This is a genomic window from Kitasatospora purpeofusca, from assembly GCF_042691725.1.
GTDB classification, from domain to species: domain Bacteria; phylum Actinomycetota; class Actinomycetes; order Streptomycetales; family Streptomycetaceae; genus Kitasatospora; species Kitasatospora purpeofusca_B.
Window position 1 is genome coordinate 3,628,209 of the sequence record NZ_CP170483.1, and the last position, 56,076, is coordinate 3,684,284.

Consider the following 56,076-nt stretch of genomic DNA (forward strand, 5'->3'; position numbering starts at 1 on the left):
CATCGGCGCCCTCTACCCGACGCTCGGCCTCGGCATCCCGTTCGGCCCGGAGTTCCTCACCGTCCGCACCGTCAACCTGTTCGGCCCGACCCTGACCGCCGTGGTCGGCCTGACCCTGCTGGAGGCCGCGTACGCCGCCGAGGTGGTGCGCGGCGGCATCCTCTCCGTCGACCGCGGCCAGCTGGAGGCCGCCTCCGCGCTCGGCCTCGGCCGGTGGCGGGTGCTGCGGCGGATCGTCGTCCCGCAGGCGATGCGCTCGATCGTGCCGACCGCCGGGAACATGCTGATCAGCGCGCTCAAGGGGACCAGCATCATCAGCGTGCTGGCCGTCTCCGACCTGCTCTACTCGGTCCAGCTGGTCTACCTGCAGTCCTACCAGGTCATCCCGATGCTGATGGTCGCCACCATCTGGTACATCGTGATCACCACGGTGCTGTCCGTCGGGCAGTACTACGTCGAGCGGCACTACGCGAAGGGCGCCACCCGCGAAGGGCTGCCGCCCACCCCGCTGCAGAAGGCCCGCGCCGGGTACCGGCGGCTGCGCGCCGCCGCCTCCTCCGATTCCGCCGGCCTGCCCGGGGAGGCCGGCCGATGAGCGCCGCCCTGGTCATCGTCGGCGCCGGGCCGCGCGGCACCGGCGTCCTGGAGCGGATCGCCGCCAACGCGCCCGAACTGCTGCCCGCCGACCGGCCCCTGCACATCCACCTGGTCGACCCGCACCCCCCGGGCGGGGGCCGGGTCTGGCGCCACGAGCAGTCCCCGCTGCTGCGGATGAACTCGATGGCCGAGGACGTCACGATGTTCACCGACGAGCGCTCGACCATCGACGGGCCGGTCCGCCCCGGCCCCTCGCTCGCCGAATGGGCCGCGGACCCCCGGGCCTTCGCCCCCTACCGGGAGATCACCGACCCGGACGTCCGGGCCGAGCTGCGCACCCTCGCGCCCACCGACTTCCCCACCCGGCGGGCCCAGAGCGCCTACCTGGACTGGGTGTTCCGGCGCGCCGTCGCCGACCTGCCGCCGCACGTCACGGTCACCGTCCACCGGGACACCGCGCACCGCGTCGAGGGCCCGCCGGACGGCCCGCAGCGCGTCCACCTCACCGACCGGGTGCTCACCGCCGACCACGTCGTGCTCACCCTCGGCCACCTCGACTCCGCCCCCGACCCCCGGTACGCCGCCGACACCGCCTTCGCCGGCCGGCACGGCCGCCTCCACCTGCCGCCCGCCTACTCCGCCGACGCGGCCGCCGAACTCGACCGCATAGCCCCCGGCGAGCACACCGTGCTGCGCGGCTTCGGACTCGCCTTCGTCGACCTGGTCTCCCTGCTCACCGAGGGCCGCGGCGGGCGCTTCGAGCCGGACGGCGCGCACGGCCTGGTCTACCGCCCCTCCGGCCACGAGCCCGTCCTGCACGTCGGCTCCCGGCGCGGCGTCCCCTACCACTCCAAGACGGACTACCGCCTCCAGGGCCCGCGCGCACCGCTCCCCCGGTACTTCGACGCCGCCGCCGTCGACGCCCTGCTCGACCGGCCCGGCCCGCTCGAACTGCGGCGCGACGCCTGGCCGCTGATGGCCAAGGACATCGGCCTCGGCCACTACCACGAACTGTTCCACGCCCACCCCGAGCGCACCGCCCTGCCCTGGACGGAGTTCCTGGCCGGCCTCGACGCCCACCCCTGGGCGTCCCCGGAGCTGCGCGCCCTGGTCGCGCGGGCCGTCCCCGACCCGGCCGACCGGCTCGATCTGGAACGCCTCGACTTCCCGCTCGCCGGCCTCGAACTCGGCTCCGCCGAGGAGCTCCAGCACCACCTGCGCCGCTACATCACCGAGGACGCCGACCGCCGCGCCGACCCCGCCCACAGCGCCGACCTCGGCGCCTTCCTCGCCCTGCTCTCGCTCTTCGGCCAGCTGCCCCGGCTGCTCGGCTCCGGCCGGCTCACCGCCCGCTCGGTGGGCGAGGAGGTCGACGAGTGGTTCTTCGGCTACTTCAGCTACCTCGCCTCCGGCCCGCCCGGCTTCAGGCTGCGCCAGCTGCTCGCGCTCTCCGAGGCCGGGGTGGTCCGCTTCCTCGGCGCGGGCGTCCGGGTCGACCGGGACGAGGCCACCGGCACCTGGCGGGCCTCCGGCGCCACCGTGCCCGGCCACACCGTCACCGCCACCGCGCTGGTCGAGGCGTACCTGCCCAAGCACGCGCTGGCCCGCACCCGCGACCCGCTGCTGGCCGAGCTGCACCGCGCCGGACGGATCACCGAGGAGGTCGTCACCGACTCCGAGTACACCCACCGCTCGGGCCTGCTCACCATCCGCCCCGGGGACAGCCGCGTCCTCGACCCGGCCCTCGACCCCGCCCTCGACGGCGGCGCGCACCCGCGCCGAACCGCGCTCGGCCCGCACACCAGCCTGCGCGCGGCCGCCGCCTTCTCCCGCCCGCGCACCGACTCGCCCGGCTTCCGCCAGAACGACGCCGCCGCCCGGGCCCTGCTGTGCGCGCTCGCCCGCGCGTCCTCCGCGGTTCCCGTCTAGGGCGCGGCTCCTGGATCCTTGCCGCCGCGCCGCGTCACGGCCCGTAGATCTCCTCGACCAGGTCCTCGGCCGTGACGTGGTCCGGCGCGGAGAGGATCCAGGTGCCGACCTCCTTGATCCCGGTGCCGCGCTCCAGCGCGCTCAGGCAGGCGTTGGCCTCCTGCTCCGAGCCGAAGTCCCAGGCCAGCAGGCGGCGGATCAGGGCCAGCGCCTCCCCCGGGTGCATCCGCGGCCGCCGGCCGGACCGCGCCCGCCCGGCCGGGGCCGCCGCCAGCCGGTGCTGGTAGCCGGCGAGGTCCTGCCAGGCCTGGACGGTCGCCGGGTGGTGCTCCCCGAGCGCCCGGGCGAGGTCCGGCAGCAGGGCGCGCAGCTGGAGCACCGCGCCCGCCAGGTCGCCCCGGTTGGCCGTGTACACCGCCAGGTCGTGCCGCGCCTTGAGCACCCGGGGGTCGTGGCCGCCCCAGGCGGTGTGCAGGTCCGGCAGCAGCTGGACGAGCCTGCGCAGCGCGCTGACCGTCTCGCCGCTCTCGCCGATGCACCACACCAGGTGGTACCGGGCGGCGAGGGTGTCCGGGTCGGTCCGGCCGAGGACGAGCCGCATGTCCTCGGACACGGTGGAGAGCAGCCGGATCGCGCCGTCGAGGTCGCCGGCCCGGCTCAGGAACCAGGTGAAGTCGCGCCAGGCGTTGAGGGTTTCGCGGTCGGTGGCGCCGAGTGCGGCCACGGCCTCCTGGGCCACCGCCTGGAGCTGGATGGCGGACTCGCCGGGCGTCGCCGCCCGGAAGGCGGCGGCCCGGCGCTCGCGCAGGGTGGCCCGGACGGCCTCCTGCGGCGAGGACGGCGCGGGCGGGGACGGCGCGGGCGGCGGGGCCGTCACCGGCGGGGTGGTGAGCGGCGGCAGCACGGGCCCGACCGGCCCGACCGGCCCGAACGACCCAGTGGTCGGCGGCGGCGCCGACGGCATCGGCGGCACGGCGGGCCCCGCCGTCCGCCCCGCTGTCCGCCCCGCCCTGTGCCCCTCCTCCAGCTCCGCCAGCCGCCGCTCCACCGTCCGGGCGTCCGCCGGGCGCCCGTCCGGGTCCTTCGCCAGCAGCTCCGCGACCAGCCCCGCCAGCTCCGCCGGCAGCCCGAACGGCGCCGGATCCAGCGCCGGCGGCGGCTCGTTCAGATGCTGGTACATCAGCACCGGCGTCGAGTCCCCGGCGAACGGCCGCGCCCCGGTGCAGAGTTCGACCAGCACGCAGCCGAACGCGTAGAGGTCCGCCCGGCCGTCCACCCGGCCCCCGGTCCAGCGCTCCGGCGCCATGTACGCCGGGCTGCCGATGACCGTCCCGGTGGTGGTCAGCCCGCCCGCCCCGATGTCGAGCTGCGCGATGCCGAAGTCCAGCACCTTCGCCACCCCGGCCTCGGTGACCATGATGTTCTCGGGCTTGATGTCCCGGTGCACCATCCCCGCGTCGTGCGCGGCGGCCAGCGCGGAGCAGATCTGCCGCCCCCACCGCAGGCTCCGCTCCGGGTCCGCCGGGCCGTCCCGGAGCACGGCGGTCAGGGTGCGGCCGGTGAGCAACTCCATCACCAGGTACGTCACCTGCCGGCCGCCCAGCTCGCCCTCGCCGAGGTCGTGCACGGTGACGATGTGCGGGTGGGAAAGGTTCCCGGCCGCACAGGCCTCCCGGACGAACCGCAGCGCCGCCTTCTGCTGGTCCTCGCCATGGTGGTTGATGACCTTGACCGCCACCGGCCGCCGCATCCGGGTGTCGAAGGCCCGCCACACCACGCCGAACCCGCCCTGGCCCAGTCGCTCGACCAGCTGGTACCGCCCGTCGAGCACGTCGCCGACCATCACCCGCCCACCCCCGGCCCCATCGAAGCATCTGAACTCTATCCGCGCCCCCGCCCCGGCCGCCCTCCCCCTTTTCTCCCCTGCCGCCCCCGACCCCCCGAATGCGAGGATGAGGTCAGGCGCCGCGACGAGGCGGCGGCCCCCCGCACAGCCGAGGAGCGCAGTCATGGCCAAGCAGGCCCCGCAGAGCGACCCGGCGCAGGACGCCCCCCGGGTCTCCTCGCCCCAGCACGCGGCCGCCGGGCTGCCCGCCGTCGGCCACAGCCTGCGGATGGCCACCGAGCAGATGGGCGCCCGCCGCACCCTGAGCACCCTGCTCAAGGTCAACCAGCCCGACGGCTTCGACTGCCCCGGCTGCGCCTGGCCGGAGCCCGGGAAGACGCACACCGCCGAGTTCTGCGAGAACGGCGCCAAGGCCGTCGCCGAGGAGGCCACCGAGCGCCGGATCCGCGCCGAGTTCTTCGCCGCCCACCCGGTCGCCGAGCTGGCCGAGCGCTCCGGCTACTGGCTCGGCCAGCAGGGCCGGCTCACCCAGCCGATGTTCCTCGACGAGGGCGCCACCCACTACACCCCCGTCTCCTGGGACGACGCCTTCGCGCTGATCGCCGAGGAGCTGCGCGCCCTGGACACCCCGGACGGCGCCGCGTTCTACACCTCGGGCCGGACCAGCAACGAGGCCGCGTTCGCCTACCAGCTGTTCGCCCGCCGGCTCGGCACCAACAACCTGCCGGACTGCTCCAACATGTGCCACGAGTCCTCCGGCTCCGCGCTCACCGAGACGCTCGGCGTCGGCAAGGGCAGCGTCAGCCTCAAGGACCTCTACCAGGCCGATCTGATCATCGTCGCGGGCCAGAACCCGGGCACCAACCACCCCCGGATGCTCTCCGCCCTGGAGCGGGCCAAGCGCGCCGGCGCGACCATCGTCAGCGTCAACCCGCTGCCCGAGGCCGGACTGGAGCGCTTCAAGAACCCGCAGCAGGCGCGCGGCCTGGTCGGCCACGGCACCAAGCTGACCGACCTCTTCCTGCAGATCCGGCTCGGCGGCGACCTCGCCCTGTTCCGTGCCGTCAACCAGCTGCTGCTGGAGAAGGACGCCGTCGACCACGCCTTCGTCGACGAGCACTGCCACGGCTTCGCGGAGTTCGCCGCCGAGGCCGGGTCGACCTCCCGCGAGGAGGTGCTCGCCGCCACCGGGCTGCCGTGGTCCCAGATCGAGGAGCTGGCCCGGCTCGTCCTCGCCTCCGAGAAGGTCATCGTCTGCTGGGCGATGGGCCTCACCCAGCACAAGCACGCCGTGCCGACCATCCGCGAGGTCGTGAACTTCCTGCTGCTGCGCGGCAACGTCGGCCGCCCGGGCGCGGGCGTCTGCCCGGTGCGCGGGCACAGCAACGTCCAGGGCGACCGGACGATGGGCATCTTCGAACGCCCCTCCACCGCCTTCCTGGACGCCCTCGGCCGCGAGTTCTCCTTCGAACCGCCGCGCGAGCACGGCCTGGACTCCGTCGACTCCATCCGCGCGATGCGCGACGGCCGGATCGGCGTCTTCTTCGCGATGGGCGGCAACTTCGTCGCCGCCACCCCGGACACCGACGTCACCGAGGCCGCGATGCGCCGCTGCCGGCTCACCGTGCACGTCTCCACCAAGCTCAACCGCTCGCACGTGATCACCGGCTCCCGCGCCCTGATCCTCCCCACCCTCGGCCGCACCGACCGGGACGTCACCGCGCGCGGCGCCCAGTTCGTCACCGTCGAGGACTCGATGGGCCAGGTCCACTCCTCGCGCGGCGGCCTGCGCCCGCCGGCCCCGGGCCTGCTCTCCGAGACCGCCATCGTCTGCCGCCTCGCCCGCGCCGTCCTCGGGCCGCAGGACACCGTGCCGTGGGAGGACTTCGCCGCCGACTACGACACCCTGCGCGACCGGATCGCCCGGGTCGTCCCCGGCTTCGAGGACTACAACGACAAGGTCCGCCGCCCCGGCGGCTTCACCCTCCCGCACGGCCCGCGCGACACCCGCACCTTCCCCACCACCACCGGCAAGGCCAACTTCACGGTCAACCCGCTCACGGCGCCGGAGGTGCCGCAGGGCCGTCTCCTGCTCCAGACCCTCCGTTCCCACGACCAGTACAACACCACCATCTACGGCCTCGACGACCGCTACCGGGGCATCCAGGGCGGGCGCCGCGTCGTCCTGGTCAACCCGGCGGACGCCGCCTCCCTTTCCCTCGCCGACGGCCAGTACGTCGACCTGGTCAGCGAGTGGAAGGACGGCGTCGAGCGCCGCGCCCCGCACTTCCGCGTCGTCCACTACCCCGTGGCCCGCGGCGGCGCCGCCGCCTACTACCCCGAGACCAACGTCCTGGTCCCGCTGGACTCCACGGCCGACATCAGCAACACGCCCACCTCCAAGGCCGTCGTCATCCGCTTCGAGCCCGACAGCGGCGCCGATGCCTGAGCCGACAGCTGTCCCGACACCCGACCCGACGGTCCTCCACCCGATGCCGGAGCAGCCCCGCGTGGTGCTGCTCCGGCCGCTGGTGACGTCCCCGCTCATCGAGGTCGGGGAGTTCACCTACTACGACGACCCGGACGACGCCACCGCGTTCGAGACCCGCAACGTGCTGTACCACTACGGGCCGGAGCGACTGGTCATCGGCAAGTACTGCGCCCTGGGCACCGGCGTGCGGTTCATCATGAACGGCGCCAACCACCGCGTGGACGGCCCGTCGACCTTCCCGTTCCCCATCATGGGCGGCTCCTGGGCCGGCCACTTCGACCTCCTCACCGACCTGCCGAACCGGGGCGACACGGTGGTCGGCCACGACGTCTGGTTCGGCAACGGCGTGACGGTCATGCCGGGCGTCCGCATCGGCCACGGCGCCATCATCGCCACCGGCGCCGTGGTCACCACCGACATCCCGCCCTACGCCATCGCCGGCGGCAACCCCGCCCGCATCATCCGCCACCGCTACGACAAGGACGACGTCGCCCGCCTCCTCACCGTCGCCTGGTGGAACTGGCCCACCGACCACATCACCGCACACGTGCGCACGATCATGTCCGGCACCGTCGGGGACCTGGAGGCCGCCGCCCCGGAGTAGGAAGTCGGCCCGGCCGACTTCCTACTCCGGCACGTCACCGCCGTCCAAGCGGGCAGGGCGGGGGTGCCTCCGAGGTGGGGTTGTGGGTGCGGGGGCAGGAGACGGTGGCGACGGAGCGGAGTTGCCGGGCGGGGGTCCAGTACGTCCACACCACGTCGTGGGGATAGGTGGAGAGGGAGTTCCGGGCGTGGTCGAGCCGGAGCGCCGGAGAGAGGTCGGTATCCAGGGCGGGGGCATCGGCGAGCCGCTTGCCGAGCCAGTCCAAGGCGCTTGCCGGGTCGTCGGTGGTGAGTCCGATCCGTTCTGCCGGCTTGGCGAGCCAGTGCATGACCTCCAGGGGCGGAACCGGGCTGCTCCAGACCGGCCGCCTGCCGTTCTGGAGCTCGGGCGGTCGTCGGTCGCCGTCTTCGGGCCGCTTGCTGCCTGCCCAGGCGTAGCAGTGCCAGTGGAGTGCGGGCCTGTGCCAGTGATCCATGCGCGTCTACCCTTGGTGGATGGGTCGGCCCCGCCCCCAATTGGCGTGGGGACGGGGCCGGTTCGTGCCGGGTGTGTCAGACCGCCATGCCGAAGCGCGCCGGGTCGATACCCGCCGCCGCCAACTCGGCCGTGCTGAACCGCAGCTCGACACCCGGGCGCTTGGTGTCACCCATCACCCACAGCCCGCCCACGACGCCGGGCACCTCCCGCAGGGTCGCGCAGGTCTCGTGCTCCGACTGCGGGTTGCCCCCGCACGCCCGGTACGCGGTCACCCCGGCCGGAACCTCGATCTCGTACAGGTCGATGTGCTCGGACACTTCCACCTCCAGTGGATCGACGGGAGCCACAGCGGTTCCCGTCGAGCGGAACTCACCGTAGGGGCGGGGAGCACTCGCTACGAGGCGCTTTCCTGTTCCCTCAAGAAGTCGTCCCGGATGCCTTCGACCAGGCGACGCATGTCGTCATCGAAGAGGGCTCCGGCCGCGAATCCGTCGAACTTCCGAACATAGATCTCGACGTCCCGCGGATCGGTGACCGTCACCTCGGCATGGACGGTCTCGACCGTGACCATGCGGTCGTCCCGAATGACGAAGGAGTGGGCCGGCGCGTCGAACTGCGGTGTGGTGAGCGGCACGACCCGGATGTCCACGTGCGACATCCGGGAGGCGGAGACGATGCGGTCCAACTGCCCGGCCATCATCGCCGCCGGAACCAATCGCCATCTGAGGACGGGCTCGGTGATCACGAATCGCAGGTTCTTGGCGGCGTCGTAGAGGGTCGACTGCCTGGCCAGCCTCGCCGCGATCGCCCGTGACAGCTGGTCCTCCCCGAGGCCCTTCCGCCCGAACACCGCCCGCACGTATTCGGGTGTCTGCAGCAGTCCGGGGACGATGGAGGGCTGGAACACGCGAACCGTCCTGGTCGCGTCGTCCAGCGCTTTGATCTGCTGCTGCTTCCGATGGTGACCGAGGCCTCGGACCAGCCGCCATGCCGTCGCTTCCGTGGCCTCCGCACGGGCGGCAGCCATGTACTCGGCCTTGACCTCGTCCGATACCCCTATGGCGGTGAGGATGCGTTCGACGTCCACCACGGTGGGCGCCACCTTGCCGGTCTCGATCTTGCTCAGCTTGCTCGGAGACATGACGGCGCCACGGGCGACGGCCTTGGCCTCCTTGGCGGAAGCCTGCCGAAGTGCCCGCAGAGCCGTACCGAGTTGTGTTCTGTTCACTCGCCGTACTGAGCCCACCATTCCGCGAACGGCACGGAATGTGCCATCGCGGTGTCGCGGTACGCCTTGAACTCGGTCAGCCGTGCGGCGTCGGGGAAGTCAGCGCCGAGGTACTTGCCGTTGCTGTCGTAGTTCATCGCGGCGACGGTCTCGCCGTCGAAGAGCCAGAAGTCCGGTGCCTGCGGGACCGGGTTCTGCTGATCGGTGGTGTCGAGGATGAAGAACTCCTCGCCGACCGCCATGTTGCGGTGATAGCCCCAGGCAAGTTCGAACCGGAGGTAGTCGGTGAGCGGGCGCGAGAGGACGTGGACCCGGTACATGCGCTTACCCGAATGGGTGGCCTCGGCCACCGTCCCGACCCAGCCGGCGGTCCGGTACCCCTCAGGCTGCTCTTCCCCGGCGAGGAACGCATGGTAGGCGTCCACCCCTCCGGACTGGCTGTAGTCGTCCAGTGTCTCCAGCCGAAAGGCCTCCCGGTCGAACGCCGAGAACCAGTCCCCGAGGCGCCTAGATGAGGTTGTCACGGATGGCCTTTCGAATGAGTTCGACAGGGATCTCGACCAACGACTCGTGGGTAGGAATCCGAAGACTGTGCTCGGCGATCCGGCTGCCCTGCACCGCGAGAGTGCCACGATCCGTCAGGTACAGCGTCGGGCAGTCACCGTCGTCGCATGAACCTACAAGCCGCGTCAGCTTCATGGCCGTCTCCTCAGTGGCTTGGCGTCACGACCATGGTCCCGAACGCTCAAGGCTCCGGACAAGAGGCTGCCGTTTCTAATACTGGAAACCGTCTCGCTTCGAACAAGCAATCCCACTCTTCCCCAGCAGGATCGAAAGGCGATCAGGGCAACCAGGAAGTCGGCCCCGCCGACTTCCTGCTCCACGCCGGACGGCGGCCGGGGTCAGGCGTGGTGGTCGAGTTCGCCATCCTTGATGGCACGGAGGAGGTCGGCGAAGGCGGCGGGAACGGCACTGAGGATCGTGCCAGGCTCATCGGATTCGCGGAGTTCAACCGCCTCGATGCCTGCACGGACCTCGATGCACTCGTTGTTCGAGGCGCTGTAGCTGGACTTCTGCCACTCCGAGCTAGACATTCCCGGACTTCACTTCCTTCATGACGGATCGGATGAACTCGCGCGATTCGGCTTCCTCGAGAGCAGTCGAGTCGAGACGCGAGAAGATGACTCGATGCTTGGCCAAGTCGGCTTGCGAGTCGAAGAAGAGAGCACCTTGGGACACGTCCATCTCGATGGTGTCGAGTTCAGGGACCGGCCCTTCAGCAAAGGTCAGGTTCTCGCCGGAGCCCGGAAAGGTGTCGAGGGCGAACGGCACCACTCGCACGGAGATTCCCGGATGCTCGGAGTCGTCGATCAGGGCCCCGAGTTGCTCGACGAGCACCGCAGGACCACCGAACTGCATCCGCAGTGCGGCCTCGTGGATGAAGGTTCGCAAGGGCATGGAGCCGGAGCGGACAATCTCCTGGCGCCGAAGCCGGAAGGCTGTCCGAGCCTCCACCTCCTTCGCCGATAGCGGTGGAAACAATCGGGCGAAGACTGCGGCCGCATAGGCTCGGGTCTGGAGCAGGCCAGGCATGTATGCGGTGGTGCAGAAGGTCAGCTTCTCGGCGTGGGCCTCAAGCTCGGCAACTTCGAGGAAGTCGATCGTGAGGGCGCCTCGGTAGTCCTCCCACCATCCCTTTCCGCGCTCCGAAGCCATCGCCGCGAGCGCGTCGATCAGCGGTTCGTTGGCGCACCCGCACGCCGAGGCGACCATGCGCAGTCGCTCGGGGCTGACGCCGATCTTCGCCATCTCCATCTGCGTCATCTGGGCCGGGCTGATCCCGAGCTTCCGGGCGAGCTCACTGCCACCGAGGCCCGCCTGCTCTCGCATCCGCCGCAGCTCGCTTCCGAGGCGCCGTTGGCGGAGGGTCGGGTTGGAGCGAAGGGCCATGACGTCCTCTCTGACGGGGCTGAACCAGTCTGCCGCGCGGTCGGCAGGCTGGTCCAACTGCGAGTGGACTACACGGTAGGGGCGCCCCGAGGCCATCGCCGATGCCGAACTCGCCTTCCACGAGCTCTACATCAACGCCTGGCAGCACGCGGGCACCCCGTCCCCGGCGGTCCTGGTTTCCCTCCGGCCCGCCGTGCTCCGCGTCTCGGTCTGCGACGACTGCCCCGACCTGCCCGAGTCCCGTCTCGGCGAGGACCTCTACGCCGTCTCCGGGCGCGGACTCCACCTCGTCCGCGCCCTCACCCACCGCTTCGGCGCCACCCCCACCAAGACCGGCAAGATCACCTGGTTCGAGCTGGACGCCGCCGCGTGAACCGGCCTGTCCGCCCCCACGACACGTACCTGCGCACCTACACCGAGCCCGAGGTCACCACCCTCCTGCGCGAACTCCACGAACGCGGCAAGCCCTTCGGCATCCAATGGGGCTCCGCCCACGTCAACGGCGCCACCATCGACGGCCGCCTCCTCATCGCCTTCGGCGACACCTCCCTCGCCACCCTCCTCAACCTCCTCGAACTCCTCCGCGAAACGAGCCGACGGTGAACACCCTCTACATCGGCGCCATCGCCGTCCTCACCGCCCTCGCCATCGCCACCGTCATCACCGGCGTCATCACCACCCTCAAGATCAGCCCACCCCCACCCCCCATCACCCGCCACGGCCGCTGGGAACTCCGCACCCTCCCCGACGGCACCCCCGAATACACCTGGATCGCCCGCCAGGCCGGCCACTTCAGCCCCGAAACCAACCCCCACAACCGCCACCGCGCACCCCGATGACACCAACCCCGGAGCAGGAAGTCGGTCCCGTCGACTTCCCACTCCACGCCCAACGGACGGGAGCCGTGTTCCGGCGGCCACTTGCACCGAACAAGGGTCCGCCCGACAAACCCGCACAGCTTCCACCCCGCACCCCGGGAGTGGGAAGTCGACGAGACCGACTTCCCACTCCACTGCCCCTCGACCACGGTGGCGCGGGTCCTCGTTCGGGCGGCCCCCTTGCGAAGAACAAGGGGGCCGCCCGCCAAGCGCTCTCGCGGCTCCCACCGCGAGACCCGGGAGTAGGAAGTCGGCCTTGCCCACTTCCTACTCCCCCACCCCACCCACAGCGCGGGCGAAGGTGCCTAGAAGCAGGACGCGGCTGACCCGGCGCATGCCTCCAGAACGCGGTGGGCCTCGTGGCCGATCCAGGCGTCCGGGGCATTCGGGACGTACGTGTCCCGGTGGGCGGAAGCAGGCGCCGTCGGGTAGGGCCTGACCGGCCGGGCGCTGCTGTCCTCTGCCGCATGTGCGAGCGCCACGCCACTGCTGAGCGCACACAGCCCGACTACCGCTACCGCGACTGCTGCACGCTTGAGCACGATGTTCCTCCAAGGTCTCGACGAGAGTCCGTGCTCGCAGTGGACCACTCGCCGGTAGACGTTCCGTCAACGTCGGCGGGCCTGGGGCGGGCACACGGCAGCCCTCGGAGTAGGAAGTCGGCTCCGTCGACTTCCTACTCCGCCCGCGCTCTGGTGGAGGGGGTGGCCTTCGGCGGCGATCGCTCGGGTCGAGCGATCGCCGCCGAGGTCCTTGGCGTGGCGATGGTGGCGTAGGAAGTCGGCCCCGTCGACTTCCTGCTCCGACCCAGCCGATCCGCCCACGACGAGCGCAACATGTGGCCGCCGCCCCTCGCTCGGATCGAGCGAGGGGCGGAAGGAGCAGGTGTAGTGATCGATGGGGCGAGGTCCACGGGTGTGGAGTGAGAAGTCGGAACGGCCGACTTCTCACTCCGCACCGGGCATTCCGTAGCCACAACAGGCAGCGGCCAGGCGCAGCCGAAGCCGCCCCGGGCGAAGCCCGACAGGCAGCGGCCAGGCGGGGGGACGGCGCGGCCGGGCTTCGAGAGGGGTCTCGAAGCCCGGCCGATGCGGGTCAGTTCTGGGTGGGCGTGAGGGTGCCGGAGGCGGAGGCGGTGCCGGAGGCCTTGGCGGCGTTGGAGCCGGTGGCGGTGGGCGAGCCGGTGCCGGTGCCGGTCGCGGTGGGGGTGCCCGTCGGGGTCTCGGTGGGCGTGCCCGTGGGCGTGCCGGTCGGGGTCCCCGTCGGGGTGCCGGTGGGCGTGCCCGTGGGCGTGCCGGTCGGGGTCCCCGTCGGGGTGCCGGTGGGCGTGCCGGTCGGCGTACCCGTGGGCGTGCCCGTCGGGGTCCCGGTGGCGGACGGGTCCGGGGTGCCCGGGGTGGTGGGCGTGGACGGGCCAGTGCCCGGGGTGGGATCCGGGGTGCCGGGGGCCGCAGGGGTGACGGGCGGCGGGACCGGCGTGCCCGGGGGAACCGGGGGCTGGTTCAGCGGGCTGGACGCGATCGGGGTGACCGAGTCCCAGCCGGCCGGCAGGTCCGGGACCTTCCAGGCGCCGCCCGCCTCGTCGGCCGCGCCGTCCGGGTCGGGCCGGACGGCGCCGAGGATCGGGTTGGCCCCGATCGGCCCGACCTTGACGAACGAACCCGGCCGCGGCGCGTGCACCACGAGCCCGCCGCCGATGTACATCGCGACGTGCGTGGCGCCCTGGAAGTAGATGATCAGGTCGCCCGGCCGCAACTGGTTGAGCGGGACGTGCTGGAGCTGCGCCCACTGCTCCTGGCTGGTGCGCGGGATCGGCTTGCCGGCGTGCAGCCAGGCCTGCGAGGTGAGCCCGGAGCAGTCGAAGACGTCCGGCCCGGCACCGCCCCACACGTACGGCTTGCCCAGCTGGGCGAGCGCCCAGGCGACGGCGGCGCGGCCGGCCAGCGAGGGGGTGCGCTCGTCCTTGCCGAGCACGCCGGTGGCGAGGAAGGCGAGCTGGGCCTCGTCGGCCTTGGCCTTCTCCACCTGCTCCAGCTCGGCGCGCTGGGCGCCGGTGAGCGAGGAGACCAGCTGCTCGACGGCGGCGAGGTCGGCGGCGACCTTGGCCTTGGCCGCGTCCTGCTGGGTGACCAGGGTCTGCGAGGTGGCGAGCGCCTCCTCGTTCTGCTTCTGCAGCCCGCTCAGCGCGTCGCGGTCGGCGGTCAGCTTGGTGAGGAACTCGTTCTGCGAGCGGCTGGCGGCGGCGAGCAGCTCGGCGATGGTGACGGCCTCGTACGGGTCCTTGGAGAGCAGCAGCTCGGCGTAGGCGGACGCGGCGCCGTTGCGGTACTGCGCGGCGGCGAGCTGGGAGGCGATGTCGGTGCCGGCGTCGACCTGCTTCTGCTGGCGCTCCAGCTTGGACTTGAGCTCGGCGAGCGAGGCCTGCTGCACGGCGACCTTGTCGACGGCCGCGTTGTACTGCTCGGTGGCGGCCTCGGCGCCCTGGTAGAGCGTGTGCAGCTGGTCGAGCAGCGGGCCCAGGGTGGCCTTGGCCTCGGCGAGCGGGTCGCCGCCCGCGGCGTCGGCGACGGGCGCGGTGGGGGCCGCCGGAGCCGGGTCGGCCCAGGCCGCACCGGTGGCCAGCGGCAGCGACAGCGCGGCGGCCGCGAGGACGGCGCCGCAGCGCAGCGCGGCCCGGACCCAAGCCGGCCGTCTCCCACCGGGTGCGCCCGTCAGTCGTCCGTCCGTCAGCTCCGCGCGCCGTCCAGCCCCGCCCATGGGTCTCGTCCTCCCCGTCCGCCCACGTTCCGGGCTACCCGGACCTCCGGCTGATCCTGCCACGGGTTACTCGCCGGAAACAGACCGCGCCCGTACGGCCCGATGAATATTTCACCTCCCCTGTGAGGCAACTCTCAGCAAAAGGGGCGAAGCGGACGGATCTCCACTAATGTCCAGCTCAGCACGGCGGACGCCACCCTTCGGAAAGGTTCCGGCAACCTCTCCGACACCGTCGGAACCTCAATTCCGATGCCAGTTCACCTTCCGTTCACCAAGCGTCCCTACCGTCGCGCACGACACCAACATCAGTGCGACAACTACGACGATTGTTTGGGTATGGAACACATCTCGTTCCTGGTGGCCGTTGTGATCATCACGGCGCTCGCCTTCGACTTCACCAACGGGTTCCACGACACCGCCAACGCGATGGCCACCTCCATCGCGACGGGAGCCCTCCGGCCGAAGGTCGCGGTCACCATCGCGGCCCTGCTCAACTTCGCAGGCGCGTTCCTCTCCGTGAAGGTCGCCACCACCATCTCCGGCGGCATCGTCAACGAGAAGGCCGGCATCCACCCGGAGATCATCTTCGCCGCACTGGCCGGTGCCATCCTCTGGAACCTGCTGACCTGGCTGCGCGGGCTGCCGTCGAGCTCCTCGCACGCGCTCTACGGCGGTCTGATCGGCGCCACCGTGGTCGGCATCGGCGCCAACGGCGTCAACTTCGACACCGTGGTCAGCAAGATCCTCATCCCGGCGATCGCCTCCCCGCTGGTGGCCGGCCTGGCCTCCTGGGGCGCCACCAAGCTGGCCTTCGCGATCACCCGCAAGAGCGACGAGAAGACCGTCGGCAAGGGCTTCCGCACCGGCCAGATCTTCTCCTCCTCGCTGATCTCGCTGGCGCACGGCACCAACGACGCCCAGAAGACGATGGGCATCATCACCCTGACCCTGGTCTCGGTCGGCGCCCTGCCGAAGGGCGCGCTGCCCCCCACCTGGGTCATCATCTCGGCCGGTGCCGCGATCGCGCTCGGCACCTACATGGGCGGCTGGCGGATCATCCGCTCGATGGGCAGCGGTCTGGCGGACATCACCCCCCGTCAGGGCTTCGCCTCCGAGTCCGCCGCCGCGACGGTCATCCTGACCTCCTCCAGCATGGGCTTCGGCCTCTCCACCACCCAGGTCTGCTCGGGCGGCATCATGGGCGCCGGCCTCGGCGGCCCGAAGGCCGAGCTGCGCTGGGGCATGGTCCGCCGCATGGTCTACACCTGGGGCCTGACCCTGCCCGCCGCCGCCACCGTGGGCGGGCTCGCCGCCTACCTGGCCGAGCGGGGCAACTGGGGCGTCGCCCTGGTCGGCGCCGCCCTGGTGGCCGGCTCGGGTGCGATGTGGGTCATCTCCCGCCGCCAGCCGGTCGGCGCGGACAACGTCAACGGCGCCTCCGACGTCACCCCGGTGGAGGTCGCCCCGGCCGAGGTCGGCACGCCCGCCACCCCGAACCCCGCCTCGACCACGGTCGCGGCCTGACCGCCGCCGGCTGAGGAGCTCGAAACACCATGCACATCAAGTGGAACGCCCTGGCCCAGACCGCCGGTGTCAGCTTCGGCATCACCGTCGCCGTGGTCGCCGTCTTCGCCCTCGGCATCCTGGCCCTGTCCCGCCGCGAGGCCGCGCTCACCGCGCACCGCGAGGCGGCCGGCCCGAACGCCCCGGTGGCCGGCGGCCGGCTGGCCCTGGCCGGCGCCTACGCCTGCTTCGCCGTCTGCGGCGGGGTCGTCCTCTACGGGCTGAGCCTGATCGCCAACAAGTAGCCGACGGCACGCAGCAGCGACCGAACGCCCGAGGGCCGGGAGTGGAAGCACCACTCCCGGCCCTCCCGCATCGCCGCGCGACGAGCGTGGCCCGCCCCCCGGTGGGGGTACGCCGCGCGGCCTCCCGAACGAACAGCGCCGTGACGAAGGCCGGCGGCGCGAACGGCGGCGCGACAGCACGCCGGAGGGCCGGGAGCGGATCACCACTCCCGGCCCTCCGGCGTCGCGCCGCGGCGCGCTCAGTCCTGACCGGTGCGCAGCACGGTCTCGCGGATGAACAGCACGGTGACGAAGGCCAGCAGCGCGAACGGCGCCGCGACCAGGAAGACCACGCCGACGCCGTGCCCGTAGGCGTCGGTGATCAGCGGCACCAGCGGCGCCGGCAGCTTGTGCAGGTCCGGGATGCCGCCGCCGAGCGAACCGCCGCCCGCCGGGATGTGCGCGGCGGCCAGGTTCTCGGTGAGGTAGTGGCCGACCCGGTTGGTCATCAGCGCGCCGAGCGCCGAGACGCCCATCGCGCCGCCCATGGTGCGGAAGAAGGTGACCACCGAGCTGGCCGCGCCGAGCTCGTGGCGCGGGACGGTGTTCTGGACGGCGAGGACGAGGTTCTGCATGGTCAGGCCGAGGCCGACGCCGGTGACCGCCATGTAGACGGAGAGCAGGCCGTAGTGGGTGTCGGCCCGGGCGGTGCCGAGCAGGCCGAACCCGATGGCCAGCAGCAGCGTGCCGCTGACCAGGTAGGCCTTCCACTTGCCGTACTTGGTGATCATCTTGCCGGCGACGGTGGAGGAGACGGCCAGGCCGAGGATCATCGGCAGGGTCATCAGGCCGGCCACGGTCGGGGACTTGTCCCGGGCGAGCTGGAAGTACTGGCTGAGGAAGGTGGTCGCGCCGTACATCCCGATGCCGACCAGGACGCTGGCCAGCGCGGAGAGGGTGACCGTCCGGTGCTTGAACAGGTGCGGCGGGATGATCGGCTCGGCCGCGCGGCGCTCGACGACGACGGCGATCGCGCCGAGCAGCAGGCCGCCGCCGACCATGGCCGCGGTCTGCCAGGAGAGCCAGGCGTAGTTCTTGCCGGCCAGGGTGATCCAGATCATCAGCAGGCTGACCGCGCCGGTGATCACCAGTGCGCCCAGGTAGTCGATCTTCACCTTGCGCTTGACCACGGGCAGCTTCAGGGTGCGCTGCAGCACCAGGATCGCGGCCAGCGCGAACGGGATGCCGACGTAGAAGCACCAGCGCCAGCCGAGCCAGGGGGTGTCGACGATGACGCCGCCGATCAGCGGGCCGCCGATGGTGGCCAGCGCGAAGACGGCGCCGAAGTAGCCGCTGTACCGGCCGCGCTCGCGCGGCGGGACCATCGCGGCCAGGCAGATCTGGGCGAGGGCGGTGACACCGCCGGCGCCGATGCCCTGGAGGGCGCGGCAGGCGATCAGCTCGCCGGTGTTCTGGGAGAGGCCGGCCAGCGCGGAGGACGCGATGTAGATCACCAGGGCGATCTGCAGCAGCAGCTTCTTGCTGGCGAGGTCGGAGAGCTTGCCCCAGATCGGGGTGGAGGCGGTGAGGGTGAGCAGGGTCGCGGTGATCACCCAGGTGTAGGCGGACTGGCCGCCGTGCAGGTCGGTGAGGATCCGCGGCAGCGCATTGGAGACGACGGTCGACGAGAGCACGGCGACGAAGAGGCCGAGCAGGAGGCCGGAGAGCGCCTCCATCACCTGCCGGTGCGTCATCGGTTGGTCGGTCGTGTCGGCGGCTCCGGTCGCGGCAGGCGTGGCGGTGACGGTCATCAAGGTCCTTCGGAATAGTTGCCTGTGGCAACCATAAGGCTGGATGGTTGACTTGGGCAACATTCGTCAAGAACAAGTAAAGCCCGGGCCGAACCCGGCCCGGGCCCCGCGCGCACCGCTCAGCCGGCGGGTGCGGCCGCCTCGCCGACCACGTCGTTGAAGCGGTGCAGCAGCTCGGCGAAGCGGACCACGTCCTCCTGAGGCCAGCCGCCCATCAGCTCCCGCACCCGGCCCATCCGGGCGGCCTGCGCGACCAGGAAGCGCCGCCGGCCGTCCTCGGTGAGCGAGACCCGCGCCGAGCGGCGGTCCTGCGGGTCCGTCTCCCGGGCCAGCAGGCCCAGCTCCTCCAGCGCCCGGATCTGCCGGCTGATCGTCGCCTTGCCGACCGCGAAGTGCAGGCCGACGTCGGTCACCCGCACCGATCCGGCCTGCTCGATGTAGCTCAGCAGGCTGTACGCCATGCCCTCCAGCTGCGGGTGGACCCGTCGGGACAGCTCGGACATCCGCGCCCGGCCGCGCCGGAACAGCACCCCCACCTCGCGCTCCACCGCCAGGAGCGGGTCCTCGTCCTGGCCCTCACCCTGGCCCTCGTCCCGACCCTCGCCCGGGCCCTCGTTCGGCGTACTCACCGCGCCAGTATCCCGCAGCACACCCGGACCGCCCCCGGCGCGGCAGAAACCTCGGCGAAACTCGTTCATGCTATTAAGTACCCGGTTTCCCCCGATTCGCAAGGAGATGTGCATGACCGCCCCAGGCCAGCAGGGAGAAGAGTCCGCCGAGGCACCGGAGCACGCGCCCGAACCGGCACCGAAGAAGGGCTTCGCCGCCGAGTTGAAGGGCGCGGTCACCCCGCGTGCGGCGCTGCTGGTGATCGGCGTGCTGCTCCTCCAGTTGGGCTTCGTCACCTCGTACGTGGGCGCGCTGCACCAGCCGAAGCCGCACGAGCTGTCGATCGCGGTGGTCGCCCCGCCGCAGGTCGCCCCGAAGCTGGTGCAGGGCCTGGAATCGGTCCCGGACGAGGCCGTGAGGGCCTCCACCGCGCCGGACGCGGAGAGCGCCACCCAGCAGATCAAGGACCAGAAGATCTACGCCGCGCTGGTGGTGAACCCGACGTCCACCGAGGACGTGCTGATGGTCGCCAACGCGCGCGGGCCGTCCGCCGCCCGGGCCGCCGAGACCGTCGTCACCGGCCTGGAGAAGAGCCAGGGCCGCACGGTCGTGGTCCAGGACGTCGTGCCGCTCGCCACGGGCGACGCCAACGGGCTGTCCTCCTTCTACCTGGTGATCGGCTGGTGCGTCGGCGGCTACCTGGTCGCCTCGATCCTCGGCGTCAGCGCCGGCGCCAAGCCCGCCAACGCCAACCGGGCGCTGATCCGGCTCGGCACCCTGGCGCTGTACTCGGTCGCGGCCGGCATCGGCGGTGCGATCATCGTCCAGACCGCCCTGGACGCGCTGCCCGGCCCGTTCTGGGCGCTGTCCGCCGTCGGCGCGCTGGTGGTGTTCGCGGTCGGCGCGTTCACCATGGCGCTGCAGTGCCTGTTCGACATCATCGGCATCGGCATCGCGGTGCTGATCTTCGTGGTGCTCGGCAACCCGAGCGCGGGCGGAGTCTTCCCGCCGCCGTTGATGCCGCCGTTCTGGCGCGCGATCGGCGCCTGGTTCCCGAACGGCGCCGGCACCGACGCGACCCGCTCGATCGCCTACTTCGACAGCACCAACCTGACCCAGCCGCTGCTGGTCCTGCTGGTCTGGGCGCTGGTCGGCGTCGGCATCACCTTCGCCGCCGTCCTCCGTAGGCCCTCGCACCTGAGCCGCGAGCTGGTCACGGCCGAGGACGGGGCCTAAGGCTCCTCCAGCCGGCCCGGGTCGGCGAGCAGCGACCGGACCACGCCGACCGCGGCCCCCAGCAGGGGGCCGCGGCGGCCCAGCCGGGAGACCGTCAGCCGCTCGTCCGACCAGGGGCCGACGGTCACCCGGGCGGCCAGCTCGGCCCGCATCGCGGGCAGCAGCCAGGGCGCCAGCCGGGCGTAGCCGCCGCCCAGCACCACCTCGGCCGGGTCCAGCAGGTTGACCGCCCCGGCCACGGCGATGCCCAGCGCGGCGCCGGCGCCGAAGAGCGCCGCCCGCACCTCCTCGTCGCCAGCCTCGGCCCGCTCGGCGAGCAGCGCCACCCAGTCACCCCGCACGCCCTCCAGCCCGGCCGCGCGCAGCACCGCCGACTCCCCCGCGTACTGCTCCAGGCAGCCGTGCGCCCCGCACGCGCAGCGCGGCCCCTCCGGATGCACCGGGACGTGGCCCAGCTCGCCCGCGTAGCCGCGCGCCCCGCGCAGCAGCCGGCCGTCGACGACGATCGCCGAGCCGATCCCGGCCTCGGCGGAGACGTGCAGGAAGTGCTCCGCCCCGCCGCCCAGCCAGAGCTCGGCGAGACCGCCGAGGTTGGCCTCGTTGTCGGCCCGCACCGGGAGCTCGGCCAGGTGCCCGGCACCGGCGGCGCGCAGCGCGAGCCGCAGTTCGGCGGCGGTCCCGACATCCCGCCAGCCCAGGTTGGCGGCCCGCCGCAGCAGCGCGCCGTCGGCGCCGACCAGTCCGGGCACGGCCAGCGCCAGCCCGGCCGGGCGCAGGCCGGCCTCGGCGGCGGCCCGGCGCAGCAGTTCGGCGAGGTCGGCCATCACGGCGGCGGGCCGCCGGCCCCGGTTGCGGATCTCCTGGCGGCGCCAGGCGCGGACCTCGCCGCGCAGGTCGACCACGCAGGCGCCCAGGTGCTCGACCCCGATCTCGGCGCCGAGGCCGGCCGGGCCGTCCCGGTTGAGCCCGAGCGCGGTGCCGGGCCGGCCGACCTTGCCGCTGGGGGCGGCCGGGCCCTCCTCGACCACCAGTCCGGCCGCGATCAGCTCCTCGGCGAGCGAGGAGACGGCGGCCCTGGTCAGCCCGGTGTCGGTGGCCACCTCGGCGCGCGAGCGCGGGGTGCGGGCGATGACCCGCAGCACCAGGGCCAGATTGCTCCGGCGCATCCCCTGCTGGTTCGCCGGCCCGCCCGCCCGGAGGCCGTCCGGCTCACGCATCGCCCTCACCCGCTCCGGCTTCGGCCGACCGCATCCGCGGGCCCGGCCGCGGAGCCGCCCCGCCGGCCGTGCCGGCGGACTGCTCCACCCGGGTGAAGACCCAGCGCTGCATGGCCCAGAAGCGGAACAGCATCGCCACGAAGGTGCCCAGCACCATCCCGCTCAGGAAGTCGGCGAGTTCCTGGACGACCGGGCTGACCCATGGCTCGCGCAGGTCGAGCAGGTAGCGCGAGGCGATCAGCGGCAGCACGTTGACGGCGATGGCCGCGGAGCTCACCAGCAGGAACAGCAGTGGTTCGCGCCGCCGCCAGGAGGAGCGGAAGCTCCACCGCCGGTGGAGCAGGTAGGAGACGGCGGTGCCGACCGCCGTCGCCGCGGTGAGCGCCACCACCGGCTTGCGCTCCAGCACGGTGAGCCGCAGCGCGTAGTTGATCAGCAGCGTCAGGGCGAAGCAGCCGCTGCCGACCAGCAGGAACTTCACCAGCCGCCGGTGCCGGACCAGGAGGGGGCGCACCCCCTGCGGCACCCGGGCCAGGACGCGCTGGGTCAAGGACGGCACCTTCGCAGTCTGGCACGCACCCCGCGGCCCGTCCCGTCCGATGGAGCGCCGGACGGGACGGGCCGCGGGGCGCCGCCGTCAGGCCGCCGCCACCAGCACGCCGGCCGGCTCCAGGGCCAGCTCCAGCACCTCCCGGACGTCCGCGACCGGGTGGACGGCCAGCCGCTCCAGCACCTCGGCGGGGACGTCGTCCAGGTCGGCCTCGTTGCGCCGGGGGATGATCACCGTGGTGATCCCGGCCCGGTCGGCGGCGAGCAGCTTCTGCTTCAGTCCGCCGATCGGCAGCACCCGCCCGGTCAGCGACACCTCACCGGTCATCGCCACGTCGGTGCGCACCTTGCGCCCGGAGAGCAACGAGGCCAGCGCCGTGGTCATGGTGATGCCGGCGCTCGGGCCGTCCTTGGGGATGGCTCCGGCCGGGATGTGCAGGTGCACGCCGCGGTCGCGCAGCGAGGTGACCGGCAGCTCCAGCTCGGCGCCGCGCGAGCGCAGGTAGGAGAGCGCGATGTGCGCCGACTCCTTCATGACGTCGCCCAGCTGGCCGGTCAGGGTCAGTCCGGTGCCGCCGGTCTCGGCGTCGGCGAGCGAGGCCTCGATGTAGAGGACGTCTCCGCCGGCCCCGGTGACCGCCAGGCCGGTGGCCACCCCGGGCACCGCGGTGCGCCGCTCGGCGGGCTCCTGGGCCGCCTCCGGGACGTGGTGCGGCCGGCCGATCAGGGCGCGCAGGTCGTCGGCGCCGATCGCGGCGGGCAGCTCGCGCTCGCCCAGCTCGTTCTGCGCGGCGATCTTGCGCAGCACCCGGGCGACGGCCCGTTCGAGGTTCCGGACGCCGGCCTCACGGGTGTACTCGCCGGCGAGCCTGCGCAGCGCCGACTCGTCGACCGCGACCTCCCCGTCCTTGAGCCCGGCCTTCTCCAGCTGGCGCGGGAGCAGGTGGTCGCGGGCGATGACGACCTTCTCGTCCTCGGTGTAGCCGTCCAGGCGCACCAGCTCCATCCGGTCGAGCAGCGGCTCGGGGATGGCCTCCAGCACGTTGGCGGTGGCGAGGAAGACCACGTCGGAGAGGTCCAGCTCGACCTCCAGGTAGTGGTCGCGGAAGGTGTGGTTCTGCGCCGGGTCGAGCACCTCCAGCAGGGCGGCGGCCGGGTCGCCCCGGTAGTCGGAGCCGACCTTGTCGATCTCGTCGAGCAGGACGACCGGGTTCATCGAGCCGGCCTCCTTGATCGCGCGGACCAGCCGGCCGGGCAGCGCGCCGACGTAGGTGCGCCGGTGGCCGCGGATCTCCGCCTCGTCCCGGACGCCGCCGAGCGCGACCCGGACGAACGTGCGGCCCATGGCGCGGGCCACCGACTCGCCGAGCGAGGTCTTGCCGACGCCGGGCGGGCCGACCAGGGCCAGCACCGCGCCTCCCCGGCGGCCGCCGACCAGCCCGAGCCCCTGGTCGGCCCGGCGCTTGCGGACCGCCAGGTACTCGACGATGCGCTCCTTCACGTCGGCCAGGCCGGCGTGGTCGGCGTCCAGCACCGCGCGGGCGGCGGCGATGTCGTAGGAGTCCTCGGTGCGCTCGTTCCAGGGCAGCTCCAGGACGGTGTCCAGCCAGGTGCGGATCCACGAGCCCTCGGGCGACTGGTCGCTGGAGCGCTCCAGCTTGTCGACCTCCTTGAGCGCGGCCTCGCGGACCTTCCCGGGCAGGTCGGCGGCCTCGACCCGGGCGCGGTAGTCGTCCTCCTCGTCGGCCGGGTCGCCGTTCAGCTCGGCCAGCTCCTTGCGGACGGCCTCCAGCTGGCGGCGGAGCAGGAACTCCTTCTGCTGCTTGGCCACGCCCTCCTCGACGTCCTTGCGGATGGTGTCGTTGACCTCCTCCTCGGCGAGGTGGTCGCGGAGCAGGCCGAGCGCGTACTCCAGTCGCGCGACCTGGTCGGCCTCCAGCAGTACCTTGAGCTTCTGCTCGGCGGTGACGAAGGAGGCGTAGCCGATGTTGTCGGCGAGCTCGCCGACGCCCTCGATGGCGGCCACCCGGTCGACGATCTGCCAGGCCCCGCGCTTGCGCAGCCACTGGGTGGACAGGCTCTTGTACTCCCTGACCAGCTCGGCGGCGCGCCCGGCCACCGGGGTGCCGACCGAGGACTCCCGAAACGGCGTGGTCTCCACCCAGAGCGCGGCGCCGGGCCCGGTGGTACCGGCCCCGATCCGCACCCGGCGCACCGCGCGGACCAGCGCCGCCGGGTCGCCGTCGGCCAGCCGGCCGACCTGCTCGACGGTGGCGAGGGTGCCGACCGCCGCGTACGAGCCGTCCACCCGCGGGACCAGCAGGACCTGGGGCTTGCCGGTGCTGCCGGTGGTGGCGGCGCGCGCGGCCTCGACGGCGGCGCGGACCTCGGTGTCCTTCAGGTCCAGCGGAACGACCATGCCCGGCAGGACGACCTCGTCGTCGAGCGGCAGCACGGGCAGGGTGAGCGGTGTGGACGTCGATGCCATGATCTCTCCCCGGTCAGCGAACTTGAGTCGACCTGACTAAGGATTCTGCGCCGCCGGATGTTCCCGCGGTTCCGTTCGCCGTGAGCGAACGGTGCAGGAGTCCCGGCCGGCCCGTCAAAACCGGGGCCGAACCGGACTCAGAACCGGGCTCAGAGCCGGTCCAGCACGGCGGCCCGGCGCGGCGCGGGCGCCGGCGCGGACGCGGTTCGGGGGCGCGCGACGGACAGCCCGAGCCGGGTGCGGGACGGCCGGCGCCCGTCCCGGCGGCGCAGCCACCGCCACAGCGCCACCCCGGCCAGCAGCGCCGCCGGATGGCCGACCCCGGTGACGAGGTCCCGGTCCTCGGCGATTTGCCCGGCGATCAACGCCGCGGCCAGCCCGAGCGCGACCACCCGGCCGCCCGGCCGCAGCAGCCCGGCCAGCGCGCCGAGGCTGGCCAGCACGCCGTAGCTGACGCCGATGTCCAGGTGGTCCATCGCGGCCGGCTCCAGCCGCCCGCTCTCCACCCCGACGATCACCACGCCCTGGGAGAGCAGGGTGGCGCCGATGTGTCCGGCGGCGAAGACGGCCGCCGCCCAGGCGGGGCCGACCCGGCGCTCCAGCGGGGCCACGGTGAGGGCGAAGGCCCACAGGTAGGGCACCCAGTCCGGGCCAGCCACCCAGAAGCCGCTGAGCAGCAGGGCGCGCAGCGGGTGCTGCAGCAGGTTGTGCCCGTCGGAGCTGGACGCCTCCTGGAGCCGGCGCACGAGGTCCGGGTCGGCCAGTCCGGCGAAGGTGGTGGTGGCGCCGACCACGGCGAGGTAGCCGAGCGCGAAGGGGTTGCGCCGCGGGGTCGGCACCCGGGCGAGCACCCAGTCGACGACCCCGGCGCGCAGGCCGTGCCGGAGCATCCCGTACGGCGGCCCGCCGCGCCCGGCGCGCGCCTGTCGCTCCGTCATGCCGCCTCCGCTCCAACGCCCGCAGCCGTCGCCTCCGGCGTGTCCAACGCACCGGCGCGTACCGGAAATCCCACCCTCCGTGATTTGTCGTGGCCACGGTACGGCCGGCTCCTGGGAGCGGGCTGGGAGAACGCTGGGCGCGGAGCGGTCGCAGGGCGCTCGCATTGGTCCAGACCTTCTCCCCCCATGCGTGCGCCCGCCCCTGCTGACCGGCGGCTTGGCGCCGAGCGATGTGCATACGTACCGTTACGGAGTGGAAAAACGCCGGGTAAGGTATCGGCCCGTGCCCACTTGCGAGTGGGCCCGACAGCCGGCCCGGCAAGCCGGCCCGCGGGCCGGAAATGTCCGGTCCACCTGCCGGGAATCACCCGCTGTCCGTACGCTGCGAGGTGTGCGGGAGAAGTGAGCGGCGCACGCCCGCTCGCCCGACCCCGCACACGCGACGGGACGGCGGACCCGGCACAGTCCACGACGGAACAAGACTACGAGCGGAGCCTTCGCCATCCCCACAGATGGCCGGCCCGCAGCCCTGGGGGCGGTGGCGTGACCGTGACAGAAATTCAGCAGGACAACCAGAACGCCGGCGGCACGGTGAGCAGTCAGCGCAGAGTGCTGGTGGTCGAGGACGAGCCCACGATCGCCGAGTCCATCGCGGCCCGGCTGGGCGCGGAGGGCTTCAAGGTCGCCGTGGCCCACGACGGCCCGGGCGCCGTCGACGGCTTCCACACCTGGCAGCCCGACCTCGTCGTCCTCGACATCATGCTGCCCGGCTTCGACGGCCTGGAGGTGTGCCGCCGGATCCAGGCCCAGCGCCCGGTACCGGTCCTGATGCTCACCGCGCGCGACGACGAGACGGACCTGCTGGTCGGCCTCGGCGTCGGCGCCGACGACTACATGACCAAGCCCTTCTCCATGCGCGAACTGGCCGCCCGGGTCAACGTGCTGCTGCGCCGCGTCGAGCGTGCCCAGCAGGCCGCCCGCACGCCCGCGCTGGGCAGCCTGCGCTTCGGCGAGCTGGAGATCGACCACGTGCAGCGCCGGGTCCGGCTGGCCTCGGGCGACGTCCACCTGACGCCGACCGAGTTCGACCTGCTCGCCTGCCTGGCCGCCCAGCCGCGCGCCGTGCTCACCCGCGAGCAGCTGCTGGCCGAGGTGTGGGACTGGACCGACGCGTCCGGCACCCGCACCGTCGACAGTCACGTCAAGGCGCTGCGCCGGAAGATCGGCGCCAGCTGGATCCGCACCGTGCACGGCGTCGGATACGCGCTGGAGGCCCCGCTCTCGTAGCGGCGCACCTTCGGACACCGGGCCGCCGGGGGGCCCGTGTCCCGGACCGCCGTGCGTACACGCGGGGGATCACAGGGGACCAATGACCTTTCCACAGCAACGCAACGGGGACCTCGACGGCAGCCGGCCGCCCACGCTGGCCGCCCGCGCCGCGAAACGGGTCTGGGCCGACATCCGGCCGCTCGACCCGGTCCGCTCGATCAAGGGCAAACTCGCCCTCCTGGTGATCGTCTCGGTCTTCCTGGCCACCGGCATGGTGGTCGTGGCGATCCGGTCCGAGACCCAGATCCGGATCATCATGATCTTCTCGATGATCGCCTCGCTGCTCTTCATGCAGTTCCTCGCGCACGGGCTGACCGCCCCGCTGCGCGACATGACCGCCGCCGCCCGCGCGATGGCCTCCGGCGACTACAGCCGCCGGGTCGAGGTGAACTCGCGCGACGAGATCGGCGAGCTGGCCGCCACCTTCAACCAGATGGCGGCCGACCTGGGGGCCTCCGACCGGCACCGCCGCGAGCTGGTGGCCAACGTCTCGCACGAGCTGCGCACGCCGATCGCCGCGCTGCACGCCGTGCTGGAGAACGTGGTCGACGGCGTCGTCCAGCCGAACCCGGCGACCCTGGGTGCCGCGCTGGAGCAGACCGAGCGGCTCGGCCGGCTGGTCACCCACCTGCTCGACCTCTCCAAGATCGACGACGGCGTGGTCGACCTGGACGCCCGTTCGTTCGAGGTGCGCGAGTTCCTGGACGGCGTGCTGCGCGGGGTCACCGTGGACGGCGCGACGGCGGGCGGAGCGTTCTCCCGGCGCGGCGACGTCCGGCTCGCGCTGGAGGTGAGCCCGGCGGGCCTGACCGGCGTCGCCGACCCGGAGCGGCTCCACCAGGTGGTCGCCAACCTGGTCGACAACGCCTGCAAGCACTCCCCGCCCGGCGGCACCGTGACCGTCCGCGCCCGGCCCGGCGAGGGGCCCGGCGCGCTGCTGCTGGAGGTCGAGGACGAGGGTCCCGGCATCCCCGCGGCGGACCGGACCCGGGTCTTCGAGCGGTTCGGGCGCAGCGGCACCGCGACCGCCTCCGGCCCGGGCGCCGACGGCGGGACCGGGCTGGGCCTGGCCATCGCCCGCTGGGCGGTGGACCTGCACGGCGGGCGGATCGAGGTGGCCGAGGCCGCCCGCGGGTGCCGGATCGAGGTCCGGCTGCCCGGCCCGCGCTGAAGCACCGCGCGCGGGCCGGGCGGGGGACGGACAGAGGACGGACAGTGGGCCGGCAGTGGGCCGGGCCCCGGGGGAAGAGGACAAATGTCACAGATCCGACACAGAGCCACCCCCGGGGCCCATGGCCTACTTTGTCCGCTTTTGTCTGCATATAGGTGATGATCAGAACCGGTCGGTTCCCCTCCGATGCGCGTTTCTAACGCACATTTTCAGCCAAACCGCAGGTCGGGACTGTGATCTGGGCGACGCCTGCCCCCCGGGGACTGCGCGATCACTGGTCGGAGGCGTAGCCTTAATCCCCGCTGTCCAAACATCCCAAAAGGAAGCGGAAGAGGGCGGTTGCCGCCGTGTCGCCACAGTCCCCTGAACACCCCAACAGCTCGGCAAGCTCCACTGGCTTCGGCCCCAATGAGTGGCTCGTCGACGAGATCTACCAGCAGTACCTCCAGGACCCGAACTCGGTCGACCGAGCCTGGTGGGACTTTTTCGCCGACTACAAGCCCGGTACCGAGGTGACCCCAGTGACCCAGGCCGCGACCCAGGCCGGCGCTACGCCGACCCCCGCCGCCGCCCCCGCGCCAGCCGCCGCTCCGGCTGCCCAGGCCCCCGCCGCTCCGGCCGCCCCCGCGCCGGTGCAGCCGGCCCCGGCCGCCGCGGCCGCTCCGGTGGCTCCCGCCGCCCAGGCACCCGCGCCGCTCGCCGCCGCTCCCGCCGCCCCGCCGGCCCCCAAGGCCGCCGCCCCGGCCCCCGCGCCCGCCGCTGCGCCCACCGGCCCCGAGCTGGTCCAGCTGCGCGGCCCGGCCAAGGCCGTCGCGACCAACATGGACGCCTCCCTGGAGGTGCCGACCGCGACCTCGGTGCGCGCCGTCCCGGCCAAGCTGTTGATCGACAACCGCATCGTCATCAACAACCACCTGCAGCGCGCCCGCGGCGGCAAGGTCTCCTTCACCCACCTGATCGGCTACGCCCTGGTCCAGGCCGTCAAGGCCTCGCCGGGCATGAACCACAGCTACAAGGTGGAGGACGGCAAGTCCTACCTGGTCAAGCCCGAGCACGTGAACCTCGGCCTGGCCATCGACCTGGTCAAGCCGAACGGCGACCGCCAGCTCGTCGTCGCTGCCATCAAGAAGGCCGAGACCCTCGACTTCTTCGGCTTCTGGCAGGCCTACGAGGACATCGTCCGCCGGGCCCGCGCCAACAAGCTGACCATGGACGACTTCACCGGCGTCACGGTCTCGCTGACCAACCCCGGCGGCATCGGCACCGTGCACTCCGTGCCGCGCCTCATGCAGAACCAGGGCACCATCGTCGGCGTCGGCGCCATGGAGTACCCGGCCGAGTTCCAGGGCTCCGCCCCGGAGACCCTGGCCCGCCTCGGCGTCTCCAAGATCATGACGCTGACCTCGACCTACGACCACCGCGTCATCCAGGGTGCGGCGTCCGGCGAGTTCCTGCGCACGATCCACCAGCTGCTGCTCGGGCAGAACGGCTTCTACGACGAGATCTTCGAGTCGCTGCGGATCCCGTACGAGCCGGTCCGCTGGGCCACCGACGTCGCCACCACCCACGACGACGAGGTCAACAAGACCGCCCGCGTCATGGAGCTGATCCACTCCTACCGGGTCCGCGGCCACCTCATGGCCGACACCGACCCGCTGGAGTACAAGCAGCGCAAGCACCCCGACCTGGACGTCACCACCCACGGCCTCACCCTGTGGGACCTGGAGCGCGAGTTCGCGGTCGGCGGCTTCGGCGGCCAGCGGATGATGAAGCTCCGCGACATCCTCGGCCTGCTGCGCAACACCTACTGCCGCACCGTCGGCATCGAGTACATGCACATCCAGGACCCGAAGCAGCGCATGTGGCTGCAGGAGCGCCTGGAGAAGCCGTACACCAAGCCGGAGCGCGAGGAGCAGCTGCGCATCCTGCGCCGGCTGAACTCCGCCGAGGCCTTCGAGACCTTCCTGCAGACCAAGTACGTCGGCCAGAAGCGCTTCTCGCTGGAGGGCGGCGAGTCGCTCATCCCGCTGCTCGACGCCACCATCGACGCCGCCGCCGAGCACCGCCTCGACGAGGCCGTCATCGGCATGGCCCACCGCGGCCGCCTGAACGTGCTGGCCAACATCGTCGGCAAGCCGTACGGCAAGATCTTCGGCGAGTTCGAGGGCAACCTCGACCCGAAGTCGATGCACGGCTCCGGCGACGTGAAGTACCACCTGGGCTCCGAGGGCACCTTCACCGGCCTGGACGGCGAGACCATCAAGGTCTCGCTGGCCGCCAACCCCTCCCACCTGGAGGCCGTGGACCCGGTCGTCGAGGGCATCGCCCGCGCCAAGCAGGACATCCTGGACCAGGGCGGCACCACCTTCCCGGTGCTGCCGATCCAGATCCACGGCGACGCGGCCTTCGCCGGCCAGGGCGTCGTCGCAGAGACCCTGAACATGTCGCAGCTGCGCGGCTACCGCACCGGCGGCACCGTGCACATCGTGGTGAACAACCAGGTCGGCTTCACCGCCGCCCCGGCCTCCAGCCGCTCCTCGATGTACTGCACCGACGTGGCCCGCATGATCGAGGCCCCGATCTTCCACGTGAACGGCGACGACCCGGAGGCCGTGGTCCGCGTCGCGCGGCTCGCCTTCGAGTTCCGCCAGGAGTTCCACAAGGACGTGGTGGTCGACCTCATCTGCTACCGCCGCCGCGGTCACAACGAGGCCGACAACCCGTCGTTCACCCAGCCGCTGATGTACGACCTGATCGACGCCAAGCGCTCGGTGCGCAAGCTGTACACCGAGGGCCTGATCGGTCGCGGCGACATCACCATGGAAGAGGCGGAGCAGGCGCTCCAGGACTTCCAGGGCCAGCTGGAGAAGGTCTTCGCCGAGGTCCGCGACGCCGCCCAGGCCCCGGCCGCCGCCACCGCCGGCAAGCCGGTCGCCGACTTCCCGGTGACCATCCGGACCGGCATCTCCCAGGAGATGGTCAAGCGGATCGCCGCCTCCCAGGTCAACCTGCCGGACTGGCTGACCGTCCACCCGCGCCTGCTGCCGCAGCTGCAGCGCCGCGCCGGCTCGGTCGAGGACAACACCATCGACTGGGCGATGGGCGAGACCCTCGCCATCGGCTCGCTGCTCATGGAGGGCCACCCGGTCCGCCTGGCCGGCCAGGACAGCCGCCGCGGCACCTTCGGCCAGCGGCACGCCGTCCTGATCGACCGGGCCACCGGCGAGGACTACACCCCGCTGCAGTACCTCACCGAGGACCAGGCCCGCTACACCGTGTACGACAGCCTGCTGTCCGAGTACGCGGCGATGGGCTTCGAGTACGGCTACTCGCTGACCCGGCCGAACGCGCTGGTCATGTGGGAGGCGCAGTTCGGCGACTTCGTCAACGGCGCGCAGACCGTGGTGGACGAGTACATCGCCTCCGCCGAGCAGAAGTGGGGCCAGCACTCGGGCGTCACCCTGCTGCTGCCGCACGGCTACGAGGGCCAGGGCCCGGACCACTCGTCCGCCCGCCCGGAGCGCTTCCTCCAGCTGTGCGCGCAGAACAACATGACGGTCGCCATGCCGACCCTGCCGTCGAACTACTTCCACCTGCTCCGCTGGCAGGCGCACAACCCGCACCACAAGCCGCTGGTCGTCTTCACCCCGAAGTCGATGCTGCGTCTGAAGGCCGCGGCGAGCGCCACCGAGGAGTTCCTGTCCGGCTCCTTCCGCCCGGTCATCGGTGACAGCACCGTCGACCCGGCGCAGGTCCGCAAGGTGGTCATCACCGCCGGCAAGTTCTACTACGACCTGGAGTCGGCGCGCACCGAGCGCGGCGTCACCGACACGGCGATCGTCCGGGTCGAGCGGCTCTACCCGCTGCCGGTGGCCGAGCTCCAGGAGGAGCTGGCCCGCTACGGCGACGACGTCCAGTTCATCTGGGCGCAGGAGGAGCCGGCCAACCAGGGTGCCTGGCCGTTCATCGCCATGAACCTGGTCGACCACCTGCAGGTCGTCATCGGCCGCAGCGCCAACGGCGCCCGGCTGCGCCGCGTCGCCCGCCCGGCCTCCTCGGCCCCGGCGGTCGGCTCGGCCAAGCGGCACGGCGCCGAGCAGCAGTCGCTCGTCGACGAGGTCTTCTCGCTCTGACGACCGGTCCCGACCGGCCGTCGGCGAGGCCCCGGCAGTACGGCCCCCCGTTCCCCTGGACTCCAGGGGAACGGGGGGCCGCCGCCGTTCCTGGGCCGGGCCACCGGGTGTGTGCGAAGGTCCCAGCTCTGCAACCAAACCGGCACCGACCTGCGCGGCCTCCTGACGGGTCGATAGGTTGGGGCCCTGTCCGACCGCCGGGCGCCCGTCGCCGCGCCCCTCGACGACGGTCGGTGGACCTCGCCGCTCTCCCAGGGGGATCAACCGCATGACCGCCGACACGCCACCCGCCGCACCGCTCCCGCCGGTCTTCCAGCCGCTGCTACCGGACGACCCGCGGGAGGTCGGCGGCTACCGGCTGTTCGCCCGGCTCGGGGCCGGCGGCATGGGCCGGGTCTACCTCTCGTACACCCCCGGCGGCCGGCCGGTGGCGCTCAAGGTGGTCCGCCCGGAGTTCGCCGAGGACGGCGAGTTCCGCCGCCGGTTCGCCCAGGAGGTGTCCAACGCCCAGCGGATCCACGGCCTCTACACCGCCCAGGTGATCGACTCCGGCGGCCTGGACGGCGACGCCCCGTGGCTGGTCACCGCGTACGTCCCCGGCCCGTCCCTGCAGCAGGTGGTGCGGGAGAACGGCGCGCTGCCGGTCCGCACCGTGCTGCTGCTGATGGGCGGCATCGCCGAGGCGCTGCAGGCGATCCACAGCGTCGAGGTGGTCCACCGCGACCTCAAGCCGGCCAATGTGCTGGTGGCCGGCGACGGCCCCCGGGTGATCGACTTCGGCATCGCCCGGGCCGCCGACGCCACCGCGCTCACCGGCACCGGCTACCGGATCGGCTCGCCCGCCTTCATGTCGCCCGAGCAGGCCCAGGGCCGCCCGGTCACCCCGGCCACCGACGTGTTCGCACTCGGCGCGCTGGCCGCGTACGTGGCCGGCGGCGCCGCGCCGTTCGGCGACGGCCCGGACACCGCCGTGCTCTACCGGGTGGTGCACGAGCAGCCCGACCTGGACGCCGTCCCGGCCGGGCTGCGCGAGCTGGTCCTGCGCTGCCTCGCGAAGTCCCCCGAGGACCGGCCCGGGCCCGCCGAGATCATCGACATCGCCCGCAACCACCCGAGCGTCGGCGGACAGCTGCGGTTCTCCGACGACTGGCTGCCCAAGCAGGTCAACACCGAGATCACCCGCCGCTCGGACCTGCCGAAGACGCCGCCCACCCCGCTGCCGGCCGCGCCCGCCGCGCCGCCCGCTCCCCCGGCGGGCGCGCCGTTCGCCGCCACCCCGCCGCCGACCGCGCCCCCGACCCTCCCGGCCGGCGCGCCCTCCTTCGGCCCGCCGCCGCCCGGCTTCGGCCCCGCCTGGCCGGACGCCGCGCCGCCCGGCTTCGGCCCGCCGCCGCTCGGCGCGTACGGCGCCGCCCAGGCGCCCGCCGAGGCCTCCACCGGCCCGCTGCCCGGCACCCCGCCGACCGTCCAGCTGCGCCCGGAGCCGCCGTCCTACGACACCCCGCCGCCCGGACCGGTGGTCACCGACGCCCCGGCGCCCGCGCCGGAGCCGGCCCGCAGGGGCGGTGTCTCCTGGAAGGTGCTGCTGACCGTCGCCCTGGTGATGGCGCTCGGCGGCACGGCCGGCGGGGCGGCGCTGTCCAGGATGGGCAAGGACGACACCAAGCAGAGCGCCGGGAGCACCCCGGTGGCCACCCAGCCCGCCGCCCCGCCGGCCACCACCCCGCCGGCGGCCGCCACCACGCCGTCCGCCGCCGACACCCCGACCCCGACGCCGGTCAGCGCCGCGCCGAGCAGGTCGACCGCGGCCGGCGGGGTCACCGCGCCCGCCCGGCCGACCGGCTACCAGCCGGTGATCGAGAAGAAGTCGCTCTCCATCCCGGCCGCCGAGTACTCCAGCGAGACCTACCGGATCGACCTCACGGCCGGCACCGTGGTGCCGCGCGGCGGCGAACTGAAGTGGGGGCTCGGCCTCAGCCGGGAGACCACCTCCAGCGGCAGCCGGGCCGACTCCTTCGAGAGCGTGGGCGACAACAAGTCCGACTTCGCGGTGATCACCGAGGCCGCCGTCACCCCCGACCAGTGCACCGTCGCGATCGACTCCCGGCCGGACACCGACCTGACGTTCAACCGGGTCACCCCGGGCCGGCTGCTGTGCATCCGCGACCGGACCACCCGCAACATCGCCATCGCCGCCGTGGAGGTCGCCGACCCCACCACCGGCGCCGCCAAGGTCACCCTGTCCACCTGGCGGGCGAGCTGACCGGGTCTATCCTGACCAGGTCGAATCCCCATCGCACCGGAGCGAACCGTGTACTTCACCGACCGAGGCATCGAGGAGCTGGCGAGCCGGCGCGGCGACGAGGAGGTCACCTTCGAGTGGCTGGCCGAGCGTCTGCGCGAGTTCGTCGACCTCAACCCGGACTTCGAGGTCCCGGTCGAGCGGCTGGCCACCTGGCTGGCGCGGCTCGACGACGAGGACGACGAGTGACCGGATGACCCGGTGAACGGCCGTCGCAAGGGCCCGGAGGCACCCGCCTCCGGGCCCTTGCGCATGCCCCCCGTAGGGGCGGGTCTCCGGGTCCGCTCCGGGTCGGCCTCGGGGTAGGGCTCCCTTGACTTCGCCGTCACGCGATATATCGTCTTTAAAAGAGAACGCGATACATCGCGAGTCCGACACGGGAGGCGGCAGAGATGAGCCAGTGGACGGTCGAAGGACCCGACAGGATCACCATCGAGGAGGCGGTCCGGACCCTGCAGGTGCGGACCATCGACGGCACGGTCAACGTGGTCGCCGCCGAGGGCCCGGCCCGCCTGGAGGTCACCGACCTCAAGGGCGAGCCGCTGCACGTCACCCTGGTCGACGGCGTCCTCACCGTCACCTACAAGGACCTCAGCAGCTGGAACGAGTTCGGCGACGTCCTCAAGTCGGTCGAATCGGTGAAGGGCTTCTTCTCCTCCTTCAAGCGCAAGCGGACCGCCGCGGTCACCCTGACCGTGCCGGCCGGCACCGAGGTCAAGGTCGGCACGGTCTCCGCCGCGACCACGGTCTCCGGCATCACCGGGCACGTCTCGACCCAGACCGCCAACGCCGACATCACCCTGGTCGGCCTGGCCGGCCGGACCGACGCCAAGACCGTCACCGGCGACGTGGACGCCCAGTCGGTGGCCGGCCGGCTGCGGCTCAACACCGTCTCCGGCCGGCTCACCGTGGTCGCCGGCACCGCCGAGAAGGTGACCGCCAACGCCGTCACCGGCGCGGTCACCCTGGACCTCGCCGCGGCCACCCCGACCGAGATCAAGGTCAACACGGTCAGCGGCGCGGTCGGCGTCCGGCTCCCCTCGCTGGCCGACACCAAGGTCGAGGCCGGCACCACCAGCGGCGACCTCTCCTCCAGCTTCGAGCAGCTCAAGGTCGGCGGCAGCTGGGGCACCAAGCGCCTCTCCGGCCAGCTCGGCGACGGCAAGGGCAGCCTGTCGGTCACCACCGTCTCCGGCGCGGTCACGGTGCTGCACCGGCCGGACGCCGAGGACGACGCCCAGGCGGTCGCCCGGGAGCTGCCCGCCGGGGACGGCCCGTCCACCGGTCCCGACCTCACCAAGGAGGCCTGACATGACCCCCGTCTTCGGCCACGGCCGGCTCCGGCTCTACCTGCTCAAGCTGCTCGACGAGGCCCCGCGCCACGGCTACGAGGTCATCCGCCTGCTGGAGGAGCGCTTCCAGGGCCTGTACGCGCCGTCCGCCGGCACCGTCTACCCCCGGCTGGCCAAGCTGGAGCAGGAGGGACTGGTCGCGCACAGCACCGAGGGCGGCCGCAAGGTCTACCGGCTCACCGACGCGGGCCGCGCCGAACTCGCCGCCCGGCAGGGCGAGCTCGACGAGCTGGAGCTGGAGATCCACGACTCGGTGGCCCAGCTCGCCGGGGCGATCCGCGAGGACGTCCGGGACAGCGCCCAGGACCTGCGCGAGCAGCTCTGGGGCGCGGCCGAGCAGGCCCGGAAGAACGCCCCGCAGCCGGAGGCGGAGTACGGGGACAGGAACTGGGGTACCGGCAACCCGTGGGCCGGCCCGTGGGGCGACCAGGCCGCCTGGCAGCGCGCCAAGGAGGAGTTCGCCCAGTTCAAGCGGCAGGCCAAGGAGCAGGCCAAGCGGGCCAAGGAGCAGGAGAAGGCCGCCAAGGCCAAGGCCAAGGCGGCCGAGGAGGAGGCCCGCCGGCTGCGCGAGCAGTCCAGGGCGGCGCGGACGGCGGCCCAGCAGGAGGCGCTGCGGATCAAGCGCCGGGTCGAGCAGCAGGTGCGCGACCACGCGGCGCGCGGCGACTGGCCGACCGGGCTGGCCGAGGGGCTCTCCGAGCTGACCAAGGGGCTGGCCGGGCTGGCCGACGCGGCCCGCTGGGGCCACCCCTCCGACGAGCAGGCCGGGCCCGCCGGTGCGCCCGCCGCCGAGCGGATCACCGTCACCCGGATCGACCTGGACAAGGACGAGCCGGCCGGCACCGCGGCCGACCTGCCGCCGTGGGCCGCCACCGACCCGGCCGGCGACCCGGCCCGGGAGCTGGAGCGGCTGCTCGACCGGTTCCGCGACCAGGTCCGCGACGCGGCCCGGGACGGCGGGGTGACGCCCGAGCGCCTCGCCGAGGCCCGCGGTGTGCTGGGCACGGCCGGCGAGCGGCTGAAGCGCCTGCTCGGCTGAGCCGGAACACCGGCGCCCGGTGCCCCGCGCGGGGGACCGGGCGCCGGTGTGTCAGGGGGTGAGGACCAGCTTGCCGAAGACGTCGCCCGCGGCCAGCCGGGCGAGCGCCTCCGGCGCCCCGGCCAGCGGCAGCACCGAGTCGATCAGCGGCCGGACGCCCGTGGTGGCGCAGAACGAGAGCAGCCCGGCCAGCTCGTCCTTGCTGCCCATGGTCGAGCCGACCACCTTCAGCTCCAGGAAGAAGATCCGGTTCAGCTCCGCCGCCGGCGGGTTGGGGCCGGAGGTGGCACCGGAGATGACGATCGTGCCGCCCGGGCGGAGCGACTTCACCGAGTGCGACCAGGTGGCCGCGCCGACCGTCTCCATCACCGCGTCCACCCGCTCGGGCAGCCGCGCCCCGCTCGGGAAGGCCGCGTCGGCGCCCAGCTCCACCACCCGGGCGCGCTTGGCCTCGTCCCGGCCGGTCACCCAGACCCGCAGGCCCGCAGCCTTGCCGAGGACCACCAGCGCGGTGGACACCCCGCCGCCGGCGCCCTGCACCAGCACGGTGTCACCGGGCTTCACCCCGGCGTTGGTGAACAGCATCCGATAGGCCGTCAGCCACGCGGTGGGCAGGCAGGCGGCCTCCTCGAAGGAGAGTCCGGCGGGCTTGGGCAGCAGGTTCCAGGTGGGGACGGCCACCTGCTGGGCGAAGGTGCCCTGGTAACGCTCGGTCAGGATCGAGCGCGGCTCGTCCGGGCCGACCCCGTGCCCGCTCTGGCCGATCACGGAGTGCAGGACCACCTCGTTGCCGTGCTCGTCGACGCCGGCGGCGTCGCAGCCGAGGATCATCGGCAGCTTCCCGGCGGGCAGGCCGACCCCGCGCAGCGACCAGAGGTCGTGGTGGTTCAGGCTCGCGGCCCGGACCGTGACCACGCTCCAGCCGGGGCGGGCCAGCGGTTCGGGGCGTTCGCCCAGCTCCAGCCCGCTCAGCGGGTCGTCGGCGTCGATTCGTGCGGCGTAGGCAGCAAACATGCCCCGGACGATAGCCAGAACGGCCCGGGCCCGGAACAACGCGGAGCTGTGACGCGTGTCCCGGGCGGGCCGTTCTGCCGACTACCGGCTACTGGCTACCGACTACCGGCGGGCGACGCCCTCGGCGCGGGCGGCCTCGGCGACGGCCTTGCTGACGGCCGGGGCGACCCGCTCGTCGAACGGCGAGGGGATGACCCGCTGCGGCGTCAGCTCGTCGGCCACCACACCGGCCAGCGCCTTGGCTGCGGCCAGCTTCATGCCCTCGGTGATCCGGGTGGCCCGGACCTGCAGCGCGCCCGCGAAGATGCCCGGGAAGGCCAGCACGTTGTTGATCTGGTTCGGGAAGTCGCTGCGCCCGGTGGCCACCACGGCCGCGTACTTGTGCGCGACCTCGGGGTGGATCTCCGGGTTCGGGTTGGCCATGGCGAAGACGAACGCGCCCTCGGCCATGGTCGCGACGACCTCCTCCGGCACGGTGCCGCCGGAGACCCCGATGAAGACGTCGGCACCGGCCAGCGCGTCGGCCAGGCTGCCCTTGACGCCGGTGCGGTTGGTCAGCCCGGCGATCTCCGCCTTGACGTCGGTGAGGTCGCCGCGGCCCTCGTACACCACGCCCTTGCGGTCGCAGACGGCCACGTCGCCGATGCCGGCGGCGAGCAGCATCTTGGCGATGGCGATGCCGGCCGCGCCGGCGCCGGAGATGACGGCCCGCAGCGTGCCGATCTCCCGGCCGGTCACCTTGGCCGCGTTCCAGAGCGCGGCGGTGGTGACGATGGCGGTGCCGTGCTGGTCGTCGTGGAAGACCGGGATGTCCAGGGCCTCCTGGAGCCGGCGCTCGATCTCGAAGCAGCGCGGGGCGGAGATGTCCTCCAGGTTGACGCCGCCGAAGGAGGGGGCCAGCCGGACCACCGTCTCGACGATCTCGTCCACCTCGGTGCAGGCCAGCGCGATCGGCACCGCGTCCACGCCGCCGAACTGCTTGAACAGGATCGCCTTGCCCTCCATGACGGGCAGCGAGGCCTCCGGGCCGATGTCACCGAGGCCGAGCACGGCGGTGCCGTCGGTGACCACGGCCACCGTGTTGGCCTTCCAGGTGTAGTCGTTCACCAGCTCGGGCTGCTCGGCGATGGCCGTGCAGACGCGGGCGACACCGGGGGTGTAGGCGAGGGACAGGTCGTCCGCGTCGCGCACCGGGACGGTCGCCCGGACCTCCATCTTGCCGCCGCGGTGGAGCGCGAACACGGCGTCGACCGGATCGTCGGTGTCCTGGGTAGTGCTGTGGATGATCTCCGCTGCCACGATGACCTCTTCGTCATTGATCGAGCGAGGACACCCGGCCGACGGAGCGGACGACCCGGCCGCCCACCGGTGTCCGGCGACCGTCGGCCGGTAACCGGAACCCGGGAACGCCGAAGCGTCCCCGGGGAGGGCTGGGTCGGGGCGCCGCCGTCGGACGGGCGCCCTCGGGATGAGGGTTTATGGATTTGTCCGCGTCTGGTCCGCGCTGTGCTTCCGGGCCGAGCGTAGGTCGGACGAGGGCATCGCACCCATGCCTTTTCGTCCAAGTCACATGGTTGTCATACGCCTCACAGCCACCCGGCAGGACCGGGCGCCGTGAGAACCGGACCCCGGCTACGGCAACGGCGCACGCGCACGCGCACCCGCAGGAGTGAACGCAGACACGGAGGGGAGGCCGGTGCCTCGGATACGGAGTCGTCGTCCTGGACTTCCGTTCCTGCGCACCCCGAGCCTGATTGCGGCCCGGCGGTCTGGTTCGAGCGTCGGGGATCACCCGGTACCGAATTCTGACACACCCGAGCACGGGCCCGGCAGGTCGGGATGGGAGGATCCGTTCTTCCGCCATCTCGCGTACACCTCCGCGACGCCGCGGCGCCGTTCCCTCCCTCCCACAGGAGCAACCGATGCACCACCGTGCACAGTCCCGCCCGCCGGGCGTCGCCGCGCTCGCCCTCGCCATCGCCGGAGCGCTGCTGCTGAGCGGCTGCGGCGGGGACGGGGCGACGGCCCAGGACCCGGTCCAGGAGCTCCGGGCGAAGCTCCCGAAGGCCCAGCAGTCGGCCAAGGTGCTGCGCATCGGCATGGACGTCAACTACCCGCCGGTCGAGTTCCGGGGCGCCGACGGCAAGCCGGAGGGCCTGGACCCGGACATCGCCGCGGCGCTCGGCCGGATCCTGGACCTGCGGATCGAGTACGTCGACACTCCCTTCGAGAAGCTCCTACCGGATCTCCACACCAAGCAGTACGACGTGGTGATGTCCGCGCTCAGCGACATCCGTCAGCGCCGGGAGGGCGTGGACGAGGCCGGCAAGTCGACCGGCCGGGCGGTGGACTTCGTCGACTACTTCATCGCCGGCACCTCGATGGTGGTCGCCAAGGGCAACCCGAAGGGCATCCACACCCTGGACGACCTCTGCGGCAAGGTCGTCGCGGTGCAGTCCGGCACCACCCAGGACGAGATCGTCGCCCGGCAGGTCACCGCCTGCACCCGGGCCGGCAAGCCGCTCACCGTGCACAAGTTCGACACCGACACCAAGGCGCTGGCCGAGGTGGCCGCCGGCACCGCGCAGGTGGGCCTGAACGACTCCCCGGTGGCCGCCTACGCGGTGAAGAACACCGACGGCGGCAACCGCTTCGAGGTGACCGGCCCGCAGTCCCGCTCCAACCCGTACGGGATCGCGCTGCGCAAGGAGGACACCGAGCTGCGCGACGTGCTGGCGAAGGCGATCGACCAGCTGATCCGCAGCGGCGAGTACGACAAGATCCTCGCCAAGTGGAACGCCACCGCGGGCGCGGCCCAGAACGCGGTGGTCAACGGGGGCCTCTGAGCCGGTCCGGGCCGGGCACCGGCGGGGCCCGGCCCGTCGCGCGCCGAACGACGGGGTGATCTGCATACTTATGCGCAGAGTGACAGGGACACGGTATTCGTCCGAATAGCGGACGACGCGGCCCCTCGTTATCCGATTTTGATCTGAATCAGGGCCACCCGACCGTCAGCAGATGGCAGGATTCCCCCCATCTCGGATCGAGCCGGCCACTGGTCGAGGCGGTTCGGTCGACGCCCACCTCGGCGGACGGTGGCGGAGACGCAGTACCCGGATTCACCCCTGTACCCGGTACCACCCCTGCGCAGTTCTCCCAGCCCCACCCGTACAGCGCCGTACGGCCTTCGCTGCCCCTGCGTGCCGCTCCCCCGCGGCGCCCGCCCGACCTCTCCCTCAGGAGGAGATCCCCCATGACCGTCCGTACCCAGCGCACCCGCCTCCTCGCCACCGCGGCGGTGCTCGCGTCCGCGTCGCTCGTGCTGACCGCCTGCGGCAGCAGCAAGTCCTCCTCCAACAGCGGTGCCGCCGGCGCCAATCCGAGCGCCAGCGTCGCGGCCGTGACCGCCGACCCGGCGCTGGCCACGCTGGTCCCCGCCGACGTCAAGAGCTCGGGCAAGCTCATCGTCGCCGCCGACGCCTCCTACGCGCCCAACGAGTTCAAGGACGACAAGGGCAACATCGTCGGCCTCGACGTCGACCTCGCCGACGCGATCGCCAAGAAGCTCGGCCTGACCGCCGACGTGCAGAACGCCGACTTCACCTCGATCATCCCGGGCATCACGGCGAAGAAGTACCAGCTCGGCATGAGCTCCTTCACCGACACCAAGGAGCGCGAGCAGACCGTCGACATGGTCTCCTACTTCACCGCCGGCAGCGCCGTCGCGGTGAAGAAGGGCAACCCGGACAAGATCGACCCGAAGGACCTCTGCGGCAAGAAGGTCGCCGTCCAGACCGGCACCACCCAGGCCCAGGAGATCACCGACGTCCGCAACCCGGACTGCGCCAAGGCCGGCAAGCCGGCCATCCCGAACGACGGCGACAAGTTCACCCTGCAGACCGACGTGACCACCGCCCTGGTCTCCGGCCGCGACCAGGTGATGATGGCCGACTCCCCGGTCGTCGACTACGCGATCAAGCAGACCAACGGCCAGCTGGAGAAGCTCGGCGAGACCTACGACAGCGCGCCCTACGGCGTCATCGTCGACAAGGGCTCGCCGCTGGCCCAGGCCGTCCAGGGCGCCGTCCAGTCGCTGATCGCCGACGGCACCTACAAGCAGATCCTGGCGAAGTGGGGCGTCGAGGCCGGCGCGATCGACAAGTCCGAGATCAACGCCGCCAAGAGCTGACCCCCCGCTCCACCACACCCCTGAGGCCCCAAGGTGAATTCTTCCGAGCAGGGGGCGGTGAAATCGCGACGGCCCGAGACCATCAAGGCCGTCCCGGTCCGCCACCCCGGACGCTGGGCCGGAGCCGCCGTCATCGTCGTTCTCGCGGCGATGCTGCTCCACGCCCTGATCTTCAACCCCGCGTTCCAGTGGGACGTCGTCAAGGACACGCTGCAGAACGAGCAGATCCTGCGCGGCATCGTCGTGACACTGGAGCTGACCGTCCTGTCCATGCTGATGGGCGTGAGCGGCGGCGTGCTCCTCGCGATCATGCGGCTCTCGCCGAACCCGCTGCTGTCGGGAACGGCCTGGTTCTACATCTGGGTCTTCCGCGGCACCCCCGTGCTGGTGCAGCTGGTGTTCTGGAACTTCCTGGGCGCCCTGTGGCCGAAGCTGTCGATCGGCATCCCCTTCGGGCCCGAGTTCTGGTCCGAGTCGACCAACGTCCTGATCCCCACCTTCACCGCCGCCCTGCTCGGCCTCGGCCTCAACGAGGCCGCGTACATGGCGGAGATCGTCCGCGGCGGCATCCAGTCGGTGGACGAGGGGCAGACCGAGGCCGCCCACGCCCTGGGCATGAGCCGGGCGGCCGCGCTGCGCCGGATCGTGCTCCCCCAGGCGATGCGGGTCATCATCCCGCCGACGGGCAACGAGACCATCTCGATGCTGAAGACCACCTCGCTGGTCCAGGTCATCTCGCTGTCCGAGCTGTTCACCGCCGGCCACGACATCTACTCGCGGACCTTCCAGACCATCCCGGTCCTCGTCGCGGTCAGCATCTACTACCTGCTCATGACCTCGATCCTCACGGTGGGGCAGTACTACATCGAGCGGCACTACGCTCGTGGTGCGAACCGGACGCTGCCGCCCACCCCGGTCCAGCGGCTGCGGCTGCTGTTCGGCGGCAGGCCCACCCCGAAGGCCAAGAACGACGTGGTCCCCGGACTCGAGGGAGGCGGCCACGTATGACCGACCTGATCAAGACCCCCACCGGCGCCCGCCCCGGCGGCCCCATGGTGAAGGCCGAGGCCGTCCACAAGTCGTACGGCCCGGTCGAGGTGCTCAAGGGCATCGACCTGGAGGTCAAGCAGAACGAGGTCTTCTGCCTCGTCGGCCCGTCCGGCTCCGGCAAGTCGACCTTCCTGCGCTGCATCAACCACCTGGAGAAGATCAACGGCGGCCGCCTCTGGGTCGACGGCGACCTGGTCGGCTACCAGCAGCGGGGCGACAAGCTCTACGAACTCAAGGACCGCGAGGTCGCGCTCAAGCGGCGGGACATCGGCATGGTGTTCCAGCGCTTCAACCTCTTCCCGCACATGACCGCGGTGGAGAACGTCATGGAGGCGCCGGTCCAGGTCAGGAGGGAGTCCAAGGCCTCCGCGAAGGAACACGCCATGGCCCTGCTGGAGCGGGTCGGCCTGGCCGAGAAGGCCGGCAGCTACCCCTCCCAACTCTCCGGCGGCCAGCAGCAGCGGGTGGCCATCGCCCGGGCGCTGGCCATGAAGCCCAAGCTGATGCTGTTCGACGAGCCGACCTCGGCGCTCGACCCCGAGCTGGTCGGCGAGGTGCTCGACGTCATGCGCGGGCTCGCCGAGGAGGGCATGACCATGATCGTGGTGACCCACGAGATGGGCTTCGCCCGCGAGGTCGGCGACGCGCTGGTGTTCATGGACGGCGGCGTGGTCGTCGAATCCGGCAACCCCCGCGAGGTCCTCACCAACCCCCGGCACGAGCGCACCCGCGCCTTCCTCTCCAAGGTGCTCTGAGCGCACCGCACCGCGGCGCCCGGCAGGCCGGTCCTGCCGGGCGCCGCCGCTTCCCGCTTTCGCCCTGCGGGTAATAGGCTTGGAGCAATAAGCCTGTTACCGATCTCTGGAAGGACCACCGTGGAGCTCGCCTCGTACGCCGATCTGGCCGTCCGGCTGGTGAACACCGAGGAGCCCGAGCGCGGCACCGACTCGCTGACCTCGGTGGACGCGGTGCGCGGCCTGTTCTCGGACGCCGCCCGGGCCCGCGACCTCGCCGACGAGTCCGACCTGCCCCGGCTGCGGGCCGTCCGCACCCGGCTGCGCGGGGTCTTCGAGGCCGCCGCCGAGGGCGAGGACATCCGCAGCGTCGACCTGCTGAACAGCCTGCTGATGGAGTTCCCGGTCAGCCCGCTGGTCTCCGGCCACGACTACCTGGACGAGGCCGGCCGGCCCCGCTGGCACCTGCACCTCGCCGACAACTCCCCCACCGCCACCGCGCACTTCAGCGCCGTCGCCTGCATGGGCCTGGCCGTCCACCTGACCGAGCTGGGCGCCGACCGGCTCGGCATCTGCCAGGCCGCGCCCTGCCGCAACGCCTACCTGGACACCTCCACCAACCGCTCCCGCCGGTACTGCTCCGACCGCTGCGCGACCCGCGCCAACGTCGCCGCCTACCGCGCCCGCAAGCGCCTGGAGGCCGCCGCGGCGGCCGCGGAGGGCTAGGAGCTCCGCAGCTCCTCCGGGCGCACCCAGACGCCGAGGCGGCGGGCCAGCCCGGGGACCCGGGCCAGCGGGCCGGAGAGCAGCAGCCGCTCCAGCCGGGGGCCGGGGGCCAGCCAGGCCGGGCGCGGGCGCAGCCGCAGCAGCACCCGGCCGAGCACCAGCTCGTCCGGCACCGCGCCGTAGCTGCGGCTGTCGCTGTCCACCGGCCGGTTGTCGGAGAGCAGCCACCAGCCCTTGGGCCGCCGGCCGTCGGCCCGCTTCACCACCAGCAGGTTCTGCTGGAACGGGTGACGGAAGACCACCACCGCGCCGGGCCGGATCCGCGCGCCGTAGCGCACCAGCAGCTGGTCGCCGTCGCGCAGGGTCGGCACCATCGAGTCCCCCGCGACGTCGATCAGCCCGAACGGCGCGCCGCCCGCCGGGGCTCCGTCCGCCGGTTCCTCCGGTTCCGCGCTCCGTGCCACGACTGCTCCTCCCGGCCCGTGTCCCGCCGCGTCCCGCGGTCGCACACCAGTCTGCCCCACGGGCCGTCACCCGCCGATGTCCGGATTCACCCGGTTCCGGCTCCGCCTTTTGCCCTAGGCCCGCCGCCCGGCCGAGAAACCGCAGGGCCCGAGGGGTAACCTCGGGCGCGGGAAGACGATCTAAGGAAGGACTCCCCATGTTCTCTCGCCTGTTTGCACCGCGCGCCACCGCCCACGCCCACTGCGACCTGCCCTGCGGCGTGTACGACCCGGCCCAGGCCCGCCTCGAGGCCGAGTCCGTCAAGGCCACCCAGGAGAAGTACCAGGCCAACGAGGACGCCCACTTCCGCGCCCGCGCCATCATCATCAAGGAGCAGCGCGCCGAGGCCGTCAAGCACCACATCTCGGTGCTGTGGAGCGACTACTTCAAGGCCCCGCACTTCGAGAAGTACCCGCAGCTGCACCAGCTCGTCAACGACACCCTGAAGGCCGCCTCGGCCGCCAAGGCGTCCACCGACCCGGCCACCGGCCAGGCGCTGCTCGACCTCATCGCCGAGGTCGACAAGATCTTCTGGGAGACCAAGCAGGGCTGATCCCCGCGCACTCCCCTCGAGCGCCCCCCGTCCGCACTCCGGACGGGGGGCGCTCGCGTGTGTCCGTCACCACAGCGCTTTCGCCCTCTCGGCACCGGCGCGCCCCTTCGGCCCGGGGCGGGGCCGGTAAGGGCTGCCTGGCCTCAGTGCTTGTTATGCTGCCAGGGCGTCCCGAGGGGGAAGCCGGTGCGAATCCGGCGCTGACCCGCAACGGTAAACGGTGCCCCGCGCCCCGTGAGCCCGATCGCCCGAGGACGCCGACCTCCCGACAACTCGCCGCGGACTGCGAGGGGATGGCGCCCCGGCACGGCCGTGCCCGGGCGCGCCGCCCCGCGCCGTACGCGGCCCGAGGCAAGGCGCGCCAAGTGAGCAGCACCGCGACCGCACCGGCCACCGCCGCGGCCCCACCCGGCCCGCGCCGAACACCCGCCGTACCGCTGGCCGCCTGCCTCGCGGCGGCGCTGCTCGTCTCGCTGGTCTGCGCCGTCTGCGTCGGCTCCTCCGGACTCGGCTGGGGCCAGGTCCTGCGGCTGCTGCGCGCCGGGCTGACGGGCGGCCGGCTGGAGGCCGACGAGGCCGCCGCCTACGCGATCGTCTGGGAGATCCGGCTGCCGCGCGCCGTGCTGGCCGCCGTGGTCGGCGCCGGACTCGCCGCCACCGGGGTCGCCGTCCAGGCGATGGTCCGCAACGCGCTCGCCGACCCCTTCGTGCTCGGCATCTCCTCCGGCGCCTCGGTCGGCGCCAACGCCGTGCTGATGCTGGGCGCCTTCGCCTCGCTCGGCGTCTGGGCGATCTCCGTCTCCGCCTTCGCCGCCGCCCTGCTCGCCATGGTGCTGGTCTACCTGACGGCCCGTACCGCCCACGGGCTCACCCCGCTGCGGCTGGTGCTCACCGGCACCGCGATGTCCTACGGCTTCTCCGCGCTGACGGCGCTGATGGTCTTCGCCGCCGCCCGCGGCGAGGCCGCCCGCTCCGCCATGATGTGGCTGCTCGGCAGCCTCGGCGGCGCCACCTGGGGCTCGGTGCCGATCGCCGCCGTCACCGTGCTGGCCGGCCTGGCCTACCTGGCCTGCGCCGCAGGGCGGTTGGACGCGCTGGCGATGGGCGACGAGACGGCCGCCTCGCTCGGTGTGGACCCGGACCGGCTGCGCCGCGAGCTGTTCGTGGTCACCGCGGCCGTCACCGGCACCGTGGTCGCGGTCAGCGGGGCGATCGGCTTCGTCGGACTGATGGTCCCGCACCTGGTGCGGATGCTGGTCGGCGCCGGCCACCGCCGGGTGCTGCTGGTCGCCCCGCTCACCGGGGCGCTGCTGCTGGTCTGGGTGGACATCGTCTCCCGCACCCTGCTGGCACCCGCCGAACTGCCGGTCGGCGTGGTCACCGCGGCCGTCGGGGTGCCCTGCTTCCTGCTGCTGATGCGCCGCCGCGGCTACGCCTTCGGCGGTGGCCGGTGACCGCCCCCGCCGCCGGCCCCGCCGCCCTGGACGTCGCCGTCGACCGGGTCTCGGTCGACCTGGCCGGCGTCCGGCTGGTCCACGACATCACCCTGACCGCCGCCGCCGGCCAGGTGGTCGGCCTCATCGGCCCGAACGGCAGCGGCAAGTCCACCCTGCTGCGCTGCGTCTACCGGGCGCTGCGGCCCGCCGCCGGCGCCGTCCTGCTGGGCGGCGACGACCTGCACGCGCTCGCCCCGCGCGAGGCCGCCCGGCGGGTGGCGGCGCTGCCGCAGGAGCACTCCGCCGAGTTCGACTTCACCGTGGCCGAGGTGGTCGCCATGGGCCGGCTGCCGCACCGGCGCGGCGCCCTGGCCGGGCCCAGCGCCGGGGACGAGGACCGCTGCGCCGGGGCCCTGCGCCGGGTCGGCGCCGCGCACCTGGCCGCCCGGGGCTTCCTGACCCTGTCCGGCGGCGAGAAGCAGCGGGTGCTGATCGCCCGCGCGCTGGTCCAGGAGCCCAAGGTGCTGGTCCTCGACGAGCCCACCAACCACCTGGACATCGCCCACCAGCTGGAGGTGCTGGCGCTGGTCCGGGAGGCCGGGCCGACGGTGCTCACCGCGCTGCACGACCTCAACCTGGCCGCCGGGCACTGCGACCTGCTCCACGTGGTCGCGGACGGCCGGATCGTCGCCTCCGGACCGCCCGCCGAGGTGCTCCGGCCGGACCTGCTGGCCGAGGTCTTCCAGGTCCGCGCGACGCCCGTGCGGCACCCGGTCACCGGCGCCGTCCAGCTGCTCCTCGACCGCCTGCCGTAGCCACCCCCTCCCGCCCCTGCCCCGAACACTCCGAACGCCCCGAACGCCCCGTCCCCGAGGATCCCCATGCGCACCAAGGCCGTTGCCGCCGCCGCCCTGCTCGCCCTCGCGCTCACCGGCTGCGGCGCCGAGATCGCCCCGAGCGGCGACGGCGCCGCCACCTCCTCCGCCCACTACCCGGTGACCGTCGACAACTGCGGCACCGAGGTCACCTTCAAGGAGAAGCCGGCCCGCACGGTCACCAACGACGTCGGCATCACCGAGCTGATGTTCGCGCTCGGCCTGGAGGACCGGATGGCCGGCTACGTGATGCCCGACGACAAGGGCCGGGTCGACCAGGTCGCCTGGAAGGACGGCTACCAGCGGGCCAAGTGGCTCTCCAAGGACCAGATCACCAAGGAGATCGCCCTGGACGCCAAGGCCGACCTGGTCTTCGCCGGCTGGCACTACGGCTTCGACGAGGGGAAGGGCTTCACCCCCCAGGCGCTGTCCGGCCTGGGCATCGGCTCCTACGTGCTCACCGAGTCCTGCCGCAGCGGCAAGGGCACCGAGCGCGGGGTGATGTCCCCGCTGGACGCGCTGTACACCGACCTCGCCAACCTGGGCGAGATCTTCGACGTCCGGGACCGGGCCGACCGGCTGGTCGCCGACTTCAAGGCGCAGATCGCGGCCGTCCCCGAGCCCGCGTACCGGCCGGGCGTCTTCCTGTACGACAGCGGCGAGGACAAGCCCTACACCTCGGGCCGCTTCGCCGCCCCGGAGGAGATCATCGCCAAGGCCGGCGGCCGGAACGTGATGGGCGACGTCGCCGACTCCTGGACCACCGTGGGCTGGGAGAGCGTGGTCCAGCGCGACCCCGAGGTGATCGTGATCAGCAACTACGGCACCCCGGACGCCGAGGCGAAGCGGAGGTTCCTGAAGTCCTTCCCGCCGCTGGCCGGCGTCTCGGCCGTCCGCAACGACCGGATCTTCGTGCTCGACTACGTCGACCTGGTCGAGAGCCCGCGCAACCCGGCCGCGATCACCGCCCTGGCGGAGTACCTGCGGACCGTCCCGGCCCGCTGAGCCGCGACCGTCCGGCCCGCCCTCCGGCCGGTTCCGACGGGCGTACGCTCAACAGTACGAGCCGTCGGAACCGACCGGAGGAGCGAGAACATGACCACCATGGCCGCACCGACCGCCTTCGACGTCCGGGCCCTGCGCGAGGGCATCGAGCGCGCCGACGCCCGGACCCTGCTGGCGCTCTACGCGGACGACGCCGAACTGCGCGTGGTCGACCGCAAGACCCAGCCCAGCCACCCCCTGGTGATGCACGGCCGGGACGAGATCGGCGCGATGCTGGACGACCTCTACGCCCGCGAGACGAGCCACACCCTGGAACAGGTGGTGGTCCAGGCGGACCGCCTCGCCTTCCTGGAGTCCTGCCGCTATCCGGACGGGGTGCGGGTGCTGGTCAGCTCCACCGCCGAGCTGCGCGACGGGCGGATCGTCGACCAGACCTCCGTCCAGGCCTGGGACGAGAACGAACCGGCCCAGTAGGCTCGGAGTCATGATCCGCACCGCCCTCCCCGCCGACGTCCCCGTCATCCACGCCATGATCCGCGAACTCGCGGACTACGAGAAGGCCCTCCACGAGGTGGTCTCCACCGAGGAGCAGCTGCACGGCGCGCTCTTCGGCCCCGCCCCCGCGCTGTTCGGCCTGATCGCCGAGGACGACACCACCGGCGAGCCGGTCGGCTTCGCGCTCTGGTTCCTCAACTACTCCACCTGGCGCGGCACCCACGGCATCCACCTGGAGGACCTCTACGTCCGCCCCACCTCGCGCGGCGGCGGCCACGGCAAGGCCCTGCTGCTGGAGCTCGCCCGGATCGCCGTCGAGCGCGGCTACTCCCGGGTCGAGTGGTCGGTGCTGGACTGGAACACCCCCTCGATCAACTTCTACAAGTCGCTCGGCGCCGTGCCGATGGACGAGTGGACCGTCTTCCGCCTCACCGGGGACGCGCTCACCGCCGCCGGCACCCGCTGAGAGCGGCGCGCGGACGGCGCGCGCCGGAGGCGGGCAGGGGGGCTTGTTCGGACCACTGCCACCCTGCGTCGCGATGCCTTACCATGAGTGACTCCCGCACCGGGGCAGGAACGCGGTAACGTCTCGGGCGGACGGCGGCGTCCGGCCACCCCCTGAAGGGTATGACCGGTACGTACCGCACCACCCCTCTGGACAGTTGGGGCGAAGCAGTTGAGCCAAGCAACAGACAGTGCCGCGGCCACCGGCCCGGAAGCACAGCGCGTCACCCAGGAGGTGAGGGTGTCCCAGATCGACGGCGAGCCCGGAGTGCAGGACTTCGTGGAGGTCCGGCTGCCCGCGGCCGGGGCCTACCTCTCGGTCCTGCGGACGGCCACGGCAGGCCTCGCGGCCCGGCTGGACTTCACGCTGGACGAGATCGAGGACCTGCGCATCGCGGTCGACGAGGCCTGCGCCATCCTCCTTCAGCAGGCCGTCCCCGGCTCGGTCCTCTCCTGCGAGTTCCGACTGGTCGGCGACTCACTGAAGGTGATCGTCTCGGCACCCACCACCGACGGCCGGGCGCCCGAACGGGACACCTTCGCCTGGACGGTGCTCTCCGCGCTCGCGGGCGAGGTCGAGTCGGCGGTCGCCGAGGACAAGACCGTGTCGATCAGCCTGCACAAGAAGCGCGGCGGCCCAGCCACCCACTAGGTCCGCCGCGGCAGCGCGGCAGCAGCACCGAACAAGGGCCGTCCGCCCGGGGCACCACCGGGCCGGACGGACGGCTCCCGGTACCGCCCCACCCGGCGGTACGACCAATGAGACGAACCGGGACCGACCGTCCCGGTGCTCCCGGAACGGAACGGGGGAATGGCCGTGAGTGATCTGGACCGTACCGGCCTCGCGACGGCGGGCCCTGCCGTACCGACCCAGGCGAGCGTTCCCGGCCTCGCCGCCAACGACGAAGCGCACCCGAAGGACGCCCACCGGATGAGCCAGCCGACCGAGCCGACGCCCCAGTCGTCGCCCGATCCGTCGCCCCCGCCCGTGCCGTCGGCCGCGGACCTCCCGGACACCGAGAAGGCCGAGGACGCCGCCGAGGCGGCCGCGGCGCTGCGCGCCGCGGTGCCCGCACAGGCCCCGCAGCGCTCCGGCGCACCGGACCGCGAGGCGGCCCGGGCCCTGTTCGTACGGCTCTCCGCGCTGCCCGACGGCTCCCCGGAGCGCGTCGAGCTGCGCAACCAGCTGGTGCGCATGCACATCCCGCTGGTCGAGCACCTGGCCCGGCGGTTCCGCAACCGGGGCGAGCCGCTGGACGACCTGACCCAGGTCGCCACCATCGGGCTGATCAAGTCGGTGGACCGGTTCGACCACGAGCGCGGGGTCGAGTTCTCCACCTACGCCACGCCGACCATCGTCGGCGAGATCAAGCGGCACTTCCGGGACAAGGGCTGGGCGGTCCGGGTGCCGCGCCGGCTCCAGGAGCTGCGGCTGTCGCTGACCACGGCGACCAGCGAGCTCTCCCAGCGGCACGGCCGCTCCCCCACGGTGCACGAGCTGGCCGAGCACCTGGGGATCTCCGAGGAGGACGTCCTGGAGGGGCTGGAGTCCGCCAACGCGTACTCCACGCTGTCGCTGGACGTGCCGGACAGCGACGACGAGTCGCCGGCCGTCGCGGACACCCTGGGCGCCACCGACGAGGCGCTGGAGGGCGTCGAGTACCGCGAGTCGCTCAAACCGCTGCTGGCCCAACTGCCGCCCCGCGAGCAGAAGATCCTGGTGCTGCGGTTCTTCCGGAACATGACGCAGTCGCAGATCGCCGCCGAGGTGGGCATCTCGCAGATGCACGTGTCCCGGCTGCTCGCCCGGACGCTGGCCCAGCTGCGGGAGAAGCTCCTCGTGGAGGAGTAGGAGCGGGAAGACGACTGACGGCCGCTCAGCGGCGGCCGTCCGGTCGTGAAGAAGTGGTGGAAGGCGGCGGCCCTCCGCGCTCAGCCCTCGTGCGGAGCGTAGAGGGCCGCCGTCGCCTTCGGGCTGAGCAGCGCGCCGATGCCGAGCAGGCCGAGCAGGCCGACGCCCACGCCGACGGCGGTCATCGCCCCGCCGCTCTGCCACATGTAGTACGCCACCGGCAGGCAGATCGAGTTGGTCAGCACGGCGGGGCTGCGGCCCCAGGGGCGGATCCTGAGCAGCGCCCGCGCGGCCAGGATCGGCGCCACGCCGAGCAGCACGATCACCAGGCCGCCGAACTCGTTCAGGGCGAGCTGCTTGGACTGGCCGGACAGGGCGGCGACCATGTCCCAGACGCCGACGACGGCCAGCGCGGCGCCCTCCACGGCGGTGATGGCGGCGCCCAGGGTGAGGGCGGCCGGCCGGTCGGCGCCGGGCGCGGGGACGGGTGCGGAGGATTCTGCGGTCACTCCAGCAGGGTAGCCGCCGGTTGGTCCGTACCGCCCCGTAGGCTGGGCCCATGCGCGCTCTCCTGGTCGTCAACCCGAAAGCGACCACCACCAGCGGTCGCACCAGGGACGTCCTGATCCACGCCCTGCGGAGCGACCTCAAGCTGGAGGTGGCGCAGACCGAGTACCGCGGCCACGCGCGCGACCTGGCCCGTGAGGCGGCGGATGACGGCGCGGTCGACCTGGTGGTGGCGCTGGGCGGGGACGGCACCGTCAACGAGGTGGTCAACGGACTGCTCTCGCACGGCCCGGGCGACCGGCTCCCGCGGCTGGCCGTGGTCCCCGGCGGGTCGACCAATGTGTTCGCCCGCGCGCTGGGCCTGCCGAACGACCCAGTGGAGGCGACCGGCGCCCTGCTGGACGCCCTGGAGCACCGGCGCGAGCGGCCGGTCGGGCTCGGCAAGGCGATGACCGAGGGGCTGCCGGACCGCTGGTTCACCTTCACCGCCGGCCTGGGCTTCGACGCCGGGGTGGTCGGCCGGGTCGAGGAGCAGCGCCGGGCCGGGCGCAAGTCCACCCACGCGCTCTACGTCACCCAGGCGCTCCGCCACTTCGTCACCCAACGTGAGCAGCGCAGATCAGGCCCGGTCTCGCTGACGATGGCGGGCCGCGAGCCCGTGTCGGGCCTGGCGCTGGCGATAGTCAGCAACACCTCGCCGTGGACGTTCCTGGGCAACCGCCCCGTCTACCCCTCGCCGCGCGCCTCCTTCGACGCGGATCTCGATGTCTTCGGCATCACCCGGATGACGGCGTTCGGCATCGCTCGAACGGTCCGTCAGATCCTGCGGTCGCACGGCCCTTCGAGCAACGGCACCGTGCCGACCGGCCCTTCCGGGAAGCATGTCGTCTCCTATCACGACGTCCGGCACTTCACCTTGGTTTCGGAGGAACCGGTCCCGTTCCAGGTCGACGGGGACCACCTTGGATCCAGGAGTCGCGTCAGTTTCACAGGCGTACGGCGGGCACTGCGTGTGATTGTGTGACTAGAAGGGCCCTTCTCCCTTCTTCTCGAACGCACAAGCCCCCTTCACTCCATAGAAGTACTGGCTGTGAGCTAGGCGACACCGAAGAATCCAAAATTCCTCCCTGAAGGGGGTTGTATCCGGGCCCGAGGTTTGCGAACCTCTACATGGCGATCGGGACACATCGCAGCGACGGCAACCCTCGAAACCTGGGGGGCCGACCGCGGGGTGTCCCTCGAATCGCCCGAATCCCCCCCAGCACAGACCTCCCGGGCCCGATGGGCCTTTGGTCTCTTTTGCTGTTGCGGGATTCGTGAAAGCGTTCACATTCACAAGGACCATCGATGTGCCGACCGGGCAACCCCCGCCGGCAGGAGGAGTTGGACGACCATGGACTGGCGCCACCGCGCTGTCTGCCGCGAAGAGGACCCGGAGCTGTTCTTCCCGATCGGGAACACCGGTCCTGCTCTGCTGCAGATCGAGGAAGCCAAGGCCGTGTGCCGCCGCTGTCCGGTCATGGAGCAGTGCCTCCAGTGGGCCCTCGAGACCGGCCAGGACGCCGGCGTCTGGGGCGGCATGAGCGAGGACGAGCGCCGCGCCATGAAGCGCCGGGCCGCCCGCAACCGCGCCCGCACCGCCTGATCACACGCCGTAGTACCAGCAGTAACCGCACGATCGATCAACACATGATCACAGGCTTCCCCTGCACCTCCTGGTGAAGCCTTCCGCACAAAGGGCCTTGCTCGACGAGGCCCCGCGACACCGGCCCGCCCAGCCACTTGATACTGTTCACTTAGAGCAATATTGTGGAGCTGTGGCGCTCACCGTGTGCAACGCACCGGCTGGTGTCGCACCACCCAGAGCCCCCGTTCCGGCCGACTCCCCCCGACGGCCGGAACGGGTTGAGAGGCCCTGTCGACCCACCCCCCCCGGTCGACAGGGCCTCGTTTCTGTTTCTGCCGCCGGGCGGAAGTGGTGAAGGAGCGTGCGACCAGCGCTCACATCGGACGCACGCCCCCTGCACGCTTCAGCGCATCGGCCGGCGCACCGGTCAGCGCACCGGGATCTCCAGGATCACCTTGGTGCCGCCGTTCGGGCCGGCCACCATGTCGAAGGTGCCGCCCAACTCCCCGGTGGCCAGGGTCCGGACGATCTGCAGCCCGAGGTTGCCCGCCTGCTGCGGGTCGAAGCCCTCCGGCATGCCCCTGCCGTCGTCCTGCACCGTGATCAGCAGGTACTCCTCCGGCCGGGCCCCGCCGTTCCAGCTGTCCGACCAGCCCATGCCGGTGGCCGGCGCCCGCCCGCGCAGCGCGCTGACCTCCAGGTTGCCGGAGGCGCTCGGGCCGAAGGCGTGTTCCAGGGCGTTCTGCAGCAGCTCGGTCAGCACCATCGCCAGCGGGGTGGCCACCTCGGCGGAGAGGATGCCGAAGCTGCCGCTGCGGCGGGTCGCCACCCGGCCGTCCTGGGACAGCTCCATCACCATGGCCAGCACCCGGTCGGCGATCTCGTCGAAGGCCACCTGCTCGTCCAGCGCCTGGGAGAGGGTCTCGTGCACGATCGCGATCGAGCCGACCCGGCGCACCGCCTCGTCGAGCGCGGCCCGGCCGGATTCCGAATCCATCCGGCGGGACTGCAGGCGCAGCAGCGCGGCGACGGTCTGCAGGTTGTTCTTCACCCGGTGGTGGATCTCCCGGATGGTGGCGTCCTTGGTCATCAGCTCGCGGTCGCGCCGGCGCAGCTCGGTGACGTCCCGGCAGAGCACCAGGGAGCCGGTCAGGGTGCCCTTGGGCTTGAGCGGGATGGCCCGCAGGGTGACCACACCGCCCTGGGCCTCGATCTCGGTCTGCCGGGGCGCCCAGCCGCTGGCCAGCTTCACCAGCGCCTCGTGCACGGCGGCCCGGGAGGGCGGGGCGAGGTCGGCGGTGCTCCGGCCGAGGTGGCTGCCGACCAGGTCGGTGGTGAGGCCGAGCCGGTGGTAGGCGGAGAGCGCGTTGGGGCTGGCGTAGGTGACGATGCCGTCGGCGTCGAGGCGGATGAGGCCGTCGCCGACCCGCGGCGCCGCGTCCATGTCGGCCTGCTCGACGCCGTGGTAGGGGAAGGCGCCGGCGGCGATCATCTGGGCGAGGTCGGAGGCGCTCTGCAGGTAGGTGAGCTCCAGCCGGCTGGGGGTGCGCACGGTCAGCAGGTTGGTGTTGCGGGCGATCACGCCGAGCACCTTGCCCTCGCGCCGCACCGGGATGGACTCGACCCGGACCGGCACCTCCTCGCGCCACTCCGGGTCGCCCTCGCGCACGATCCGCCCCTCGTCGTAGGCGGCGTCCAGCAGCGGGCGGCGGCCGCGCGGGACGAGGTGGCCGACCATGTCGTCCTGGTAGGAGGTGGGGCCGGTGTTGGGGCGCATCTGGGCGACCGAGACGTACCGGATGCCGTCCCAGGTGGGGATCCAGAGCACCAGGTCGGCGAAGGACAGGTCGGAGAGCAGCTGCCACTCCGAGACCAGCATGTGCAGCCACTCCACATCGGCACCGGTCAGGGTGGTGTGGCGGCGGACGAGTTCGTTCAACGAGGGCACAGGGCGAGCGTAGCCCCAGGGGGGTGCGGACGGCCCCCGCGTACCCCCGCCGACGTGCACCGCGCACCCGTCCCCCGAGTTGTCCAGACCAATTTTCGGGGAGGCCTGGACAACCCAGATTGGTCTAGTCCACAATGAAAGGGCACCAAGGAGAGGCACCCGCGCAACTGCCCTGACCGCGCGATGCCGCTCCTCGGTCGGACGCCGCCGAACGAGGACCCCGCACAGTTCTCGATCGTCACCGGCGCCCGACGACAGCTCCGGGCCGCGGAGCCGCATGGGTTGAGGGTCCCGTGTCGGCACCGTGGCCCGTAGTGTTTCCCGGCCCCGTTCCGGGTC

The 56,076-nt window shown here is 72.6% G+C and carries 51 protein-coding genes, 1 pseudogene and 1 riboswitch (1 of these 53 cut by a window edge); of the genes and pseudogenes, 32 read left to right on the forward strand and 20 right to left on the reverse strand.

Annotated features, from left to right (window positions below; translation table 11 throughout):
• Positions 1-595 carry the 3' portion of an amino acid ABC transporter permease gene (locus tag ACFCLZ_RS15180; protein ID WP_380285415.1) on the forward strand. Its footprint begins 425 nt before the window's first position, so the window shows 595 of its 1,020 coding nt (coding positions 426-1,020); its start codon lies off the left edge, out of view; the stop codon is at positions 593-595.
• On the forward strand, positions 592-2,526 hold the full coding sequence (locus ACFCLZ_RS15185; RefSeq protein ID WP_380285416.1) for an FAD/NAD(P)-binding protein: 1,935 nt from the start codon (positions 592-594) through the stop codon (positions 2,524-2,526). The genes ACFCLZ_RS15180 and ACFCLZ_RS15185 overlap by 4 nt, the downstream gene beginning before the upstream one ends.
• A 34-nt stretch (positions 2,527-2,560) precedes the next feature.
• Here the strand turns inward: ACFCLZ_RS15185 and ACFCLZ_RS15190 are convergent, their stop codons facing one another.
• Positions 2,561-4,369: a protein kinase gene (locus ACFCLZ_RS15190; RefSeq protein ID WP_380285417.1), complete on the reverse strand. Its 1,809-nt coding sequence runs from the start codon at positions 4,367-4,369 to the stop codon at positions 2,561-2,563.
• Between the two features lie 166 nt (positions 4,370-4,535).
• On the opposite strand from ACFCLZ_RS15190, the gene ACFCLZ_RS15195 reads away from it, so the two are divergent.
• Positions 4,536-6,821 carry an FdhF/YdeP family oxidoreductase gene (locus tag ACFCLZ_RS15195; RefSeq protein WP_380285418.1) on the forward strand — a complete coding sequence of 762 codons (2,286 nt, stop codon included), beginning with the start codon at positions 4,536-4,538 and terminating at the stop codon, positions 6,819-6,821.
• Positions 6,814-7,467: a CatB-related O-acetyltransferase gene (locus ACFCLZ_RS15200; protein WP_380285419.1), complete on the forward strand. Its 654-nt coding sequence runs from the start codon at positions 6,814-6,816 to the stop codon at positions 7,465-7,467. The genes ACFCLZ_RS15195 and ACFCLZ_RS15200 overlap by 8 nt, the downstream gene beginning before the upstream one ends.
• 34 nt (positions 7,468-7,501) lie before the next feature.
• Here the strand turns inward: ACFCLZ_RS15200 and ACFCLZ_RS15205 are convergent, their stop codons facing one another.
• From ACFCLZ_RS15205 to ACFCLZ_RS15235, 7 genes are all read right to left on the reverse strand, one after another.
• On the reverse strand, positions 7,502-7,942 hold the full coding sequence (locus ACFCLZ_RS15205) for a hypothetical protein (protein WP_380285420.1): 441 nt from the start codon (positions 7,940-7,942) through the stop codon (positions 7,502-7,504).
• Positions 7,943-8,018: 76 nt separating this feature from the next.
• Positions 8,019-8,261 (reverse strand): DUF397 domain-containing protein, encoded by a 243-nt coding sequence (locus ACFCLZ_RS15210; RefSeq protein WP_380285421.1) that lies wholly within the window; start codon positions 8,259-8,261, stop codon positions 8,019-8,021.
• Between the two features lie 77 nt (positions 8,262-8,338).
• Positions 8,339-9,172, reverse strand: coding sequence for a helix-turn-helix domain-containing protein (locus tag ACFCLZ_RS15215; RefSeq protein ID WP_380285422.1), 834 nt, complete (start codon positions 9,170-9,172; stop codon positions 8,339-8,341).
• Positions 9,169-9,696 (reverse strand): DUF6879 family protein, encoded by a 528-nt coding sequence (locus ACFCLZ_RS15220; protein WP_380285423.1) that lies wholly within the window; start codon positions 9,694-9,696, stop codon positions 9,169-9,171. The genes ACFCLZ_RS15215 and ACFCLZ_RS15220 overlap by 4 nt, the downstream gene beginning before the upstream one ends.
• The gene (locus ACFCLZ_RS15225; RefSeq protein ID WP_380285424.1) at positions 9,680-9,871 is read right to left on the reverse strand and encodes a hypothetical protein; all 192 of its coding nucleotides are present in this window, start codon (positions 9,869-9,871) and stop codon (positions 9,680-9,682) included. Before ACFCLZ_RS15225 ends, ACFCLZ_RS15220 begins: the two co-directional genes overlap by 17 nt.
• A 203-nt stretch (positions 9,872-10,074) precedes the next feature.
• A complete protein-coding gene (locus tag ACFCLZ_RS15230) occupies positions 10,075-10,266 on the reverse strand; it encodes a DUF397 domain-containing protein (RefSeq protein ID WP_380285425.1) in 192 nt (63 codons plus the stop codon).
• Positions 10,259-11,179 carry a helix-turn-helix domain-containing protein gene (locus ACFCLZ_RS15235; RefSeq protein WP_380285426.1) on the reverse strand — a complete coding sequence of 307 codons (921 nt, stop codon included), beginning with the start codon at positions 11,177-11,179 and terminating at the stop codon, positions 10,259-10,261. The genes ACFCLZ_RS15230 and ACFCLZ_RS15235 overlap by 8 nt, the downstream gene beginning before the upstream one ends.
• Positions 11,180-11,216: 37 nt before the next feature.
• Here ACFCLZ_RS15235 and ACFCLZ_RS15240 point away from each other — a divergent pair, with 37 nt between their 5' ends.
• The 3 genes from ACFCLZ_RS15240 to ACFCLZ_RS15250 are packed head-to-tail and all read left to right on the forward strand — an operon-like array spanning position 11,217 to position 11,961.
• Positions 11,217-11,495 (forward strand): ATP-binding protein, encoded by a 279-nt coding sequence (locus ACFCLZ_RS15240; RefSeq protein ID WP_380286179.1) that lies wholly within the window; start codon positions 11,217-11,219, stop codon positions 11,493-11,495.
• Positions 11,492-11,725 carry a hypothetical protein gene (locus tag ACFCLZ_RS15245; protein ID WP_380285427.1) on the forward strand — a complete coding sequence of 78 codons (234 nt, stop codon included), beginning with the start codon at positions 11,492-11,494 and terminating at the stop codon, positions 11,723-11,725. The genes ACFCLZ_RS15240 and ACFCLZ_RS15245 overlap by 4 nt, the downstream gene beginning before the upstream one ends.
• On the forward strand, positions 11,722-11,961 hold the full coding sequence (locus ACFCLZ_RS15250) for a hypothetical protein (RefSeq protein ID WP_380285428.1): 240 nt from the start codon (positions 11,722-11,724) through the stop codon (positions 11,959-11,961). The genes ACFCLZ_RS15245 and ACFCLZ_RS15250 overlap by 4 nt, the downstream gene beginning before the upstream one ends.
• Positions 11,962-13,095: 1,134 nt before the next feature.
• On the opposite strand, the gene ACFCLZ_RS15255 is transcribed toward ACFCLZ_RS15250, so the two are convergent.
• Positions 13,096-14,757 (reverse strand): NlpC/P60 family protein, encoded by a 1,662-nt coding sequence (locus ACFCLZ_RS15255; RefSeq protein WP_380285429.1) that lies wholly within the window; start codon positions 14,755-14,757, stop codon positions 13,096-13,098.
• Positions 14,758-15,093: 336 nt separating this feature from the next.
• Here ACFCLZ_RS15255 and ACFCLZ_RS15260 point away from each other — a divergent pair.
• A pseudogene (locus ACFCLZ_RS15260) lies at positions 15,094-16,278 on the forward strand (anion permease); the annotation flags it as partial.
• Between the two features lie 32 nt (positions 16,279-16,310).
• Complete coding sequence (locus ACFCLZ_RS15265) at positions 16,311-16,565, forward strand: hypothetical protein (RefSeq protein WP_380285430.1); 255 nt, start codon at positions 16,311-16,313, stop codon at positions 16,563-16,565.
• A gap of 239 nt (positions 16,566-16,804) precedes the next feature.
• Here the strand turns inward: ACFCLZ_RS15265 and ACFCLZ_RS15270 are convergent, their stop codons facing one another.
• Complete coding sequence (locus ACFCLZ_RS15270) at positions 16,805-18,355, reverse strand: MDR family MFS transporter (protein WP_380285431.1); 1,551 nt, start codon at positions 18,353-18,355, stop codon at positions 16,805-16,807.
• A gap of 119 nt (positions 18,356-18,474) precedes the next feature.
• The gene (locus ACFCLZ_RS15275; RefSeq protein ID WP_380285432.1) at positions 18,475-18,984 is read right to left on the reverse strand and encodes a MarR family winged helix-turn-helix transcriptional regulator; all 510 of its coding nucleotides are present in this window, start codon (positions 18,982-18,984) and stop codon (positions 18,475-18,477) included.
• 112 nt (positions 18,985-19,096) lie between these two features.
• Here ACFCLZ_RS15275 and ACFCLZ_RS15280 point away from each other — a divergent pair, with 112 nt between their 5' ends.
• Positions 19,097-20,200, forward strand: coding sequence for an ABC transporter permease (locus tag ACFCLZ_RS15280; protein WP_380285433.1), 1,104 nt, complete (start codon positions 19,097-19,099; stop codon positions 20,198-20,200).
• On the opposite strand, the gene ACFCLZ_RS15285 is transcribed toward ACFCLZ_RS15280, so the two are convergent.
• From ACFCLZ_RS15285 to ACFCLZ_RS15300, 4 genes are all read right to left on the reverse strand, one after another.
• Complete coding sequence (locus ACFCLZ_RS15285; protein ID WP_380285434.1) at positions 20,197-21,417, reverse strand: ROK family protein; 1,221 nt, start codon at positions 21,415-21,417, stop codon at positions 20,197-20,199. The two genes, ACFCLZ_RS15280 and ACFCLZ_RS15285, sit on opposite strands and share 4 nt — an antisense overlap.
• Complete coding sequence (locus tag ACFCLZ_RS15290; RefSeq protein ID WP_380285435.1) at positions 21,410-21,976, reverse strand: GtrA family protein; 567 nt, start codon at positions 21,974-21,976, stop codon at positions 21,410-21,412. The genes ACFCLZ_RS15285 and ACFCLZ_RS15290 overlap by 8 nt, the downstream gene beginning before the upstream one ends.
• A gap of 78 nt (positions 21,977-22,054) precedes the next feature.
• Positions 22,055-24,454 carry an endopeptidase La gene (gene lon, locus ACFCLZ_RS15295; protein WP_380285436.1) on the reverse strand — a complete coding sequence of 800 codons (2,400 nt, stop codon included), beginning with the start codon at positions 24,452-24,454 and terminating at the stop codon, positions 22,055-22,057.
• A 149-nt stretch (positions 24,455-24,603) separates the two neighbouring features.
• A complete protein-coding gene (locus ACFCLZ_RS15300) occupies positions 24,604-25,392 on the reverse strand; it encodes a rhomboid-like protein (protein ID WP_380285437.1) in 789 nt (262 codons plus the stop codon).
• Positions 25,393-25,941: 549 nt separating this feature from the next.
• On the opposite strand from ACFCLZ_RS15300, the gene ACFCLZ_RS15305 reads away from it, so the two are divergent.
• From ACFCLZ_RS15305 to ACFCLZ_RS15335, 7 genes are all read left to right on the forward strand, one after another.
• Positions 25,942-26,679: a response regulator transcription factor gene (locus tag ACFCLZ_RS15305; RefSeq protein WP_344337269.1), complete on the forward strand. Its 738-nt coding sequence runs from the start codon at positions 25,942-25,944 to the stop codon at positions 26,677-26,679.
• Between the two features lie 82 nt (positions 26,680-26,761).
• Positions 26,762-27,892 (forward strand): sensor histidine kinase, encoded by a 1,131-nt coding sequence (locus tag ACFCLZ_RS15310; protein WP_380285438.1) that lies wholly within the window; start codon positions 26,762-26,764, stop codon positions 27,890-27,892.
• A gap of 347 nt (positions 27,893-28,239) precedes the next feature.
• The gene (locus ACFCLZ_RS15315; protein ID WP_380285439.1) at positions 28,240-32,025 is read left to right on the forward strand and encodes a multifunctional oxoglutarate decarboxylase/oxoglutarate dehydrogenase thiamine pyrophosphate-binding subunit/dihydrolipoyllysine-residue succinyltransferase subunit; all 3,786 of its coding nucleotides are present in this window, start codon (positions 28,240-28,242) and stop codon (positions 32,023-32,025) included.
• 268 nt (positions 32,026-32,293) lie between these two features.
• The gene (locus ACFCLZ_RS15320; protein WP_380285440.1) at positions 32,294-34,288 is read left to right on the forward strand and encodes a serine/threonine-protein kinase; all 1,995 of its coding nucleotides are present in this window, start codon (positions 32,294-32,296) and stop codon (positions 34,286-34,288) included.
• Positions 34,289-34,336: 48 nt separating this feature from the next.
• Positions 34,337-34,516, forward strand: coding sequence for a DUF6104 family protein (locus tag ACFCLZ_RS15325; protein WP_030392846.1), 180 nt, complete (start codon positions 34,337-34,339; stop codon positions 34,514-34,516).
• 203 nt (positions 34,517-34,719) lie between these two features.
• Entirely contained in the window at positions 34,720-35,637 is a 918-nt protein-coding gene (locus ACFCLZ_RS15330) for a DUF4097 domain-containing protein (RefSeq protein ID WP_380285441.1), read from the forward strand.
• Position 35,638: 1 nt separating this feature from the next.
• Positions 35,639-36,718: a PadR family transcriptional regulator gene (locus ACFCLZ_RS15335; protein WP_380285442.1), complete on the forward strand. Its 1,080-nt coding sequence runs from the start codon at positions 35,639-35,641 to the stop codon at positions 36,716-36,718.
• A gap of 51 nt (positions 36,719-36,769) precedes the next feature.
• On the opposite strand, the gene ACFCLZ_RS15340 is transcribed toward ACFCLZ_RS15335, so the two are convergent.
• The gene (locus ACFCLZ_RS15340; RefSeq protein WP_380285443.1) at positions 36,770-37,732 is read right to left on the reverse strand and encodes a zinc-binding dehydrogenase; all 963 of its coding nucleotides are present in this window, start codon (positions 37,730-37,732) and stop codon (positions 36,770-36,772) included.
• Positions 37,733-37,834: 102 nt separating this feature from the next.
• A complete protein-coding gene (locus ACFCLZ_RS15345) occupies positions 37,835-39,031 on the reverse strand; it encodes an NADP-dependent malic enzyme (RefSeq protein WP_380285444.1) in 1,197 nt (398 codons plus the stop codon).
• A 623-nt stretch (positions 39,032-39,654) separates the two neighbouring features.
• On the opposite strand from ACFCLZ_RS15345, the gene ACFCLZ_RS15350 reads away from it, so the two are divergent.
• From ACFCLZ_RS15350 to ACFCLZ_RS15370, 5 genes are all read left to right on the forward strand, one after another.
• A complete protein-coding gene (locus tag ACFCLZ_RS15350; protein WP_380285445.1) occupies positions 39,655-40,578 on the forward strand; it encodes an ABC transporter substrate-binding protein in 924 nt (307 codons plus the stop codon).
• A 407-nt stretch (positions 40,579-40,985) separates the two neighbouring features.
• Positions 40,986-41,921 (forward strand): ABC transporter substrate-binding protein, encoded by a 936-nt coding sequence (locus ACFCLZ_RS15355; RefSeq protein WP_380285446.1) that lies wholly within the window; start codon positions 40,986-40,988, stop codon positions 41,919-41,921.
• Positions 41,922-41,978: 57 nt separating this feature from the next.
• Complete coding sequence (locus ACFCLZ_RS15360; RefSeq protein ID WP_380285447.1) at positions 41,979-42,929, forward strand: amino acid ABC transporter permease; 951 nt, start codon at positions 41,979-41,981, stop codon at positions 42,927-42,929.
• 44 nt (positions 42,930-42,973) lie between these two features.
• Positions 42,974-43,726 (forward strand): amino acid ABC transporter ATP-binding protein, encoded by a 753-nt coding sequence (locus ACFCLZ_RS15365; protein ID WP_380286180.1) that lies wholly within the window; start codon positions 42,974-42,976, stop codon positions 43,724-43,726.
• A 120-nt stretch (positions 43,727-43,846) separates the two neighbouring features.
• A complete protein-coding gene (locus ACFCLZ_RS15370; protein ID WP_380285448.1) occupies positions 43,847-44,431 on the forward strand; it encodes a CGNR zinc finger domain-containing protein in 585 nt (194 codons plus the stop codon).
• Here the strand turns inward: ACFCLZ_RS15370 and sodX are convergent.
• On the reverse strand, positions 44,428-44,805 hold the full coding sequence (sodX, locus tag ACFCLZ_RS15375; protein WP_380286181.1) for a nickel-type superoxide dismutase maturation protease: 378 nt from the start codon (positions 44,803-44,805) through the stop codon (positions 44,428-44,430). The two genes, ACFCLZ_RS15370 and sodX, sit on opposite strands and share 4 nt — an antisense overlap.
• A gap of 287 nt (positions 44,806-45,092) precedes the next feature.
• Here sodX and sodN point away from each other — a divergent pair, with 287 nt between their 5' ends.
• The 8 genes from sodN (at position 45,093) to ACFCLZ_RS15415 (ending at position 51,655) form a co-directional block, all read left to right on the forward strand.
• Complete coding sequence (gene sodN, locus ACFCLZ_RS15380; protein WP_380285449.1) at positions 45,093-45,488, forward strand: superoxide dismutase, Ni; 396 nt, start codon at positions 45,093-45,095, stop codon at positions 45,486-45,488.
• Between the two features lie 174 nt (positions 45,489-45,662).
• Positions 45,663-45,738: riboswitch (cobalamin riboswitch) on the forward strand.
• A 115-nt stretch (positions 45,739-45,853) separates the two neighbouring features.
• A complete protein-coding gene (locus ACFCLZ_RS15385; protein ID WP_380285450.1) occupies positions 45,854-46,942 on the forward strand; it encodes a FecCD family ABC transporter permease in 1,089 nt (362 codons plus the stop codon).
• On the forward strand, positions 46,939-47,739 hold the full coding sequence (locus ACFCLZ_RS15390; RefSeq protein WP_380285451.1) for an ABC transporter ATP-binding protein: 801 nt from the start codon (positions 46,939-46,941) through the stop codon (positions 47,737-47,739). Before ACFCLZ_RS15385 ends, ACFCLZ_RS15390 begins: the two co-directional genes overlap by 4 nt.
• A gap of 66 nt (positions 47,740-47,805) precedes the next feature.
• Positions 47,806-48,804: an ABC transporter substrate-binding protein gene (locus ACFCLZ_RS15395; protein WP_380285452.1), complete on the forward strand. Its 999-nt coding sequence runs from the start codon at positions 47,806-47,808 to the stop codon at positions 48,802-48,804.
• Positions 48,805-48,894: 90 nt separating this feature from the next.
• Entirely contained in the window at positions 48,895-49,278 is a 384-nt protein-coding gene (locus ACFCLZ_RS15400) for a nuclear transport factor 2 family protein (protein WP_380285453.1), read from the forward strand.
• 10 nt (positions 49,279-49,288) lie between these two features.
• Complete coding sequence (locus ACFCLZ_RS15405; RefSeq protein ID WP_380285454.1) at positions 49,289-49,765, forward strand: GNAT family N-acetyltransferase; 477 nt, start codon at positions 49,289-49,291, stop codon at positions 49,763-49,765.
• Positions 49,766-50,044: 279 nt separating this feature from the next.
• The gene (locus ACFCLZ_RS15410; protein ID WP_344333595.1) at positions 50,045-50,455 is read left to right on the forward strand and encodes an anti-sigma regulatory factor; all 411 of its coding nucleotides are present in this window, start codon (positions 50,045-50,047) and stop codon (positions 50,453-50,455) included.
• A 165-nt stretch (positions 50,456-50,620) separates the two neighbouring features.
• Positions 50,621-51,655, forward strand: a complete 1,035-nt coding sequence (locus ACFCLZ_RS15415) for an RNA polymerase sigma factor SigF (protein WP_380285455.1) — start codon at positions 50,621-50,623, stop codon at positions 51,653-51,655.
• A gap of 80 nt (positions 51,656-51,735) precedes the next feature.
• Here ACFCLZ_RS15415 and ACFCLZ_RS15420 read toward each other — a convergent pair whose 3' ends face one another.
• Positions 51,736-52,164 carry a hypothetical protein gene (locus tag ACFCLZ_RS15420; protein ID WP_380285456.1) on the reverse strand — a complete coding sequence of 143 codons (429 nt, stop codon included), beginning with the start codon at positions 52,162-52,164 and terminating at the stop codon, positions 51,736-51,738.
• Positions 52,165-52,214: 50 nt separating this feature from the next.
• On the opposite strand from ACFCLZ_RS15420, the gene ACFCLZ_RS15425 reads away from it, so the two are divergent.
• Entirely contained in the window at positions 52,215-53,186 is a 972-nt protein-coding gene (locus ACFCLZ_RS15425; protein WP_380285457.1) for a diacylglycerol/lipid kinase family protein, read from the forward strand.
• Positions 53,187-53,555: 369 nt separating this feature from the next.
• A complete protein-coding gene (locus ACFCLZ_RS15430) occupies positions 53,556-53,807 on the forward strand; it encodes a WhiB family transcriptional regulator (RefSeq protein WP_014138019.1) in 252 nt (83 codons plus the stop codon).
• A 409-nt stretch (positions 53,808-54,216) separates the two neighbouring features.
• Here ACFCLZ_RS15430 and ACFCLZ_RS15435 read toward each other — a convergent pair whose 3' ends face one another.
• Positions 54,217-55,737 (reverse strand): sensor histidine kinase, encoded by a 1,521-nt coding sequence (locus tag ACFCLZ_RS15435; RefSeq protein WP_380285458.1) that lies wholly within the window; start codon positions 55,735-55,737, stop codon positions 54,217-54,219.
• Positions 55,738-56,076: the final 339 nt, after the last annotated feature.

Excerpts from the sequence above, each read along its gene's own strand:
- ACFCLZ_RS15185 (WP_380285416.1), top strand. The coding sequence starts at position 592 with ATGAGCGCCGCCCTGGTCATCGTCGGCGCCGGGCCGCGCGGCACCGGC.
- ACFCLZ_RS15190 (WP_380285417.1), bottom strand. The coding sequence starts at position 4,369 with ATGGTCGGCGACGTGCTCGACGGGCGGTACCAGCTGGTCGAGCGACTG.
- ACFCLZ_RS15195 (WP_380285418.1), top strand. The coding sequence starts at position 4,536 with ATGGCCAAGCAGGCCCCGCAGAGCGACCCGGCGCAGGACGCCCCCCGG.
- ACFCLZ_RS15200 (WP_380285419.1), top strand. The coding sequence starts at position 6,814 with ATGCCTGAGCCGACAGCTGTCCCGACACCCGACCCGACGGTCCTCCAC.
- ACFCLZ_RS15205 (WP_380285420.1), bottom strand. The coding sequence starts at position 7,942 with ATGGATCACTGGCACAGGCCCGCACTCCACTGGCACTGCTACGCCTGG.
- ACFCLZ_RS15225 (WP_380285424.1), bottom strand. The coding sequence starts at position 9,871 with ATGAAGCTGACGCGGCTTGTAGGTTCATGCGACGACGGTGACTGCCCG.
- ACFCLZ_RS15230 (WP_380285425.1), bottom strand. The coding sequence starts at position 10,266 with ATGTCTAGCTCGGAGTGGCAGAAGTCCAGCTACAGCGCCTCGAACAAC.
- ACFCLZ_RS15255 (WP_380285429.1), bottom strand. The coding sequence starts at position 14,757 with ATGGGCGGGGCTGGACGGCGCGCGGAGCTGACGGACGGACGACTGACG.
- ACFCLZ_RS15265 (WP_380285430.1), top strand. The coding sequence starts at position 16,311 with ATGCACATCAAGTGGAACGCCCTGGCCCAGACCGCCGGTGTCAGCTTC.
- ACFCLZ_RS15270 (WP_380285431.1), bottom strand. The coding sequence starts at position 18,355 with ATGACCGTCACCGCCACGCCTGCCGCGACCGGAGCCGCCGACACGACC.
- ACFCLZ_RS15280 (WP_380285433.1), top strand. The coding sequence starts at position 19,097 with ATGACCGCCCCAGGCCAGCAGGGAGAAGAGTCCGCCGAGGCACCGGAG.
- ACFCLZ_RS15285 (WP_380285434.1), bottom strand. The coding sequence starts at position 21,417 with ATGCGTGAGCCGGACGGCCTCCGGGCGGGCGGGCCGGCGAACCAGCAG.
- lon (WP_380285436.1), bottom strand. The coding sequence starts at position 24,454 with ATGGCATCGACGTCCACACCGCTCACCCTGCCCGTGCTGCCGCTCGAC.
- ACFCLZ_RS15300 (WP_380285437.1), bottom strand. The coding sequence starts at position 25,392 with ATGACGGAGCGACAGGCGCGCGCCGGGCGCGGCGGGCCGCCGTACGGG.
- ACFCLZ_RS15310 (WP_380285438.1), top strand. The coding sequence starts at position 26,762 with ATGACCTTTCCACAGCAACGCAACGGGGACCTCGACGGCAGCCGGCCG.
- ACFCLZ_RS15320 (WP_380285440.1), top strand. The coding sequence starts at position 32,294 with ATGACCGCCGACACGCCACCCGCCGCACCGCTCCCGCCGGTCTTCCAG.
- ACFCLZ_RS15330 (WP_380285441.1), top strand. The coding sequence starts at position 34,720 with ATGAGCCAGTGGACGGTCGAAGGACCCGACAGGATCACCATCGAGGAG.
- ACFCLZ_RS15335 (WP_380285442.1), top strand. The coding sequence starts at position 35,639 with ATGACCCCCGTCTTCGGCCACGGCCGGCTCCGGCTCTACCTGCTCAAG.
- ACFCLZ_RS15340 (WP_380285443.1), bottom strand. The coding sequence starts at position 37,732 with ATGTTTGCTGCCTACGCCGCACGAATCGACGCCGACGACCCGCTGAGC.
- ACFCLZ_RS15350 (WP_380285445.1), top strand. The coding sequence starts at position 39,655 with ATGCACCACCGTGCACAGTCCCGCCCGCCGGGCGTCGCCGCGCTCGCC.
- ACFCLZ_RS15355 (WP_380285446.1), top strand. The coding sequence starts at position 40,986 with ATGACCGTCCGTACCCAGCGCACCCGCCTCCTCGCCACCGCGGCGGTG.
- ACFCLZ_RS15365 (WP_380286180.1), top strand. The coding sequence starts at position 42,974 with ATGGTGAAGGCCGAGGCCGTCCACAAGTCGTACGGCCCGGTCGAGGTG.
- sodX (WP_380286181.1), bottom strand. The coding sequence starts at position 44,805 with ATGGTGCCGACCCTGCGCGACGGCGACCAGCTGCTGGTGCGCTACGGC.
- sodN (WP_380285449.1), top strand. The coding sequence starts at position 45,093 with ATGTTCTCTCGCCTGTTTGCACCGCGCGCCACCGCCCACGCCCACTGC.
- ACFCLZ_RS15395 (WP_380285452.1), top strand. The coding sequence starts at position 47,806 with ATGCGCACCAAGGCCGTTGCCGCCGCCGCCCTGCTCGCCCTCGCGCTC.
- ACFCLZ_RS15400 (WP_380285453.1), top strand. The coding sequence starts at position 48,895 with ATGACCACCATGGCCGCACCGACCGCCTTCGACGTCCGGGCCCTGCGC.
- ACFCLZ_RS15405 (WP_380285454.1), top strand. The coding sequence starts at position 49,289 with ATGATCCGCACCGCCCTCCCCGCCGACGTCCCCGTCATCCACGCCATG.
- ACFCLZ_RS15425 (WP_380285457.1), top strand. The coding sequence starts at position 52,215 with ATGCGCGCTCTCCTGGTCGTCAACCCGAAAGCGACCACCACCAGCGGT.
- ACFCLZ_RS15430 (WP_014138019.1), top strand. The coding sequence starts at position 53,556 with ATGGACTGGCGCCACCGCGCTGTCTGCCGCGAAGAGGACCCGGAGCTG.